Source organism: Parasphingorhabdus sp. (assembly GCF_048269915.1).
In the GTDB taxonomy this organism is placed as follows: Bacteria; Pseudomonadota; Alphaproteobacteria; order Sphingomonadales; family Sphingomonadaceae; genus Parasphingorhabdus.
Window position 1 is genome coordinate 458,713 of sequence record NZ_JBLWTY010000003.1, and the last position, 56,677, is coordinate 515,389.

General features: G+C 56.2%; 52 protein-coding genes and 1 tRNA gene (2 of these 53 running past the window's edge). 17 read left to right on the plus strand and 36 right to left on the minus strand.

Going from position 1 to position 56,677, the window contains the following annotated elements; all coding sequences use genetic code 11:
• A protein-coding gene (ettA, locus tag ACN0WX_RS10700) for an energy-dependent translational throttle protein EttA (RefSeq protein WP_417622298.1) crosses the window boundary here: on the plus strand, positions 1-679 show its 3' end. It extends 1,001 nt beyond the left edge of the window; the window shows 679 of its 1,680 coding nt (coding positions 1,002-1,680); the start codon falls outside the window, past its left edge; its stop codon occupies positions 677-679.
• Positions 680-891: 212 nt separating this feature from the next.
• Here the strand turns inward: ettA and putP are convergent, their stop codons facing one another.
• The 3 genes from putP to ACN0WX_RS10715 all read right to left on the minus strand — a co-directional run bounded on the left by putP (position 892) and on the right by ACN0WX_RS10715 (position 4,121).
• Positions 892-2,361, minus strand: a complete 1,470-nt coding sequence (putP, locus tag ACN0WX_RS10705; RefSeq protein ID WP_417622299.1) for a sodium/proline symporter PutP — start codon at positions 2,359-2,361, stop codon at positions 892-894.
• 60 nt (positions 2,362-2,421) lie between these two features.
• Positions 2,422-3,180 (minus strand): NYN domain-containing protein, encoded by a 759-nt coding sequence (locus ACN0WX_RS10710; protein WP_417622300.1) that lies wholly within the window; start codon positions 3,178-3,180, stop codon positions 2,422-2,424.
• Between the two features lie 299 nt (positions 3,181-3,479).
• On the minus strand, positions 3,480-4,121 hold the full coding sequence (locus tag ACN0WX_RS10715) for a carbonic anhydrase (RefSeq protein WP_417622301.1): 642 nt from the start codon (positions 4,119-4,121) through the stop codon (positions 3,480-3,482).
• 64 nt (positions 4,122-4,185) lie between these two features.
• On the opposite strand from ACN0WX_RS10715, the gene lipA reads away from it, so the two are divergent.
• A complete protein-coding gene (lipA, locus tag ACN0WX_RS10720) occupies positions 4,186-5,139 on the plus strand; it encodes a lipoyl synthase (RefSeq protein WP_417622447.1) in 954 nt (317 codons plus the stop codon).
• Entirely contained in the window at positions 5,126-5,611 is a 486-nt protein-coding gene (locus tag ACN0WX_RS10725) for a type II toxin-antitoxin system RatA family toxin (protein ID WP_417622302.1), read from the plus strand. Before lipA ends, ACN0WX_RS10725 begins: the two co-directional genes overlap by 14 nt.
• Here ACN0WX_RS10725 and ACN0WX_RS10730 read toward each other — a convergent pair.
• The 3 genes from ACN0WX_RS10730 to ACN0WX_RS10740 are packed head-to-tail and all read right to left on the minus strand — an operon-like array spanning position 5,560 to position 7,789.
• Positions 5,560-6,075 carry a CinA family protein gene (locus ACN0WX_RS10730; RefSeq protein ID WP_417622303.1) on the minus strand — a complete coding sequence of 172 codons (516 nt, stop codon included), beginning with the start codon at positions 6,073-6,075 and terminating at the stop codon, positions 5,560-5,562. The genes ACN0WX_RS10725 and ACN0WX_RS10730 overlap by 52 nt on opposite strands.
• Positions 6,076-6,095: 20 nt before the next feature.
• The gene (locus tag ACN0WX_RS10735) at positions 6,096-6,614 is read right to left on the minus strand and encodes a hypothetical protein (protein ID WP_417622304.1); all 519 of its coding nucleotides are present in this window, start codon (positions 6,612-6,614) and stop codon (positions 6,096-6,098) included.
• Positions 6,614-7,789: a bifunctional 2-C-methyl-D-erythritol 4-phosphate cytidylyltransferase/2-C-methyl-D-erythritol 2,4-cyclodiphosphate synthase gene (locus tag ACN0WX_RS10740; RefSeq protein ID WP_417622305.1), complete on the minus strand. Its 1,176-nt coding sequence runs from the start codon at positions 7,787-7,789 to the stop codon at positions 6,614-6,616. Before ACN0WX_RS10740 ends, ACN0WX_RS10735 begins: the two co-directional genes overlap by 1 nt.
• A 92-nt stretch (positions 7,790-7,881) precedes the next feature.
• Here ACN0WX_RS10740 and dusB point away from each other — a divergent pair, with 92 nt between their 5' ends.
• The 7 genes from dusB to hflX all read left to right on the plus strand — a co-directional run bounded on the left by dusB (position 7,882) and on the right by hflX (position 17,087).
• Positions 7,882-8,877 (plus strand): tRNA dihydrouridine synthase DusB, encoded by a 996-nt coding sequence (dusB, locus tag ACN0WX_RS10745; protein ID WP_417622306.1) that lies wholly within the window; start codon positions 7,882-7,884, stop codon positions 8,875-8,877.
• Positions 8,877-9,950, plus strand: coding sequence for a two-component system sensor histidine kinase NtrB (locus ACN0WX_RS10750; protein WP_417622307.1), 1,074 nt, complete (start codon positions 8,877-8,879; stop codon positions 9,948-9,950). Before dusB ends, ACN0WX_RS10750 begins: the two co-directional genes overlap by 1 nt.
• Before the next feature lie 14 nt (positions 9,951-9,964).
• Entirely contained in the window at positions 9,965-11,380 is a 1,416-nt protein-coding gene (ntrC, locus tag ACN0WX_RS10755) for a nitrogen regulation protein NR(I) (RefSeq protein ID WP_417622308.1), read from the plus strand.
• A gap of 95 nt (positions 11,381-11,475) precedes the next feature.
• The gene (locus ACN0WX_RS10760; protein WP_417622309.1) at positions 11,476-13,764 is read left to right on the plus strand and encodes an ATP-binding protein; all 2,289 of its coding nucleotides are present in this window, start codon (positions 11,476-11,478) and stop codon (positions 13,762-13,764) included.
• 19 nt (positions 13,765-13,783) lie between these two features.
• Complete coding sequence (locus ACN0WX_RS10765) at positions 13,784-15,166, plus strand: sigma-54-dependent transcriptional regulator (RefSeq protein WP_417622310.1); 1,383 nt, start codon at positions 13,784-13,786, stop codon at positions 15,164-15,166.
• A 131-nt stretch (positions 15,167-15,297) separates the two neighbouring features.
• Complete coding sequence (gene hfq, locus ACN0WX_RS10770) at positions 15,298-15,792, plus strand: RNA chaperone Hfq (protein WP_417622311.1); 495 nt, start codon at positions 15,298-15,300, stop codon at positions 15,790-15,792.
• Complete coding sequence (gene hflX / locus ACN0WX_RS10775) at positions 15,789-17,087, plus strand: GTPase HflX (protein WP_417622312.1); 1,299 nt, start codon at positions 15,789-15,791, stop codon at positions 17,085-17,087. Before hfq ends, hflX begins: the two co-directional genes overlap by 4 nt.
• Positions 17,088-17,091: 4 nt before the next feature.
• Here hflX and mazG read toward each other — a convergent pair whose 3' ends face one another.
• From mazG to ACN0WX_RS10825, 10 genes are read right to left on the minus strand one after another with little or no spacing between them, the layout of a single operon-like run.
• The gene (mazG, locus tag ACN0WX_RS10780; protein ID WP_417622313.1) at positions 17,092-17,835 is read right to left on the minus strand and encodes a nucleoside triphosphate pyrophosphohydrolase; all 744 of its coding nucleotides are present in this window, start codon (positions 17,833-17,835) and stop codon (positions 17,092-17,094) included.
• 60 nt (positions 17,836-17,895) lie between these two features.
• A complete protein-coding gene (locus ACN0WX_RS10785) occupies positions 17,896-18,516 on the minus strand; it encodes a retropepsin-like aspartic protease family protein (protein WP_417622314.1) in 621 nt (206 codons plus the stop codon).
• 3 nt (positions 18,517-18,519) lie between these two features.
• Positions 18,520-19,290 (minus strand): MBL fold metallo-hydrolase, encoded by a 771-nt coding sequence (locus tag ACN0WX_RS10790; protein ID WP_417622315.1) that lies wholly within the window; start codon positions 19,288-19,290, stop codon positions 18,520-18,522.
• 2 nt (positions 19,291-19,292) lie between these two features.
• Complete coding sequence (locus tag ACN0WX_RS10795; protein ID WP_417622316.1) at positions 19,293-20,069, minus strand: TatD family hydrolase; 777 nt, start codon at positions 20,067-20,069, stop codon at positions 19,293-19,295.
• Between the two features lies 1 nt (position 20,070).
• On the minus strand, positions 20,071-21,624 hold the full coding sequence (gene metG / locus ACN0WX_RS10800) for a methionine--tRNA ligase (RefSeq protein ID WP_417622317.1): 1,554 nt from the start codon (positions 21,622-21,624) through the stop codon (positions 20,071-20,073).
• Positions 21,625-21,672: 48 nt separating this feature from the next.
• A complete protein-coding gene (locus tag ACN0WX_RS10805; protein ID WP_417622318.1) occupies positions 21,673-22,689 on the minus strand; it encodes a DNA polymerase III subunit delta' in 1,017 nt (338 codons plus the stop codon).
• Positions 22,686-23,315, minus strand: coding sequence for a dTMP kinase (gene tmk / locus ACN0WX_RS10810; RefSeq protein ID WP_417622319.1), 630 nt, complete (start codon positions 23,313-23,315; stop codon positions 22,686-22,688). The genes ACN0WX_RS10805 and tmk overlap by 4 nt, the downstream gene beginning before the upstream one ends.
• The gene (locus ACN0WX_RS10815) at positions 23,312-24,454 is read right to left on the minus strand and encodes a D-alanyl-D-alanine carboxypeptidase family protein (RefSeq protein ID WP_417622320.1); all 1,143 of its coding nucleotides are present in this window, start codon (positions 24,452-24,454) and stop codon (positions 23,312-23,314) included. The genes tmk and ACN0WX_RS10815 overlap by 4 nt, the downstream gene beginning before the upstream one ends.
• Before the next feature lie 39 nt (positions 24,455-24,493).
• On the minus strand, positions 24,494-25,516 hold the full coding sequence (locus ACN0WX_RS10820; RefSeq protein ID WP_417622321.1) for a septal ring lytic transglycosylase RlpA family protein: 1,023 nt from the start codon (positions 25,514-25,516) through the stop codon (positions 24,494-24,496).
• Positions 25,500-26,531 carry a lytic murein transglycosylase gene (locus ACN0WX_RS10825; RefSeq protein WP_417622448.1) on the minus strand — a complete coding sequence of 344 codons (1,032 nt, stop codon included), beginning with the start codon at positions 26,529-26,531 and terminating at the stop codon, positions 25,500-25,502. Before ACN0WX_RS10825 ends, ACN0WX_RS10820 begins: the two co-directional genes overlap by 17 nt.
• A 209-nt stretch (positions 26,532-26,740) precedes the next feature.
• Between ACN0WX_RS10825 and ACN0WX_RS10830 the strand changes: the two genes are divergently transcribed.
• Positions 26,741-26,830, plus strand: a tRNA-Ser gene (locus tag ACN0WX_RS10830).
• 240 nt (positions 26,831-27,070) lie between these two features.
• Here the strand turns inward: ACN0WX_RS10830 and ACN0WX_RS10835 are convergent.
• Positions 27,071-27,946 carry a LysR family transcriptional regulator gene (locus tag ACN0WX_RS10835; protein ID WP_417622322.1) on the minus strand — a complete coding sequence of 292 codons (876 nt, stop codon included), beginning with the start codon at positions 27,944-27,946 and terminating at the stop codon, positions 27,071-27,073.
• Positions 27,947-28,050: 104 nt separating this feature from the next.
• Here ACN0WX_RS10835 and ACN0WX_RS10840 point away from each other — a divergent pair, with 104 nt between their 5' ends.
• Positions 28,051-29,550: a CoA-acylating methylmalonate-semialdehyde dehydrogenase gene (locus ACN0WX_RS10840; protein ID WP_417622323.1), complete on the plus strand. Its 1,500-nt coding sequence runs from the start codon at positions 28,051-28,053 to the stop codon at positions 29,548-29,550.
• A gap of 171 nt (positions 29,551-29,721) precedes the next feature.
• On the opposite strand, the gene ACN0WX_RS10845 is transcribed toward ACN0WX_RS10840, so the two are convergent.
• From ACN0WX_RS10845 to ACN0WX_RS10855, 3 genes are read right to left on the minus strand one after another with little or no spacing between them, the layout of a single operon-like run.
• Entirely contained in the window at positions 29,722-30,879 is a 1,158-nt protein-coding gene (locus ACN0WX_RS10845; protein WP_417622324.1) for an acyl-CoA dehydrogenase family protein, read from the minus strand.
• A 5-nt stretch (positions 30,880-30,884) separates the two neighbouring features.
• Positions 30,885-33,035: a 3-hydroxyacyl-CoA dehydrogenase NAD-binding domain-containing protein gene (locus tag ACN0WX_RS10850; RefSeq protein ID WP_417622325.1), complete on the minus strand. Its 2,151-nt coding sequence runs from the start codon at positions 33,033-33,035 to the stop codon at positions 30,885-30,887.
• Between the two features lie 16 nt (positions 33,036-33,051).
• Positions 33,052-34,257, minus strand: coding sequence for an acetyl-CoA C-acetyltransferase (locus ACN0WX_RS10855; RefSeq protein WP_417622326.1), 1,206 nt, complete (start codon positions 34,255-34,257; stop codon positions 33,052-33,054).
• Between the two features lie 458 nt (positions 34,258-34,715).
• On the opposite strand from ACN0WX_RS10855, the gene ACN0WX_RS10860 reads away from it, so the two are divergent.
• Positions 34,716-37,124 (plus strand): TonB-dependent receptor, encoded by a 2,409-nt coding sequence (locus ACN0WX_RS10860; protein WP_417622327.1) that lies wholly within the window; start codon positions 34,716-34,718, stop codon positions 37,122-37,124.
• Positions 37,125-37,209: 85 nt separating this feature from the next.
• Here the strand turns inward: ACN0WX_RS10860 and ACN0WX_RS10865 are convergent, their stop codons facing one another.
• From ACN0WX_RS10865 to ACN0WX_RS10875, 3 genes are all read right to left on the minus strand, one after another.
• Positions 37,210-39,177, minus strand: a complete 1,968-nt coding sequence (locus ACN0WX_RS10865; protein ID WP_417622328.1) for an FAD-dependent oxidoreductase — start codon at positions 39,175-39,177, stop codon at positions 37,210-37,212.
• Between the two features lie 11 nt (positions 39,178-39,188).
• Positions 39,189-39,473 (minus strand): DUF1330 domain-containing protein, encoded by a 285-nt coding sequence (locus tag ACN0WX_RS10870; protein WP_417622329.1) that lies wholly within the window; start codon positions 39,471-39,473, stop codon positions 39,189-39,191.
• Between the two features lie 76 nt (positions 39,474-39,549).
• Complete coding sequence (locus tag ACN0WX_RS10875) at positions 39,550-40,194, minus strand: TetR/AcrR family transcriptional regulator (protein WP_417622330.1); 645 nt, start codon at positions 40,192-40,194, stop codon at positions 39,550-39,552.
• Positions 40,195-40,494: 300 nt separating this feature from the next.
• Between ACN0WX_RS10875 and ACN0WX_RS10880 the strand changes: the two genes are divergently transcribed.
• Entirely contained in the window at positions 40,495-41,367 is an 873-nt protein-coding gene (locus ACN0WX_RS10880; protein WP_417622331.1) for a MaoC/PaaZ C-terminal domain-containing protein, read from the plus strand.
• Here ACN0WX_RS10880 and ACN0WX_RS10885 read toward each other — a convergent pair.
• The 4 genes from ACN0WX_RS10885 to ACN0WX_RS10900 form a co-directional block, all read right to left on the minus strand.
• On the minus strand, positions 41,348-41,737 hold the full coding sequence (locus tag ACN0WX_RS10885; RefSeq protein WP_417622332.1) for a VOC family protein: 390 nt from the start codon (positions 41,735-41,737) through the stop codon (positions 41,348-41,350). The two genes, ACN0WX_RS10880 and ACN0WX_RS10885, sit on opposite strands and share 20 nt — an antisense overlap.
• On the minus strand, positions 41,737-43,050 hold the full coding sequence (locus ACN0WX_RS10890; RefSeq protein WP_417622333.1) for an MFS transporter: 1,314 nt from the start codon (positions 43,048-43,050) through the stop codon (positions 41,737-41,739). The genes ACN0WX_RS10885 and ACN0WX_RS10890 overlap by 1 nt, the downstream gene beginning before the upstream one ends.
• Before the next feature lie 173 nt (positions 43,051-43,223).
• Entirely contained in the window at positions 43,224-44,357 is a 1,134-nt protein-coding gene (locus ACN0WX_RS10895; protein ID WP_417622334.1) for a phosphotransferase family protein, read from the minus strand.
• A complete protein-coding gene (locus tag ACN0WX_RS10900) occupies positions 44,357-45,436 on the minus strand; it encodes a TIGR03857 family LLM class F420-dependent oxidoreductase (RefSeq protein ID WP_417622335.1) in 1,080 nt (359 codons plus the stop codon). Before ACN0WX_RS10900 ends, ACN0WX_RS10895 begins: the two co-directional genes overlap by 1 nt.
• 128 nt (positions 45,437-45,564) lie before the next feature.
• Here ACN0WX_RS10900 and ACN0WX_RS10905 point away from each other — a divergent pair, with 128 nt between their 5' ends.
• On the plus strand, positions 45,565-46,011 hold the full coding sequence (locus ACN0WX_RS10905; protein WP_417622336.1) for a nuclear transport factor 2 family protein: 447 nt from the start codon (positions 45,565-45,567) through the stop codon (positions 46,009-46,011).
• Positions 46,012-46,030: 19 nt separating this feature from the next.
• Here the strand turns inward: ACN0WX_RS10905 and ACN0WX_RS10910 are convergent, their stop codons facing one another.
• Positions 46,031-47,254, minus strand: coding sequence for a cytochrome P450 (locus tag ACN0WX_RS10910; protein ID WP_417622337.1), 1,224 nt, complete (start codon positions 47,252-47,254; stop codon positions 46,031-46,033).
• 30 nt (positions 47,255-47,284) lie between these two features.
• The gene (locus ACN0WX_RS10915) at positions 47,285-48,472 is read right to left on the minus strand and encodes a DUF1214 domain-containing protein (RefSeq protein ID WP_417622338.1); all 1,188 of its coding nucleotides are present in this window, start codon (positions 48,470-48,472) and stop codon (positions 47,285-47,287) included.
• A gap of 127 nt (positions 48,473-48,599) precedes the next feature.
• On the opposite strand from ACN0WX_RS10915, the gene ACN0WX_RS10920 reads away from it, so the two are divergent.
• On the plus strand, positions 48,600-49,475 hold the full coding sequence (locus tag ACN0WX_RS10920) for an alpha/beta hydrolase (protein ID WP_417622339.1): 876 nt from the start codon (positions 48,600-48,602) through the stop codon (positions 49,473-49,475).
• On the opposite strand, the gene ACN0WX_RS10925 is transcribed toward ACN0WX_RS10920, so the two are convergent.
• From ACN0WX_RS10925 to ACN0WX_RS10935, 3 genes are read right to left on the minus strand one after another with little or no spacing between them, the layout of a single operon-like run.
• Positions 49,472-50,329, minus strand: coding sequence for an SDR family oxidoreductase (locus tag ACN0WX_RS10925; RefSeq protein WP_417622340.1), 858 nt, complete (start codon positions 50,327-50,329; stop codon positions 49,472-49,474). The genes ACN0WX_RS10920 and ACN0WX_RS10925 overlap by 4 nt on opposite strands.
• Before the next feature lie 43 nt (positions 50,330-50,372).
• Entirely contained in the window at positions 50,373-51,698 is a 1,326-nt protein-coding gene (locus tag ACN0WX_RS10930; protein ID WP_417622341.1) for a spinster family MFS transporter, read from the minus strand.
• Complete coding sequence (locus ACN0WX_RS10935) at positions 51,698-52,468, minus strand: hypothetical protein (protein ID WP_417622342.1); 771 nt, start codon at positions 52,466-52,468, stop codon at positions 51,698-51,700. The genes ACN0WX_RS10930 and ACN0WX_RS10935 overlap by 1 nt, the downstream gene beginning before the upstream one ends.
• A 120-nt stretch (positions 52,469-52,588) precedes the next feature.
• Here ACN0WX_RS10935 and ACN0WX_RS10940 point away from each other — a divergent pair, with 120 nt between their 5' ends.
• A complete protein-coding gene (locus ACN0WX_RS10940; protein ID WP_417622343.1) occupies positions 52,589-53,404 on the plus strand; it encodes an SDR family NAD(P)-dependent oxidoreductase in 816 nt (271 codons plus the stop codon).
• On the opposite strand, the gene ACN0WX_RS10945 is transcribed toward ACN0WX_RS10940, so the two are convergent.
• The 4 genes in view from ACN0WX_RS10945 to ACN0WX_RS10960 are tightly spaced (each overlapping or abutting the next) and all read right to left on the minus strand, a layout consistent with a single transcriptional unit that may run on beyond the window.
• Positions 53,401-53,943: a VOC family protein gene (locus ACN0WX_RS10945; protein WP_417622344.1), complete on the minus strand. Its 543-nt coding sequence runs from the start codon at positions 53,941-53,943 to the stop codon at positions 53,401-53,403. The two genes, ACN0WX_RS10940 and ACN0WX_RS10945, sit on opposite strands and share 4 nt — an antisense overlap.
• On the minus strand, positions 53,933-55,186 hold the full coding sequence (locus ACN0WX_RS10950; RefSeq protein ID WP_417622345.1) for a hypothetical protein: 1,254 nt from the start codon (positions 55,184-55,186) through the stop codon (positions 53,933-53,935). The genes ACN0WX_RS10945 and ACN0WX_RS10950 overlap by 11 nt, the downstream gene beginning before the upstream one ends.
• Positions 55,183-55,959, minus strand: coding sequence for an SDR family NAD(P)-dependent oxidoreductase (locus ACN0WX_RS10955; RefSeq protein ID WP_417622346.1), 777 nt, complete (start codon positions 55,957-55,959; stop codon positions 55,183-55,185). The genes ACN0WX_RS10950 and ACN0WX_RS10955 overlap by 4 nt, the downstream gene beginning before the upstream one ends.
• Positions 55,956-56,677 carry the 3' portion of a sulfotransferase family protein gene (locus tag ACN0WX_RS10960; RefSeq protein ID WP_417622347.1) on the minus strand. The gene runs 463 nt beyond the window's last position, so 722 of the gene's 1,185 nt are visible here — the last part of the coding sequence; its start codon lies beyond the right edge, outside the window; the stop codon is at positions 55,956-55,958. Before ACN0WX_RS10960 ends, ACN0WX_RS10955 begins: the two co-directional genes overlap by 4 nt.

The following is a 56,677-nucleotide window of genomic DNA, read 5'->3' on the forward strand; positions in this document are numbered from 1 at the left end:
CAAAGCCTATGGTGACAAGCTGTTGTTCGAACATCTCAGCTTCACCCTGCCGCCTGGCGGTATCGTCGGCGTGATCGGTCCCAATGGTGCGGGTAAATCAACCCTGTTCAAGATGCTGATCGGCCAGGAGCAGCCGGACAGCGGGACGATCGAAATTGGCGACACGGTTAAGCTTGGCTATGTCGATCAGAGCCGCGACGATCTCGATCCGAACAAGAATGTCTGGGAAGCGGTATCCGACGGCCATGACTATATGACGCTCGGCAAGCATGAAATGTCGACCCGGGCCTATGTCGGCGCGTTCAACTTCAAGGGCACCGACCAGCAGAAAAAGGTCGGACAACTATCCGGCGGCGAACGCAACCGTGTGCATATGGCACGGATGCTGAAAGAAGGCGGCAACGTGCTGCTGCTCGACGAACCGACCAATGATCTCGACGTTGAAACCCTGTCGGCGCTGGAAGAAGCCCTGGAAAGCTTTGCCGGCTGCGCCGTGGTCATCTCGCATGACCGCTTCTTCCTCGATCGTCTGGCCACCCATATCCTGTCCTTCGAAGGCGACAGCCATGTCGAATGGTTTGAAGGAAACTTCGAGGCTTATGAAGAGGACAAGGTGCGGCGTCTGGGCGAGGATGCGCTGAAGCCGAGCCGGGCGACCTATAAGAAGTTGACCAGGTAGCTTGCACGCAGCCCTTCTCCCGTGAGGGAGAAGGACATACAGGCTTACGAGCGCAGCGAATTAGCCGGAGTTGGATGAGGGCGTTCTGCAATCTGGAATGTGGTACACCCTCGTCCAGCTACGACTGGCGAACAAGTTCGCAAGTCTTCACATCCTTCTCCCTCACGGGAGAAGGCGAGCACAATCATTTCAGGAAATATTGACCGGCAGTATCAAACGGTAGCGGTTGGCTTTCCGGCAAGACTAACCCCAATAATCGCCAACAACGCTGCGAGAAACCCGGGAATAATCTCGTAAACCCCGGGACCACCCATGAACGCGCCGTTCCAGCCCATGGAGATCCACAGGATCACGACGCCGGCACCAATCACCAGTCCCGACACCGCGCCTGCACCGGTCATCCGTTTCCAGGTCAGCGACAGCAGGATCAGCGGCCCGAACGCCGCGCCAAAACCGGCCCAGGCGTTGCTGACCAGTCCCAGCACCTTGCTGTCGGGATCGCGCGCAATATAGATCGCGACCAGCGCCACCAGCGCGACAAACAGCCGCCCGACATTGACGGTTTCCCGCTCGCTGGCGTTCTTGCGCAGGAACAGGCGATAGAAATCCTCGGTCAGCGAGCTCGACGACACCAGCAATTGCGAGCTGATCGTGCTCATGATCGCGGCGAGCAGGGCGGCGAGCAGGAAGCCGGTGATCAGCGGGTGAAACAATGTATTGGCCAGCAGGATGAAGATCGTCTCGGGATCCTCGAGCGTCAGCCCGTGCATCTCGACATAGGCGCGTCCGGTGATGCCGACGCCGATCGCGCCGAGCAGCGCCACACCCATCCAGCTCATCCCGATATTGCGCGCCTTGGCGACGGCCGGAACCGACCGGATCGCCATGAAGCGGACGATGATATGCGGCTGACCGAAATAGCCGAGCCCCCAGGTGATAGCGGAAAGAAAGCCGATGAAGGACAGGCCGGCGGTCAGGCTGAGGAAATTCGGGTCAATCGCGTCCAGCTGGGTCGTCACGGCGTCCACCCCCCCGTCGCTGGTCAGCACGACGACCGGCATCAGCACCAGCGCCACGACCATGATACAGCCTTGGACAAAATCGGTCAGGCTGACGGCGAGAAAACCGCCAACCATCGTATAGGCAAGGACCACGCCTGCGGTGAGCCAGATGCCGAGCATATAGTCGCTCATCGCGCTAGGGCCGAACAGGCCGGCAAAGCTGGTTTCGAACAATTTGCCGCCGCCGACCAGACCGGCTGCGGTATAAACCGCAAAGAACAGCACGATGATGATTGCTGATGTTACCCGCAAGGCCAGTGCCTTGTCGGGGAAACGGTTGGCGAGAAATTCGGGGATGGTGAGGGCGTTGCCATAGCGCTCCGTCTGGTCGCGCAACCGCGGCGCAACGACGATCCAGTTGACCAAGGCGCCGAAAAATAATCCGATTCCGATCCACACCTCGACCAGGCCCGCCGCATAAAGCGCGCCCGGCAGTCCGAGCAACAGCCAGCCCGACATATCCGATGCCCCGGCGGACAGCGCCGCTACGGCGGGACTGAGCTGTCTGCCGCCAAGCAAATAGCCTTCGCTGCTATCCGTTGACTTGCGCCACGCGTATAATCCGATGGCAAGCATAGCAAAAAAATAAAGGGCGAGTGAGAATAGGGCTCCGGTTTGCATCAGGCGTTCATAACGATTTTGGCCGCCTTGTCACCTTCTCCCTTGAAGCCCAGCGGTATTTTAGCGCAATCGCTTCACAAATAACTGATCATTTTCATCACGTTTTGTCTGGAAGTTCGGAACAGCTTCGAACATTTCCGACAGTCGGGAAAAACCATAATTGCGAACATCGAAGCTGGAGCGGTTGCCCGCTATCTTGCCGACTTCGCTGAGGCTGGCATAGCCTTCGGCGTCGCGTTTGGTGGCCTGATAGGCGTCGATCAGAAGGTTGAGCAATTCTTCGTCAAACTTGCCGTTGCTTTCGCTGACACCAGTAGGGATATCGGCTCTGGTTGGCGCCTTGACGTCACTTTTGGCGTTGCCGCGGTTGCGTTTGTCAGCCTTGATCAGCGCATCGACGTCGATAAAGCGGCTGCATGCCTGCTTGAAGGCTTCCGGGGTCTTGGCGCTGCCGAAGCCATAGACAGGCAGGCCTTCCTGCCGGATTCGCATCGCCAGCGGCATGAAGTCACTATCGCTCGACATGATCCCGAAGCCGGTGACCTTGCCGCGAAAGAGCAGGTCCATGGCGTCAATCGTCATCTTCATGTCGGTGGCATTCTTGCCCTTGGTCATATCGAATTGCTGTTGCGGTTCGACGCCATATTTGTGGAGGATATCGACCCAGCCTTTCAGCGACTGCTTTCTCCAGTTGCCATAAGCGCGGCGGATATTCACCGTTCCGAGTTCGGCGAGGGCGGTCAGAACCGGATCAAGACCATTGTGGCTGGCATTGTCGGAATCGATCAGCAGGGCGATATTGTCATATTGGTGTTTCATCCTGCTTAGATGGACCGCGCGACAAGGGCGTTCAAGAGGAAAAGCGCTGTCCTACAGCAGGCCGGATCGTTTAGGCCCTGCACGGCTCTTTGATATAAACAGCGCCCGGGACCGTGCGAACGACCTTCGCGCGCGTGGTTGGTTTTTGTCAGAAAGGGCAGAACGGCTTTTTCTGATTATAACACTGTAAACTTTGTAAAGATAAGGGGCTGAGCGTGCCGAAAAAGCCCTAAAGAAAGCTTCTATTGAAGTCGAAGTATATTGTACAAGCTACTGAAATAAATCAATTATTGAAATTTTCAGTCGACGACCGAGAATTGGCCACCGTCTTCGTCCAGTACATGCAACTTTCCTTCGGCAATGGCGAACCAGGCACCGATCAGGCGGATGGATCCGTCGGCCTCTTTCTCCTGTATACACGGGAAGGTCCGCAAATTGGCGAGACTTGTCTTGACCCCTTCATGCTCCATCGCCAGCTGTGCGGCACCGCTGGTCAGGTCGCCATGATCATGAGCGACTTTTGCCCGGGCATCATCAAGCAGGGTGATCCAGTCGGCGATAAAGCCGCCTTTGCCGGGCGGCATGTCTTTCATCTGCTCGGACAGGGCCGCTGCACAACCACCGCAGCTGCCATGGCCCATCACTACCACTTCCTCGACCTTGAGGAACTGGACAGCAAATTCCAGCGCCGCCGAGACGCCATGCTGGCCAGGCGTCGTTTCAAAGGGCGGCACCAAAGCTGCCACGTTGCGGACGATAAAGGTTTCACCCGGGTTGGTATCGAAAATCTGGGTTGGATCGACTCGGCTGTCGCTGCAGGCGATAATCATCACCTTCGGGCTCTGGCCTTCCTTGAGCTCGTCCCAGCGCTCGCGCTGCATTTGCCATTGTTCGGAACGGAAGCGGCGGTAGCCGTCGAGCAGGTCTGAAAAATTTGTCATGTTTCCGTCCATATCACCGACTTAGGGGGTGGCAAGAGTGGTTTTCTTGTCCTATTTGATAGAAATGAACGAAATCACCAAGATCACCCCGCCTGAACAACCGCCCGAACGGATTCGCAAGCCCGACTGGATTCGAGTGAAAGCGCCGATGGGCACGGAATTTGAGAAAACCCGCGCGTTGATGCGCGAGCATAAACTTAACACCGTTTGTGAAGAGGCGGCCTGTCCCAATATTGGCGAATGCTGGACCAAGAAGCACGCAACGGTGATGATTCTGGGCGACGTCTGTACCCGGGCCTGTGCGTTCTGCAACGTCAAGACCGGCATGCCGATGCCGGTTGACGTCATGGAGCCACAACATACCGCCGACGCCGCTGCCAAGCTCGGGCTGGAGCATATCGTCGTGACCTCGGTCGACCGGGATGACCTTCCCGATGGCGGTGCCAGCCAGTTTGTGAAGGTGATCGAGGCCTTGCGCCGGACGACGCCGGAAACCACAATTGAAATCTTGACGCCAGACTTCCGCAACAAGGCGGAAGCCGCAGTGGAAGCGATTGTTACGGCACGACCCGATGTCTATAATCACAATCTTGAAACCGTGCCCCGGCTCTATCCGACCATCCGGCCCGGTGCGCGCTATTACGCTTCGCTGCGTTTGCTTGAGCAGGTCAAGCGGCATGATCCCTCCATCTTCACCAAGTCGGGAATCATGCTCGGGCTGAGCGAACAAAGACTCGAGGTACATCAGGTGATGGACGACATGCGCAGCGCTGACGTCGATTTTCTGACCATGGGACAATATCTGCAGCCGACGACCAAACATGTGAAGGTCAGCGAATTCGTCAAGCCGCAGGCGTTTGACGCTTATGCCTCGGTCGCCCGGGCCAAGGGCTTCCTGCTCGTCGCTTCCACTCCGCTGACCCGGTCCAGCTATCACGCCGGGGAGGATTTCGCCAAGATGCGCCAGGCCCGCGAGGAAAAGCTGGCCCGTTCGGGTGTTTCGAATGCCGGCGCATAGGGAAACGCGCGATCTGCCGTATAGCGCCGCGCAAATGTATGCGCTGGTCGCCGATGTCGGGCGCTATCAGGAATTCCTGCCCTGGGTAGTGGGAACGCGGATACGGGCGGACAGCGAAGTCGAAATGCTCGCCGATGTTCTGGTTGGTTTCAAAGGCTTGCGCGAGCAATTTGCGTCGCGTGTGATCAAGGTGCACAACCAGTCGATCGATGTGGATTATCTTGATGGGCCGCTCAAGCAGCTGCACAATGAATGGCGGTTCCGTTCGCGTGACGCAGGGGGGTGCCATGTCGATTTTTATGTCGAGTTTTCATTTAAAAGCCGGGTTTTTGAAAAGCTTGCAGGGCAGATGTTTGCAAAGGCTCTGAACAAGATGACCAGTGCATTTGTCGACCGCGCCGGTGAAATTTATGGTGGCAGCTATGCGCTTTCTTCGGGGAGCAGCAGTTCCAGCGCGACCAGTACCGCCTGAAACCGGATATCCGCGCGGCTTTTGTCTTCGCCAAACATTTTCCGGTCGGCGACTATATCTTCGACGCTTTTGCCTTTTTCGGCCTTGGCAAACACCACGGTACCTACCGGTTTTTTCTCCGTACCGCCGTCCGGTCCCGCGACGCCGGTGATTGCTACCGCCACGTCACAATCCGAGTTTTCAAGAGCACCTTGCGCCATTTCCCACGCCACCGCGATCGAAACAGCGCCGAACGTGTCGAGTAAATCGTTGCTGACGCCGAGCATTTTCTGTTTGGCGCTGTTGGAATAAGTGTTGAAGCCGCAATCGAACACATCGCTGGATCCGGGCACTTCGGTCAGTGCCGCAGCGACCAGACCACCGGTGCAGCTCTCCGCAACGGTAATCCGGCGACCGGCTGCTCTGTTTGTGTCGATGACTTTTTGGGCCAGATCGACAAGTTCTCGAGGGAGGAGATTTTTCATAGGTCGGGGCCGTTAGACCATCATGCCGGTGCTTTGCAAATGGGAATATTCTGTTTTTTATCGTCCTTCGTTGCCGCCTGCACAATTGTTATCGCCAGACTGGCCAGATTTGCGGAGGGCATGGGTTCCAGGTCGCTATAAATTTTGGCAATCAGTCCGCAATCCTTGGGCTTGATTTCTTGACCAATGAGCTGGCTGAACATGGCGTCGGCAATCGGCCGCAGGAGCGCATCATCAATTTCTGCTGGCAGTTTATCGCCAGCCAGTACCGAAACTGCGCTTTTGGCCTGGGGCCATGCACTTTCCGACGCTGCACGATATTTGGCCAGCTGCGCGGAATTTTCTTTCAACAACGGCGTGGTCACTGGCAGGCTTGCTGCGCATTTGGTGCGACTGGCCTGCACGGCGGTTGGAAGTATATAGGTCACCAGCGCTTCTGCTTGCGCAACACTCAAGCATTGTTCGATCTGCGTCGCTTGGGCGGTTGCTGCATGGGCGAGGCCGACCAGCGAGAGTCCGGCCATGAATTTCCTGTTCATCAATTTTTCTCCACTGAAATTAAAGCAATGGCTTGAGCCGCAATTCCTTCACCGCGCCCGGTAAAGCCTAGCCCCTCGGTCGTAGTAGCCTTGATACTGACCTGATCCAGTTCGAGCGATAATATTTCCGAAATCTTGGCACGGATAGCTTCGCGGTGGGGCTTGATCTTCGGGGCTTCGCAAATGATCGTCATGTCGACATTATGGATCACGCCACCTTTCGCTGCGATGAGCGAGGCTGCAAATTCGACAAACCTGGCAGAGGCCGCGCCCCGCCATTGCGGGTCCGATGGCGGAAAATGGTCGCCAATATCGCCAGCTCCGATGGTACCGAGCAGGGCATCGGTCAGGGCGTGAAGCACAACGTCGGCATCACTGTGACCGGAAAGTCCCTTGTCATGATCGATTTTGATGCCGCCAAGCCATAATTCCTCGCCCGCGGCAAGTCGATGGACATCATAGCCCATTCCGGTCCGTGTCTGGCGCATATTATGATTTTTCTTCCCGCCGAAATCGGTTGGCAATGTATATTTCTTGAGGGCCTCGTCACCCTCGACGACGGTTACATCATGTCCGGCGGCTTTGAAAATCTGGGCATCATCGCTGGCATTCCGGTCGCCGGAAATGCGGTCATGCGCTGCAATCAGCTTTTGAAAGTCGAAGGCCTGGGGCGTTTGGACCCGCCACAGGCTATCCCGGTTCACGGTCCGGTCGAGATGCTGGTCATGCAATTGCACCATCGTATCAACCACCGGCAGGACCGGGATTGCGGCACCAGCCGTCACCAGACGGTCAAGCAGCCGATCAATCATCCTATCCGTCACGAACGGGCGGGCTGCGTCGTGAATAAGGATATTATTCGCGCCACCGGCCTCCCGGATGGCGTTCAGGCCATTGTATACCGACTGCTGACGTGTCGCCCCGCCGATCACGACATGATAGTCAGAAAGAGGGGCGAGGGCGGTGGCCAGCTGATCTTCCTGCCCTGCGGCGACCACGATCCAGACTTGATCAATCTGGCGGTGGGAAAGAAAACGTTCCACGCTATGCCTGACCATCGGTTTGCCGCCTACCGGTTCGAACTGCTTGGGAATGCGCAATCCGGCGCGCGCACCAATACCTGCGGCCACGATCAGCGCGTGAGATTGTCGGGAAGGATTGCTGGCTTTGACCATGAATCGCGATCTACGCCGAGAAGATCGATGAAGCAATTCTTGCCTCGAAATAGATTTGGCGATAAGGGGTGCTTAAATTTTAGGCAGTGCGAATGAAACTCGAACCCATCTCTATCGGCGATATTGAAATTGACAGCCCGGTATTGCTGGCACCGATGACCGGTGTCACCGATTTGCCTTTCCGCAAGCTGGTGCGGCGATTTGGTTCCGGGCTCAACGTCACGGAAATGATCGCCAGCCAGGCGATGATCCGTGAAACACGCCAATCCTTGCAAAAATGCGCATGGGATCCGATCGAGGAGCCGGTTTCGATGCAGCTCGCCGGCTGTGATCCCGGCGCGATGGCGGAAGCGGCCAAGCTAAACGAGGACCGCGGCGCGCAGATTATCGATATCAACATGGGATGTCCGGTTAAAAAGGTGGTCAACGGCGATGCCGGTTCTGCCCTGATGCGCGATCTGCCGCTCGCGGCTTCACTGATCAAGGCAACGGTGGAGGCGGTCAACGTGCCGGTCACGGTAAAAATGCGGATGGGCTGGGATCATAACAGTCTGAACGCGCCCGAACTTGCCCATATCGCGGAAGACCTTGGCGCGAAAATGATCGTCGTGCATGGCCGGACCCGGTGCCAGATGTACAAGGGCAGCGCCGACTGGAGCTTTGTCGAGAAGGTCAAGCAGGCGGTTTCGGTGCCGGTTATCGTCAATGGCGATATTTGCACGATCGAAGATGGCAAGACAGCGCTTGAGCAAAGCGGAGCAGATGGCGTGATGATCGGCCGTGGTGCATATGGCAAACCCTGGCTTCTCGGCCAGTTCATGCACTGGTTTAAAACCGGAGAAAGCCTGCCGGATCCCGATATTCCAACCCAATATGCCATATTGGACGAACATTATCGTGATATGCTGAAACTCTATGGTGAAGATGTCGGCGTCAAAGTCGCACGGAAACATATCGGTTGGTACACGAAGGGATTGCCCGGATCGGCAGAATTCCGCAATCGCGCGAACAAAGAGGGCGATCCGTATATCGTGTTGAAAATGCTCGAGGAATTTTATACGCCCTGGTTGAATAAAGCAGCGGCTTGATGGGCGGCAATCCGTCGGGAGAGCAAATTTTAGCTGGGCTCAACCATGCTTTGCTGGTCGTGGATTCGGCAAATATCGTAACGCGCGTCAATCCTGCTGGCGAAGCGCTTTTCGGGACCAGTGCCAAACATTTGGTCGGCCGCAAAATCAATGATGTCGTAGGCTTTTCGGACGGCAGACTGGATGCTGCATTGATCGAACCGGATATCAGTCTTACCGCACGCGGGGTGTTGATTTCGAGCGACGACCGCAAGCTGGGTATCGTCGATTTTGATATCCATCCGCTAGCGTCGGATTCGGCGTGGCGATTAATATCTTTTTCGCTGATGCCCCAGGATGGCCCCATTCTCGAAAATGATAATGGCGATACCTCCGATCTTGCAATCCGGGCTCCCGATATCCTCAGCCATGAGATCAAAAACCCGCTGGCGGCTATACGCGGGGCGGCACAATTGCTCGACCGGCAGCTGGACGAAACGCAAAAACCGCTGACCCAGATGATTACCGGGGAAGTCGAGCGGGTGGTCAATCTGCTGAACCGTATGCAGACTCTGTCGTCCAACCAGCCGGCCCAGACCACCGCTATCAATATTCACACGCTGATTGATCGCGCAAGGCGATCGATTGAGGCAGCGACTGGCCAGGCGGTGAAAATCAATGATAAATTCGATCCATCCCTACCGGATGCCTTGATCGATCCGGACTCGATGATGCAGGTCCTGACCAATTTATTGGCCAATGCAGTGGATGCGACCAAACATCTGCCATATCCGGAAATCCGTATCGTGACGCGCTATAGTTTCGGTGCTGCCTTGTCAGCGCAGGGTGCAACCGAGGCAATCCGGTTGCCGATCCAGATCATGGTCTGTGACAATGGCCCTGGCGTTCCGGCGGAGCTTGAACGGGAAATCTTCTCGCCTTTTGTTTCGACGAAGAAAGAAGGGCAGGGTCTAGGGCTGGCGCTGGTCAAGAAGCTCATGCGCGATATGAACGGACGCATCCGCTACGATCGTGAAACACAGAACGAGATGAGCCGGTTCACCCTGTTTCTTCCCGTTGCACCGAAAAACTGACGCAGGACAAGTTTATGGCCAAGGAAAAAATAATATTAGTCGAGGATGATCTGTCCGTCAGCCACGTCATAATCACCGCATTGCGGGCCGAAGGCTATGAAGTCGAAAACTGCAAGTCTATCGCAGAGCGCGACGCGTTGATGGCGAGCAGCAGCTATGACCTGCTGTTGACCGATGTCGGGCTGGGGGAAGGCGACGGGATTTCGTCACTGGATAGCGTGAAAGCCACTCATCCCAATATCCCGATCATCATCATTTCCGCACAGAATACGCTCAACACTGCGGTGCGGGCATCGGAAACCGGTGCATTTGAATATCTGCCCAAGCCATTTGATCTCGACGAACTGGTCGAGGTGGTCGGTCAGGCTCTGAAGCCTAAAAACATGCAGGCGATCGAACCTTCCATGGATGAAGAAAGCCTTCCGCTAGTCGGGCGCAGTCCGGCGATGCAGGAAGTCTACCGGATGATTGCCAGGCTTCTGAAAAATGACCTTTCGGTCCTCGTCCTGGGTGAATCGGGGACCGGCAAGGAACTGGTTGCCGAAGCCATCCACGGGCTAGGACACCGAAAGTCTGGCCCCTTCATCGCAGTCAACATGGCCGCAATCCCGTCGGAACTGATCGAGGCGGAATTATTCGGGCATGAAAAAGGTGCCTTTACCGGCGCCGTTGCTAGTGCCTCGGGCAAGTTTGAGCAGGCTCAGGGTGGCACCCTGTTTCTCGACGAGATTGGCGATATGCCAATGCATGCGCAGACCCGCTTGTTACGGGCGCTGCAATCGGGGGAGATCAACCGGGTTGGTGGCAAGGGTCTGGTAAAGCTGGATGTGCGGATCATCGCCGCCACCAATCACGATTTTCTGGAATTGATCGAACAGGGAAAATTCCGTGAGGATCTCTATTACCGGATCAATGTCGTGCCGATTGAACTGCCGCCGCTCAGAGAGCGCGCCAGTGATATTCCGCCGCTGGCCCAGCATTTCCTCAAACTTGCGGTAACTGAAGGCTTGCCCCAAAAGCAGATTTCGCCAGAAGGCATGAATCTGCTTTGCCATCATTACTGGCGCGGCAATGTGCGCGAGCTCAAAAATGTCATCTATCGTCTGGTCGTGACTGGCAGGGAGGACACGCTTTCCGAGGAGGCTATTCGTCAGATACTGGCGGCGGAGCGCGGAGAGGACCGGGCTGAATCGGCTAATATGGAGTTTGAAGCCCATATCAAGTCGATCGTGCTGGGGCTTATGGCCAATGCCGAGAAAGAAAATCTCTACGCCCAGGCGCTGGAGAAATTTGAAAAACCCCTGCTCATCGAGATGATGCACCACGCCCATGGCAATCAGATAAAAGCCGCGAAAATTCTCGGTATTAATCGCAATACTTTGCGCAAGAAGCTCAACGAATATCAAATTGATCCCGCAGAATCAAAATAACCCTTGCGATGAAATGACAGTTTGGCTCGCTGAACCGTGATATTTTTGCAATATTTGTGCTATTCTCGCAACGATTCTGTTGTATTGAAAGCACAATGACGGTTTTCCCCCATCCTCAGGAGCAGCGTGTTCCAAACTGGCTGCGTCGTCTTGCTCTGATGGCTGAGAAAGAAGCCGTCATGAAACGGGTGGAATGGATCGTCCTGGCCCTGTTCGTCGCGATCATGCTTGGCACCTATTTCCTGTTGAGCAGACAATCTGATCAAACTGATTTCATTTCTCCGCCGTTGACCGCAGCCTTGCTGGTGGCAAATCTGATTCCGGCGATGACGTTGCTGGTTCTTTTTGGTCGACGGATCGCAAAGGGCAGGGCAGCGAAATCTTCAATCGGTAGCAAGGGGCGGTTGCACGTCCGGCTCGTGGCCCTGTTCTCCCTGGTTGCCAGTATCCCGATGCTGCTGGTGGTTATTTTTGCCTCCTTGCTGTTTCAATATGGCGTGGAATTCTGGTTCTCGGATCGCGCGCGCGGCATGCTGGAAAATGCGAATGATCTGGCCCGCGGCTATTATGAACAGAACCAGCGCGAGGTTGGTGATGAAACGATCACCATGGCCAATGATTTGCGTAATTATCTGCAGCAAGCCGATCTCGAAAGCCCGGAATTTGCAGAAGGCTATGTCTTTCAGGTGTTGTCGCGAAAGCTGAATGAATCGGCGATTATCGAATATGGTCCGGACGGTGTCGCCCGGACCGCCGCCGCCGTTGACCCCGATGACGCAGATCAACAGCCCAAGATAACCAGTGCGGTACTGAAGCAGCTGGAGGAGGGCAAAAGCTATGTCGTGACCGCTCGGCCGAACAAGATTGAAGCGGTGACTCCGCTTGATCTGGAATCGCGCATCTTCCTTTATGCAGCACGCGATTCTGATATGCTGGCGCTCAGCCAGTGGGAGCGAGCCCAGTCTGTGCTGGCCGATTATGAGCAGCTGTTCTCCCGATCCCGAAGCCTGCAATTGCAGTTTAATATTGCACTATTTGTTATCTCGCTGCTGATCGTCGGGCTGGTTTTATGGATCGCGCTGGTCGTTGCTGACCGCTTGGTAAAGCCGGTTAGCGAACTGGTGCATGCAGCGAAAAGGGTCACTGAGGGTGATCTGGCAACGCGGGTGCCGACAACTTTTGAAAATGACGAGATTGGTACATTGGGCCGGGCATTTAACCGCATGACCGAACGGCTGGAAACGCAAACCACCGCCCTGATGACAGCGAATGAGCAATTGGGCAGCCGACGAGCCTTTATTGAAGCTGTGCTGGAATCGGTCACGGCGGGCATTATCAGTCTGGACGAAAAAGGTGAGATCAAGCTGGTTAACTCGCAAACCCAGTCGCTGCTGTCAAAGCCGGCCGATGCGTTGCTCGACGTCAATATTGCAATAGCAGCCCCGCAGTTTGCCGAACTCATTGATGACGGGGTGGAAAACAGCATAATCGAATTTGCATCCGATTCCGATATGCGGACGTTGGCGGTGAAAATTGTCGGTGGGCCCACCGGGCATGTTATCACCTTTGAAGATATTACCCAGCAACTGCTTGATCAGCGCCGTGCAGCGTGGTCCGACGTCGCGCGGCGGATTGCCCATGAAATCAAAAACCCGCTAACGCCCATACAGTTAGCAGCGGAACGTCTGAAACGCCGTTTTGGTAAGCATATCAAGGATGATGCGGGCGTGTTTGACAATCTCACCAATACGATTGTCCGACAGGTGGGAGACCTCCGGAATATTGTTGACGAATTTTCGTCCTTCGCGCGCATGCCCAAGCCGGTATTTCGCGAGGAAAATCTCGACGATATCCTCAAGCAAGCGCTGTTCATGCAGGATGTGACCTATCCGTCTATCGCATTCGCCTTTGTTCCGGATGAGCAGCCGATTTCGCTGGTTTGTGACCGTCGGCAATTGGGTCAGGCACTAACCAATATTATCAAAAATGCTGCGGAAGCAATCCAGCAAAAGGCCGAAAGCAGTCAGGATTTTCAAGTTTCTGACGGTAAAATAGAGCTGGCGGTTCGAACGGACAATCGGATTGTCACTATCGAATTGACTGATAATGGTATCGGCTTGCCGATCGAGCGGGACCGGATTGTCGAGCCCTATATGACAACGCGCGCCAGCGGCACCGGCTTGGGACTGGCAATCGTCAAGAAGATCGTCGAGGAACATTTTGGCGAAATCAAGTTCTGCGATGCGGAAAATGGCGGAACGAAGGTGATTATCCGGCTTAGCGCTTCCAAATTGGCAAGATTGTCTCACGAGGCATCCGAAATTTCGGTCCGGGCACCGTCCGATTCCGGCCAAAATGGCGAGCATATCCCGGAAATCCAGTAATGAGTAACAGAGGTTCAACATGGCGTTAGATATTTTAGTGGTCGACGACGAACCGGATATTCGTGATCTGATATCCGGCGTTCTGGAAGATGAGGGCTATAGTACGCGTGTCGCCGCAAATAGTGATGCGGCCCTTGCAGCCGTGAACGAGCGGCGGCCTTCGCTGGTTCTGCTGGATGTGTGGCTGAGGGGCTCGCGACTGGATGGTCTGGAATTGCTGACGGAGCTGAAGCAGCTTGACGCAAAATTGCCGATCATCGTCATCTCCGGCCATGGCAATATTGACACAGCGGTTGCGGCAATTTCGCAAGGAGCGGTCGACTTTATCGAAAAGCCCTTTGAAGCCGAGCATCTCCTGCATCTTGTGGCGCGGGCGACCGAAACAGAACGGCTTCGGCGGGAAAACGAGATTCTCAAGGCGCGGGTCGGCTTTGCCGATGAGCTTACCGGCAACTCGGCCGCAGTGAACAGCGTCAGGGCGACCTTGAAACGCGTTGCCGGCACCGGTAGCCGCCTGCTGATATCCGGTCCGGCAGGGGTGGGTAAAGAGGTCGCCGCGCGATTGCTGCACAATTGGAGTTCGCGCTCCAACGCGGCTTTTGTAACGATCAGCGCAGCGAGGCTTTCCCCCGAGAGTGTCGAAGAGGAACTGTTCGGCACCGAGCGCAATGGAAAAATCGAGAAAACCGGGTTGATGGAAGAGGCCCATGGCGGAACACTGTTCATCGATGAAGTCGCCGACATGCCGCTCGACACACAGGGCAAGATATTGCGGGTCTTAACCGAGCAAAGTTTCAATCGGCTTGGCGGGTCGCAAAAGGTGAATGTCGATGTTCGCGTGGTATCAGCCACGTCGCGTGATCTGGAGACCGAGATTCGGGAAAAGCGGTTTCGGGAGGATTTATTTTATCGCCTGAATGTCGTGCCCGTGGAATTGCCTCCATTGAACCAGAGGCGAGAGGATATTCCGGTGCTGGTGGATCATTATGCCGCCCGGTTCGCCGCCGAACAAAGACTGCAACCGCCTGAGATTTCGGATGAAGCCATGGGCGCTCTGCAAGCCTGCGACTGGCCTGGTAATGTCCGGCAGTTGCGGAACGTGATCGAACGGACGATTATACTGGCGCCGAAGGATCAATTTTCCAAAATCGAAATTGAAATGCTGCCGCCCGAGGTGCTCGGCAATGATGATGATCTTGACCAGGGCGTCGCGTCGTTGATGGGATCACCGCTCAGAGAAGCGCGCGAGAGTTTTGAGCGGGAATATCTCAAGGTTCAGATCAGGCGCTTTTCCGGCAATATTTCCAAAACCGCTAATTTCATCGGGATGGAGCGATCAGCGCTCCACCGAAAATTGAAGATATTGGGCCTCGCCTCACGAAAGAAACCGGAGGTTGAATGAGCGATGTGGTTAAGCGGTTGTCGTTAACGCACGAATCCCATATATGTGTGATTAAAGCCCGAAAAATATAAGAGGCCGGGAAAGAAACGATAAAATGCCGTCGGAAAGATGGCCAATAACTGGAGTCAAATATGACCGATAAATCAAATAATTTACAGGATTTGTTCCTCAACTCCCTCCGAAAATCAAAAACCCCGGTGACGATGTTCCTGGTCAAGGGCGTGAAGCTTCAGGGCATTGTCACCTGGTTTGACAATTTTTCCGTGTTGCTCCGGCGGGATGGCCAATCCCAGCTGGTCTACAAACATGCTATTTCGACGATCATGCCTTCCGAGGCGATCGACACGCAGATATTTTCTGACCTGATGGCAAATGCCAAGTTCAGGGCAGGGGTGCTGCAAGAGGTGTTTCTTTCGGCGGTACGTGACAGCAACGATCCGGTGACGATGTTTCTGGTTAACGGTGTGATGTTGCAGGGCGAAGTCGCGGCTTATGATTTATTTTGCATCTTGCTGGAGCGGGAAGGACTGTCACAGCTAGTGTATAAACACGCTATTTCCACGGTGCAGCCGGGTGGTCCGCTCAATCTCGCGGACTATAACAGCGCTGATGATGGTGCGCATTGATACCATTTGAGAAGGACAGTCTCGACAGCGGGAGTGATCGGGCCCTTGTCGTACATCCGGACTTGAATTCGCTCAGCCAGTCCGCGCTCGAACACCGGCTTGACGAAGCGGTTGGCCTCGCCTTGGCGATCGGCCTGGTCGCAACATCTGCCCATTATTTCTCGGTCCGCAATCCCAAGCCGGCCACCTTGTTCGGCTCGGGCCAGGTGGACCAGATTGGCAAGATGATGGAAGAACAGTCCGCGACAATATTGATTGTTGATGGCAGCCTGAGCGCTATCCAGCAGCGAAACCTGGAAGAAAAGCTCAATGTGAAGGTCATTGACCGGACCGGATTGATCCTCGAAATATTCGGTGCCCGCGCGGCCACGGCAGAAGGCCGCTTGCAGGTTGAACTGGCGCATCTCGATTATCAGGCGGGTCGCCTGGTCCGCAGCTGGACGCACCTCGAACGGCAGCGCGGTGGATTCGGCTTCCTCGGTGGACCTGGTGAAACGCAGATCGAATCCGATCGCCGGATGATACGGGATCGCATGGCCAAGCTGCGCAAGGATCTTGAGCATCTGCGCAAGACGCGGTCGCTTCACCGCGAGCGGCGGCAACGCGCGCCCTGGCCGGTGATTGCTCTGGTCGGCTATACCAATGCGGGAAAGTCGACCCTGTTCAACCGGCTGACCGGGGCGGGCGTTTTTGCCGAGGACCTGCTCTTCGCCACTCTCGATCCGACGATGCGGGAATTTGCATTGCCCGGTTATGACAAGGCGATATTGTCCGATACCGTGGGGTTTGTGTCTGATCTGCCCACTCAGCTGGTGGCGGCTTTCCGCGCTACGCTTGAAGAGGTCAGCGGTGCCGACATTATTGTCCATGTCCGCGACATCTCGCACGAGGCGAGCGATGCGCAGGCGCGGGACGTTCGGGATATTTTGGCAGATCTTGGCGTGTCCGAAGAAACAGGCGAGGGGCCTCCGGTGATCGAAGCCTGGAACAAGATTGATGCAATTGGCCCTGACGACCCGCTGCATGATCGCCTGTCAGCACCTTTGCCGGACAATGTCTGTCCGATTTCAGCAGCAACCGGAGCCGGTGTCGAGGCGCTGGTCGACAAGATTGCCCAGACCCTGTCCGAGGGTTTCAAGGCCGAAACGCTGACGCTGTCCGCGTCTGACGGGAAGCGCACAGCCTGGCTGCACGAAAATGGCCGGGTTTTGAGCAGCGATCAGCAGGATGATCATTTGATATTGGTCGTTGAAATGTCGCCGAGAAACTGGGGCCGCTACCGCGCCTTGCAATAAGGTGTCAGTCCTTTGCGAGGCGGGCCTTGGCTTTTTGCCACTCGCGCTCCAGTTCGTCGATCGACATATCCTCCATATTCTTGCTAATATTCGACTCTACCACCCTGAATCGCTTGCTAAATTTCTCGGTTGCATCCGCCAGTGCCCGTTCGGCGTCAACCTTGTGGTGGCGAGCGAGATTGACTGCGGCGAACAGCAGGTCGCCGATTTCTTCGTGAATTTCCGCCTCGCTGGTCGCTGCTGCCACTTCGTCGAGTTCCTCGAGCAGCTTGTCCCGGACCGGCGCTATGTCGGGCCAGTCAAAACCCACGCGTGACGCCCTTTTCTGGATTTTTTGCGCCCGCAGCAAGGCGGGCAGGGACAATGCCACGCCATCCAGTGCACTTTCCTGACCGGTCTGTTCCCGCTCGTCCGCCTTCAACTGCTCCCAGCCCGGGCTATCCGCTGCGTCTCCGAAAATATGCGGGTGGCGACGGGTCATCTTGTCACAAATGGCTTGCACCACGTCCTGAAATGCAAATTGGCCTTGGTCGGAGGCTATCTGGCTGTGGAAGACTACCTGAAGGAGGAGGTCGCCCAGTTCATCCTGCAACGCGTCCATATCGTCACGGTTGATCGCATCGGCCACTTCATAGGCTTCCTCGATCGTATAAGGCGCAATCGTCTTGAATGTCTGTACCTTGTCCCAGTCACAGCCATCGGCAGGATCGCGCAAGCGGCGCATGATTGCTAGCAGGGGGTCGATCAATATGGCTTCCGTTCCGGCTGATATATAAGGTTGATAATATATATTATGTTAAATTAACGATCATTCCACAGGGGGCATGGGCGGCGGCTCCAAAATCATTTCCATGCCCTCGACCCGCCAGCTCTTCAGTTGTGATAGCAGGTTCATGCCGATGACATTGGAATCGCCAAAGGCCTCTGCGACAACAACCGGCAAGCCGCGCGCGGACATCGATCCCAGCTGGAGATCCTGGATACGGCCTCGCTGCGCCTCGACCGATCCATTGGCCGTCGTCAATATCGTTGGAAACCCGCCGTCGCTAATCTCTATGCCGGCATTTCGTGCGGTGGTCAGATTCATCGCTGTTGTCGTCGCGCCGCTGTCGATCAGAAACCGGACCGGCAGATTGTTAACCTTTGCATTCACCCAGAAATGGCCGTCCGGTGACTGGCGGATGCGCAGCGTGTCGCCGACCACCAGTTGCTGGCTGGAACCGGTTATTTCCCCGGACACGCGGTTCCAGACTGCCAGCAATTCATTCTTGTAGGAAAAACCGACGATGAATATCGCGAATATCGCGACCCAGGCGAGCGCTGTCCGGACTATTTCCCCCAGCCCTATGCGGCGCGAAAACAACGCGCTGCCCACCAGCACTAGCGCGCCGATCGCAAAAATGAGGTTGATATTCTGGTCTTCGCTCAACGGTCAGATTTCTTTCGTATAGCCATCATGGGCCGGGCGGATATGGTCCGGCAATATGGCGTCAAGATGGTTATAGTCCATGGAATTGTCCATATGTGTCAACAGACTCAGCGTTGGCCTGACTTCGTCAATCAGGGCCAGAGTCATGTCCAGATGCGCGTGGGTCGGATGGGGCCTGTCGCGCAAGGCATCGACAACAAAAAGATCGCAACCCTGGTATAATGTCCGCATTTCCGGTGTTACTTCTCCAAAATCAGTAGCATAGGCCACGGACCTTCCATCATGTTCGAAGCGCAGGCCTGCCGACGTGATGGCGCCATGCGGCTGATCGACCGTGCGAACGGCGATATCACCGATCTTGACGTCATGGTCTAGGGCCATGGCCTGGCAAATTGACGGATAGAATTTATGCCCCTCAAATGCATAGGCAAACCGCTGTTTCAGGCTTTTCAGCGCAAAAGGTCGTGCATATCCCGCAATCGGTTCGCGTTTCTGCTGGAACACCGGCCGCAGATCATCAATGCCATGGCAATGGTCGGCATGGTCGTGAGTCCAGATGACCGCGTCAATATATGTGATATCATTGTCGAGAAACTGGTTGCGCAAATCCGGGGATGTATCGACCAGAATCCGGGTGGTCGCACTTTCCACCAGGATCGAGACCCGCGTTCTGCGGTTTTTGGGTTCGCTGGGATCGCAATCCCCCCAGTCATTGCCGATACGGGGCACGCCGGACGACGTTCCGCACCCCAATATGGTGAGCTTTAAAGCCACATTCAGGGCCGCGCCTTGGTGAACAGCCGGTAGAAATTCCTGCTGGTTGTTTCGCACAGGGTCTCATGGTCCTCGCCCCTGAGATCAGCGAGAAAGCGCGCCGTATCCGCAACAAAGGCGGGCTCGCCGGTCTTGCCGCGGTGCGGGACAGGGGCCAGAAAGGGTGCGTCAGTCTCGACCAGCAGCCGGTCGGCGGGCAGCTTGGCCGCGGTCTCCTGCAAATCCCTGGCATTTTTAAAGGTTACGATGCCGGAAATCGAAATATATAGCCCCAGCGCCAGCGCCTTCTGGGCGAAATCTTCGCTCGCCGTGAAACAGTGGATCACACCGCTATAGGCGCCCTGCTCCATTTCCTCGGCCATGATCGCCGCCGTGTCGTCTTCGGCATCGCGGGTGTGGACGATGATCGGCAGGCCGGTTTCCCGCGCGGCATGGATGTGCGTCCGGAAGCTCTGCTTCTGCCGCTCGCGATCGCTGTGATCATAATAATAGTCGAGCCCGGTTTCGCCAATCGCGACAACCCGGGGATGTTTTGCCTCTTTCACCAGCTTGGCGAGATCAATGTCGGGATGGGCGTCTGCTTCGTGCGGATGGATACCGATGCTCGCCCAGACATCCTTTTCCCGTACGGCCGTTGCGACAATATCGCGCCATTCCCTCTCGCGGGTCGAGATATTGAGCATTGCGGTCACCCCGCTCTGCCGTGCGCGCTCCAGGGCAGCGCCCTGCTCTTCGATCAGGCCCTTATAGTTGAGGTGGCAATGGCTATCGACCAGCATATCAGGCGCTGGCCTCCGCTTCCGGCATCTCCAGACGCGGGAAAATGCCTTTGGGCTGCGGCAGTTCCAGGCCGGTTTCAATGGCGGTGCCGAGATGCGCAAAATCGCGCGCATCCGCTGGCTGGGCAAGCAGGTCGAGCATCTTGTCACAGCTTTCCGGGATCACCCAGCGCAGCATGATCGCCAGCTGCCGGATCGCTTCGGCCGTATAATAGAGAACCGTATCGGCTCGCGCCGGATCGGTCTTGCGGAGTGCCCATGGCGCCTGATCGGCAAAATAGCTGTTGGTCGCGCTCAACCGCTCCCGGATTGTGTCGAGTGCGTTGTCGATCTTGAACAATCCGCCCGTCATCGCCGCCTTGACTTCAGCAAAACACTCGTGGAGCTGCGCTAGCAATTGCCGCTCGGCCTCGGTTGCTTCACCGGGAGTTGGCACCTTGCCGTCACAATTCTTGGCGATCATCGACAGGCTGCGCTGGGCCAGATTGCCGAAATTATTGGCGAGATCGGCATTGGTCTTGGTGACAATCGCCTCGGCCGAATAGGTGCCGTCCTTGCCGAATACCACGTCGGCAAGCAGAAAATAGCGCAGCTGGTCGACACCGAATATGTCTGCCAGTGCCATAGGATCGACGACATTGCCGACCGATTTCGACATTTTCTCGCCGCGGTTGAGCAGAAAACCGTGACCGAATACCTGTTTCGGCAGCGGCAGACCGGCGCTCATCAGGAAGGCTGGCCAGTAGACCGCGTGGAAACGCACAATATCCTTGCCGATCAGATGCAGGTCTGCCGGCCAGTATCTGGCGAACATGCCCTCGGTATCGGGATAGCCGACGCCGGTCATATAGGTCGTCAAGGCGTCAACCCAGACATACATGACATGGCCCGGCGACCCGGGTACGGGAACGCCCCAGTCAAAACTGGTCCGCGATACGCTGAGATCCTTCAGGCCGCCTTCGACAAAGCGCATGACTTCATTGCGGCGGCTTTCGGGCTGGATGAATTCGGGATGCTCTTCATAGAGCTTGAGCAACTTGTCCTGATATTCCGACAATTTGAAAAACCAGGTCTCCTCTGCGGTCCATTCCACCGGCGTGCCCTGGGGCGAGAGTTTGACACCCCCCTCCCCGGCTTCCAGCTCGTCTTCACCGTAAAAGGCCTCGTCGCGCACCGAATACCAGCCTTCGTAGCGGTCGAGATAGAGATCGCCATTGGCGTCCATGGCTTTCCACAAGGCCTTGCTGGCGTCATGGTGCGCTGGTTCGCTGGTCCGCCTGAAACCATCATGTTTAATATTCAATATGTCGCACATATCTCTGAAATAAGACGACATTTCATCAGCAAGTTTAATGGTTTCGACGCCGGCATCGCGCGCCGTCTGGACCATTTTGAGGCCATGTTCGTCGGTGCCGGTAATCAACCGGACATCGCGGCCGCTTAGCCGGTGAAAGCGCGCAATGGCATCGGCAGCGATCGCCTCATAGGCGTGACCGATATGAGGACGACCATTTGGATAGCTGATCGCTGTGGTAATATAAAAGGGTTTGGACATGGCCATCTCTCTTGATGGATTGGCGGCGCTTGTAAACAGCCAAAATCTCTATTTTGTTCGTGCGGACGGGGCGAGGTCCCCCATCAGGCTGCCGAGCCGGAAAATGACCGCCTGATTATCGAGTGTTTTCGGCAGCGCCATGGCGGCCAGATCACTCGCTTCCCGCCATTTTTCGATCATTTGCAAAGATTTGGGCTCATCAGCTGCCTTGATTCGTTCCGCGATCAGACTGGGCGCTCGTTCCAGAAAGGCGCGATAGCGCGGGGTTGCCGCCTTTAGCGACAGCTTTCGGGCCAGCTCGGCTTTCAAGCTATTGTCCCGATCGCCCGACTTGATAATTTTGCGTGCAATATCTTCAAGTTCGGCGAGGCCGGCTCCGATATATTGCAGGGCGCGGCCCGGCGATCCCTCTCCGGCGATGACAAGAGCGTCCACATCAGCTTCGCTCAGCTTTGGTTCCGCAGCCTTCAGCAAGGCGCGCATATCATCATCGGGCAAGGGATCGAACCGAAGCATCTGGCAGCGCGAACGGATGGTTGGCAAAAGCCGTTCGGGCATATGGCTGACGAGAAAGAAAATCGTATTTTTCGGCGGCTCCTCAAGGTTTTTCAATATTGCGTTGGCCCCTGCCCGCTCCAGATCATCGGCCGCATCGATAATGACGACGCGGTATTCGGAGATCGAAGCCTGGTTCTGGAACAAGGGTTGCAGGTCACGAATCTGATCAACCTTGATATTACGCGCCAGTTCATGTTCGTCGAGCATATCCAGGCCATTGTCGCGCGCTTTTTTCTGTTCCTTGTCACCTTTTGGACCGCGGCGGAGCAAGCGGAAATCTGGGTGGGATCCGGCTGCGAGAAGATGTCCGGCCTCGTCATCCTGATTTTCGCAGAAAGTTTCCGGTCGATTGCGCGAATTGAGCAGAAAATGAGCGGCTTGCTGCGCGAATCCCGCTTTCCCTAACCCCTTGTCACCCGCCAATATCCAGGCATGGTGGAGCTTGTCTTTGGCGAAGGACTGGCAGAATATCTGCTGTGGTTTTTCATGGCCGAGAAATGGCGTCATGACATCATGTCACTCAGATTTTGGACAAGAAATTCGGTGATTGCTTCAGCGCTTTTCGCAGCGTCGACCAACCGGATACGTTGTGGTTCTGCTAATGCAAATTGTCGAAAATTTGCCATAACCGCTTGATGATAAGTACTATTTCTTCCACCAATTCGGTCACTATTTCCGCGATCTCTGGCGGCGGCTCTCTGCGCCGCAACGGTTTCGGGCAGATCCAGCACAAAGGTCCGGTCCGGCATAAGATTGACGCTTCCGACACGGTGCAATGCCATGATTTCATCGTCAGAAAGCAGGCCGTCGACGCTCTGATAGGCCCGACTGCTGTCGATGAAGCGATCGCAGATCACCCAATCCCCGCGTTGGAGAGCGGGTCGGATTAACTTGGCGCAATGTTCCGCGCGCGCGGCCGCAAACAACAAAGCTTCGGTGCGCATATTCCATTTTTCTTCGGCGCCGCTGAGCAGTAGTTCGCGGATGACTTCGGCTCCCGGTGTTCCACCGGGTTCCCGTGTCAGACGGACCGTATAGCCTTTTGTCTCGAGGGTCAGAGCAAGGGCTTTGGCCTGAGTGGACTTTCCGGTCCCCTCCCCGCCTTCCAGAGTGATGAAGCGTCCCTGACTCACGCCATTCCGAGCAAGGATTTCAGCCCCGCCCAAAGCCGGTCGAAAAACCCCGCTTCGCCAATATCTTCTCCCGCAACCAGCGGCACGGCCTGACGACCGGCATCTTCGGTTGTGACGATCAGGGTTGCGATGGGTTGTCCCTTGATAATCGGTGCCTTGATCGGGCCGTCATAGGTGACTTTCATCGAAATCTTGCCGTCGGATGCTTTCGGCAGGGTGGCATAGAGGTCTCTGGGCGCGACTAATGATACGGTGGAGCTGTCGCCCAGCTGGACTTCCGCATTTTGCACTTTGGTCCCTTTGTCGAAAAGCTTCTTGGGTTCCCATGCGTTGAAACCCCAGTTCATGAACTTGACCGATTCTTCCACGCGTCCGCTATAGCTATCCAGCCCGGCCAGCACCGATACCAGTCGCCGGCCCTTTTGTTCGGCCGAGCCGGTGAAGCCATAGCCGGCTTCTTCGGTATGGCCGGTTTTCAACCCGTCGGAACCGGCTACCTTGCCAATCAACGGATTCCGGTTCGTCTGTTTGATACCATTCCAGGCAAATTCGTCCTGGCCATAGAAATCATCATATAATTCTGGAAAATTGCTCACCGTCGCCGAACCCAGTTTGGCGAGATCGCGGGCCGTGACCATGGTCCGGCCTTCGTCGGGCCAGCCATTGCTGTTGCCAAAGCGACTCTTCGACATGCCCAATTCCTTGGCGCGCTTGTTCATCAGGCCAACGAACGCTTCTTCGGTTCCGGCAATGCCCTCGGCCAGCACGACACAGGCGTCGTTGCCCGACAAGGTAACGATACCGTGCAGCAAATCGCTCACGCTGACCTGATCACCCACGCCGAGGAACATGGTCGAGCCCTGATTGTTCCATTTCTTCCAAGTTGCCTCGTTGACCCGAAATTTGTCGTCGAGACTGAGCTTGCCCTTCTCGATCAGGTCAAATGCGACATAGACCGTCATCATTTTCGCCATTGAGGCGGGCGGGATTTGCTTGTCCGCATTTTTCTGGAACAGCACCGCGCCCGAGGACAAGTCTGTCATATAGGCAATGGGTGCATCGGTATCGAAGCGGGGAGCCGCAACGACGATCGACGAAAAGGCAACGAGAGGCAGTGAAGCTAGGAGATATTTGTTCATTTAGACCAAGGTTTCCGATCAATATTCAGCAGTGTAAATCTAATTGTCCGCGCGCAAGATTCGTGCTCCGCTATAGCCGCGCTGCTGAGCCTGTGCCAGCCCTGCTTGTGCATCTTTTTCGCTGGAATAGGGACCATAGCGAACCCGCCAGATGGACCCGGTCCCGTCCGTCATGACCTTCGCTCCGATTTTGCCCGCCAGTATCTCTGCCCTTGATTTGTCGCTGAATGCTGCCACCTGGACGACATAGGATCCTAACAAGGCGTCTAGCTTGTTGTCGCCAATGCTGTTCGGAGCGGCAACTGCCGGCTTGCCTCCCTCAATGATGAAACGGCCGTCGCGGGCACCGGTTGGTTTCGGTTTTGCCGCAGGCAGGCTGGCTGTGCCCGATGCCGCGGGCGAAGATATTGGCGCAGCGGCTTGCCGAACTGGCGCGGTTGGCCGGGGAAGCTTGGCGAGATTTCGCCGCAAGATGGCAAGCAGCGAATCCGGCGTAGCAATCCGTTCGGTTGCGGCACCACCCGCTCGGAGCACAGCGCGCTCCTGTTCATTGGGATTGACCTTGCGGACCCGTACTCCGGCGACCCCGCCCTGATCAATGCCCAGCTGTTTTGCTGCGCCATGGGACAGGTCGATCAAGCGATCATTGGAAAAGGGGCCGCGATCGTTGATCCGGACCAATATCGTGCGCCCGGTATCCAGAGCCGTCACCTCAACATAAGTTGGCAGGGGCAAAGTCTTGTGCGCAGCCGAAATGCCCTGTGGATTAAAGGCCTCGCCATTGGCGGTCGGGTTGCCGGACAGCTCGTCACCATACCAGCTGGCATAGCCCACTTCATCGTAGCTCTGCAGATCCATCGGCGTATATATATTGTCGCCCACTTTATAGGGATCACCGATTTTCTGTGGATAGTCGGAGACGGCCGCCGATCCTGCTGGTTGCCCCGCTCCGCTTGGTGGCGGCAAACCGTCGGGGAACTGACCAAAATCGCGCGAACCGCTGCACCCGGCCAGTGCCAGCGTCGCGGACGACAATATTCCAAGCTTAACTGCGTATTTCATCCGCTAATAACCCCACTGCTAGCCCGTAAAAATTCGAACAATTATAATCCAGTATGACGCGGTAATTGCCGGTTAGCAAATAGGCTGTGTTGCCCGGTCCATCTGGTTCGAGCAAGGTCGCCATGGTGTTTGAGTCGAGATTTTTTCCGGCAGCCGGTACAACACCAAGTGTGCGCCAGTCTTTCATGCTCTTCCATTGACTATGACGCCCGAACACACGCGGACAGCGGGTTGGTATGATCTTGCTTTCCACCGCCGATCGATCGAGCGCGGACGGGACGTTGACGGCAATGCCCCAGGGCTCGCCCCTGCGCCATCCTGAATTGACAAAATAATTGGCGATCGACGCAACAGCGTCATATTCGCTGTTCCAGATATCGGCATAGCCATCGCCACTGCCGTCCTTGGCCAGCCGCAAATAGACCGACGGCAGAAACTGCGGCTTGCCCATGGCCCCTGCCCAGCTGCCCTTGAGCGCGGACTGGGGAACACCCTTGTCGATCAGCTTAAGCACGGCAAGCAATTCCGGCTCGAAAAGCGAGCGCCGCCTGCCTTCATATGCCAGCGTTGCCAGCGAACGGGGAATGTCAAAATTACCGGTATAGGAGCCGTAATTGGTTTCCTTGCCGTAAATCGCCATGATGATTGGCCCGGGTACGCCGGTTTCGCGTTCAACATCAATCAGCTTTGCAATCAGGCGGCGGTAGGCGGCTTTTCCGTTCTCGATCCTTTCGGGCGTGATATGTCGTCGCTGATAGGGTGCGAAAGGCGGGATGGCGCTATTGGGGCTTCCGCCCGGCTGTGACTGATCCAGCTCAATGACACGCGGATTATAGGTCAGGGTCGGCAGAACCTGATCCAGCGTCTGTGCACGGACACCCTCTTGCAGGGCTTTCTGGCGCACCTGCTGCATATAGGATTCAAAACTGGTGCTGCCCTGTGCCCTGGCTTCTTGTATCGGTGTTGCGGCGCTGATGCTGAAAAGTGCAATAGCGCTGCAGGCGATAGCGGTCATGATACGCATGAATACTTCCCTTTCGTCCCGGTGTTGTCGCACAAAGCGAGTCTGAGGGGAATCCCTAAATAACCCGCAGAAGCAACCGCTCGCCCCAAAAGCCCCCATCCGGCAAATTATTGCGTTCGCGGCCCAACCATCGACAAAATGTTTTGCGCTTTCAAATCGGGGACGCTAGGACGCGTGCGACCCGGCCCTGTGGGCCATGCGGACAGGTGGCAGAGTGGTCGAATGCAGCGGTCTTGAAAACCGCCGAGGGTGCAAGCTCTCCGTGGGTTCGAATCCCACCCTGTCCGCCATTGGCTCGCTCCTTCTAGGCCAATGGATTTCTGTCCGCTGATGGCTTTGCTAAAAAATTAGACCTGGATAGTTGCGGAACAGAAAACGGTATTGAGCAACGGCCGTAGATTTATTTGTCGTCAAACAGATGCGTGGCTCCGTAATGAGGCGTGTCAGCGGCAGTGGCTGAGGTCACCCGCTGCTCTTGGTTATGTGTTCCAAGCGTCGGGTGCACTGGTGGCTTTGGCGGGGCTCGCTTGTTATTTGACCGGCATAACCGGAATTTGCTTCAGCCAGTCGATGACCGCTTTAATCCGCCCTACACTGCGCAAGTCACGATGAACGACAATCCAGAAGCTGCGCCGAATTGCTATCTCGTCCGGCAGAATATGGAGGATTGAAGGGTCATGCCGAGCCATAAAGTGAGGTAGAATCGCGAAGCCCAACCCTTCAACACACATGGAGCGCTGCATATTGATACTGGTGCTACATGTTTGTGGTACCAGAGCGGGATCAATTTCTGAGAGATAACGTAGCTCATCGGCATAAATGAAATCGGGGATATATCCGATGAGTGGAAATTTGTGGAGATCCTCCGGTTTTTCCGGTTTGCCCGCCGCGCCGACAAAGCTCCTGGCAGCGTAGAGACCGAGACCATAGTCACTCAGCTTTTGGGCAATCAGAGGACCGCGGCTCGGTCGGGCCAGCATGATCGCGATGTCGGCTTCCCGCTTTGATGGACTCAAAAAGCCGTTGGTCGTCACAATTTCAAGAGAAATTTCCGGGTGTAACTCTGAAAAGTCTCGAAGATTCGGGCTAAGCACCCAACGGGCAAAACCTTCGGACAGGCTTAATCTAACGGTGCCTGAAAAGCGGCTTTGCTCGCCCGTGAGAATGACATTGGCACTCATTATCGCACGTTCAGCATCCTCGGCATGGCGCATCAATTCTTCGCCTCTCGCAGTGAGGAGGTGACCATTGGCAGCAATTTCAAAAAGGCTGGAGCCCAGGCTGGTTTCCAAACGCATGATCCGCCGACCGACGGTGGTACTGTCAACACCAAGCTTCTTTCCTGCTGCGCTCAGCGTCTTTTGGCGAGCGACAGCTAAGAAATAGCGTAAATCATCCCAATTCATGCCGATCTCCTGCAATAATGCATGTTCGTTGTGCAAAACTTCCTATTATCCTGCAAAATAATATCTGCCAAATGAGAATGATAGAAGCAAGAGAGGATCACAATATGCGCCATATTCAACATGTAATCGTTGGCAAGCCAGGCACGGCCAGTCGCCAGAGCGACATTTTTGACCCCAATAATGGTGGTATACAGGGCAAAGTCGATCTCGGTGATGCAGCGGTTCTGGACAAGGCTGTTGATGCCGCACTGGCGGCGCAGCCGGCTTGGGCGGCAACCAATCCGCAGCGCAGGGCCCGGGTAATGTTCAAGTTCAAGGATCTGGTCGAAGCGCATATGGACGAGCTTGCCGAATTGTTGAGCCGCGAACATGGCAAGGTGATTGCGGATTCCAAGGGCGACATTCAGCGCGGGCTGGAAGTGATCGAATTTTGCTGCGGCATCCCGCACGTACTGAAAGGTGAATATACACAGGGTGCAGGTCCCGGCATCGATGTATACTCGATCCGGCAGCCGATTGGCATCGGCGCTGGCATTACGCCGTTTAACTTTCCTGCGATGATCCCGATGTGGATGTTCGGTCCGGCCATTGCGAGCGGCAATGCGTTCATTCTCAAGCCATCGGAGCGTGACCCATCCGTGCCCGTTCGGCTCACAGAACTGATGCTGGAAGCGGGATTGCCCCAAGGTATTTTGCAATGTGTTCACGGCGACAAGGAAATGGTCGATGCAATTCTCGATCATCCGGCCATTGGCGGGGTGAGCTTTGTCGGCTCTTCCGATATCGCGCATTATGTCTATAATCGCGGCGTAGCCGCTGGCAAGCGAGTGCAGGCCATGGGCGGTGCGAAAAACCACGGTATCGTGATGCCCGACGCCGACATGGACCAGGTCGTGAATGATCTGTCGGGCGCTGCTTTCGGTTCCGCTGGTGAACGCTGTATGGCGCTTCCCGTGGTGGTTCCGGTTGGCGAAGATACGGCGGACCGTCTGCGCGAGAAGATGACCCTTGCGATGAAAGCCTTGCGTGTCGGCATTTCGACCGACGAAGATGCGCATTACGGACCAGTGGTTAATCCCGCTCATAAACAGCGGGTCGAGAACTGGATTCAAACCGGCGTCGATGAAGGCGCGGAACTGGTTGTCGATGGTCGCGGCTTCTCCTTGAAAGGTCATGAAGAGGGCTGCTTTATCGGACCATCCCTGTTCGATCATGTTACGACCGATATGAAAAGCTACAAGGAAGAGATTTTTGGCCCCGTGCTCCAAATTGTCCGTGCCAGGAATTTTGAAGAAGCGTTGCGGCTGCCGAGTGAACATCAATATGGCAATGGCGTCGCGATCTTCACCCGCAACGGTCACGCCGCGCGCGAGTTTGCCAGTCGCGTCAATGTCGGCATGGTCGGCATCAACGTGCCGATCCCGGTCCCGGTTGCTTATCACAGCTTCGGCGGCTGGAAACGCTCGGCATTCGGCGACACCAACCAGCACGGCATGGAAGGCGTGAAATTCTGGACCAAGATCAAGACGATCACCCAGCGCTGGCCAGACGGCACTGCCGATGGTGGTAACAAGGATGCCTTCGTCATCCCGACCATGGGCTGATAGATTGCCGGCATGCTCGCTGGCCGGAACAGGGCGGTCCAATTTTGCTAGTTTGTCGACGGTTCGGACGCCCATTCAGGTTCGGACGAACCGCCCGTTGCCGAGGTAAAGCTCAAACGATTATTATGCACGGCTATTGTTGATGGCACGCAAAATGACAAAGGGTCCGCTTCAACCCAGCTTGCGGTCGTCCAGGCCCAGTCCGCGACCGATAATCTCCAGCATGATTTCGCTGGTACCGCCATAAATTCGGCTGATCCTGGCGTCGGTATACATCCGGCTGATCCGGTATTCCTCCATATATCCGGCTCCGCCATGGAACTGGACACACTGGTCCATCACACGCCCTTCCAGTTCGCTGGACAGCAATTTGGCAGCGGAGGCATCCTCGGTAGTCAGCCGCTTTTCATTCAGCAGCATGACGCACTGATCGACGAAGGTTTGGGCCATGTCGAGTTCCGCACGCATCTGTGCCATCTTGAAACGAGTATTTTGGAATGCCCCTATCGGCTTGCCGAAAGCACGCCGCTCCTTGACATAGTCCAGCGTCAGATCAAACGCGGTCTGTGCGGTACCCATGAAGCAGATTGCCGCAATCAACCGTTCCTGGGCAAGCATCTGGGCGAGATATTTGAACCCCTGCCCCGCCTCTCCCAGCAGATTGGCTTTCGGGACCTTGACGTCGTTGAAAAACAGTTCCGCCGTATCCTGGCTCTTCAGTCCCATTTTCTCGAGCTTGCGGCCGCGTTCAAATCCTTCCATCCCGCGCTCAACCAGGAACAGGCTGATCCCGTGCGGTCGATCCGGATCGGTCCGTGCGGCGACCACGACGAGATCACTCAAAATACCGTTGGAGATATAGGTTTTTGTTCCGTTGAGCAGCCAGTGATCGCCCTTGTCCACCGCTTTTGATTTCATCCCGGCAAGATCGCTGCCGGTCGATGGCTCGGTCATCGCAACGGCCAAAATTGTTTCGCCGGAGACTATGCCCGGCATGAACCGGTCCTTTTGCTCGTCATTGCCCAGTTCGTGGATATAGGGGGCGACAAGATCGCTGTGCAGGTGAATGTAGAATCCCAGATCGCCGTTGCGCATATTCTCTTCGATGATGATCTGATCGAAGCGGAGATCATCAATGCCCGCACCGCCATATTTCTCGTCGGCAAATACACACAGAAAGCCCTGCTCCCCCGCTTTCAGGAAAGTTTCGCGATCAATGATGCCCGCCTTGCGCCAGCGGTCCGCATGAGGTGCCACTTCCGCCAGCATGAATTTGCGTACACTGTCGCGAAACTGTTCATGTTCTGGCTCAAATATTGTCCGCTGCATGGAGTTCACCCTCTCGCTTTGGAGGGATAAAATGGCTCGCCCCGGTCCGCTTTGGCCCGCAGCCATGCGGATGGAGCGAAGCGCGAACCATAGGCCTGAGCCAATCGGTCCGATTCGCGGACAAATTCTCTGATCCCGACCGTATCGATGAAACTTAGCGTGCCGCCGGTCCAGACTGGAAATCCCCAGCCCAGAAGAGAGCCGAGATCGGCGTCTTCGACTGTTTCAAGCACGCCCTCTTCCAGACATTGCGCTGTTTCATTGGCCTGGGCATAGAGAAAGCGCTTCTTGAGTTCGTCCTGATCGGGCTGCTCCTCCGCCGACGGAAATTCTTTCGTCAATCCGTCCCAGATATGCTTGCCGCCTTCGGCCGGATAGTCGTAAAATCCCCCACCCGCCTTGCGGCTTCCCCGGCCGAGTTCGATCATCCGCGACAGCACCTTCATGCCATTTTCGATCGTATAGGTATTGCCTTCCTGACCTTCGCCTTCGGCGATGATCTTGACCGGCAGTTCCATGGTGACTTCGTCAAGCAAGGCCAGCGGGCCGATCGGGAAGCCGGCCGCCTTGGCGGCATTTTCAATCCGGGCAGGTTCGACGCCATCTTCCAGCATCGCCACACCTTCGAAGATGAACATGCGGAAGACACGACTCGTATAAAATCCTCGCGCGTCATTGACCACGATCGGTGTTTTCCGAAGCTGGGCGATAAAATCGAGCGATTTGGCCAATGTTTCGGGCGACGTTTTCTTACCCATGATAATCTCGACGAGCCCCATACGGTCGACGGGTGAGAAGAAGTGCATGCCGATGAATTGATCGGGACGCGCAGACGCTTCCGCCAGTTCCGAAATGGGCAGGCTTGACGTATTGGTTGCGAAAGTGGCTGCAGCGGGAATGACTGCTTCGGCTTTTTTCGTTGTTTCGGCCTTGATGGCCATATCCTCGAACACCGCCTCGACGACCAGGTCGCAGCCCTCCAGCAGAGCGAAATCGTCGGTAGGAGTGATCCGGGCGAGGATCGCGTCGGCTTTTTCTTGTGACATCTTGCCCTTCGCGACCAGCTTGCCGAAGCTCTTCTCGCTATAGGCCTTGCCCTTTTCGGCAGTGGCCGTGTCACGGTCAATCAGGACCACGTCGACGCCTGCTTTGGCGGAAACCAGAGCGATTCCCGCACCCATCATGCCAGCACCCAGAACACCCACTTTGGCTATCTTGTGTTTCGGCAGGCCAACCGGACGTCTTGCGCCTTTTTCCGCCGCCTGTTTGGAAATGAAGGTCGTGCGAATGATGTTGCGCGCGACAGGGTCGGTTAGCAACCGTGCAAAATATTTGCTTTCCACGGACAGCGCCTTGTCGAATGGCAGCTGCAAACCTTCGAAAATGCAGGAAAGAATCGCTGCCGGTGCAGGCAGATTATATCCCCACCTGCCTGCCAGGTTTGCAACCTCAAGGGTATAGCTGCCAGCAACCTCGGGAATTATCATGCCGCGCATCTCGGGTATGAAAAACCCTTGTTCGTCCCATATGCGCGTCGCGGACGGGCCGGACACAAGCCATTCACGCGCCTTGTCTACCACTTTGTCCGCCGGAGCCAATGCGTCGACAATGTTGAGATCCACCGCTTCTTGCGGGCCAACCGAACGGCCCGAAAGCAGCAGATCCAGCGCTTTCTTCGAACCGAGCATGCGCCCCAGCCTCTGGGTGCCGCCGGAACCGGGCAGCAAGCCGAGATTGACCTCGGGCAGGCCCACCACTGCCCGGGAGTCATCCGCAAGCACCCGATAGTGACAGGCCAATGCCAGCTCGAAGCCGCCGCCCAACGCCAAACCGTTCATTGCGCACGCCACCGGTTTGCCCATGGTTTCAAGGGCCCGGTGCATCAAGCTGGCCTTCTGACTGAAATCATACGCTTCACGCGGAGTCAGTGTCTCGTATCCGTCGACCATCATCTTCAAATCCGCACCGGCCATGAAGGCAGGCTTGCCCGACGTGACAATCACGCCGGCAACCGAATCGTCATCGCGCAGATTAGCGATGGCAATATTCATTTCTTCCAGCCAATCGTCCGAAACGACGTTCATGCTCTCATCGGCATTGTCGAGTGTAAGAATGGCGATGCCGTCGGCACCCTTTTCCAGTGTAATATGTCGCATAGTTTCGCTCATCTGGTCAGACCCGTTCAATAATGGTGGCCGTGCCAAGGCCATTGGCAGCGCATAGCAAAGTCATCGCCGTGTTAAGATCGCGACGCTCCATCTCGTCCAATACGGTTCCAAGGATCATCGCCCCGGTCGCGCCAAGCGGATGGCCGAGCGCAATCGCGCCTCCAGCCACATTCGTCTTGGAATGATCGACGTCGAGATGGTCCATGAAACGCATGACGACGCTCGCGAAAGCCTCGTTAAGTTCATAAAGGTCAATGTCATCTTTCGACATGCCCGCATTTTTCAATGCTTTTTTCGCTACATCGACAGGAGCAGTAAGCATGATGGTTGGTTCGGATCCGATCGATGCCCAGGCTTTGATACGCGCGCGGGGCTTGAGTCCTGCGGCTTTGCCAAATTCCGCATTGCCGAGCATGACAATCCCGGAACCGTCGACAATGCCACTGGAATTGCCGCCCGTGTGGACATGATTAAGTTCTTCAACCTGCGGATAACGTTCCTTGGCAACCCTGGCGAAACCCATATCCGCAAGACCGATAAACGCCGGTTTCAGCCCTGAAAGCGATTCCAGCGTCGTCTGCGGACGGCGAAATTCGTCATGATCCAGAATGGTTTCGCCCATCACGTCCTTGACCGGCACGATCGACCGATCAAAATTGCCCGCGTCCCATGAAGCGGCAGCTCGGCGCTGGCTCTCGACCGCGTAGTTGTCAACATCCTCGCGGCTATAGCCTTCCAGGGTCACGATCAAGTCCGCGCCAATGCCCTGCGGGGCATAGTAATTGTTTAACGCCACACGGGGATCTGCCGCCCAGGCACCGCTATCATAACCCATTAAAATGCGGCTCATGCTTTCGACGCCTCCGCCGATCCCGGCGCTTGCCATGCCGGTTCCGATCTGGGCGGCGACATTATTGACGGCCTCCAGGCCGGAAGCGCAGAAACGGTGCACTTGCTGGCCGCTTACCGACTCGGCATAATTTGCGTTCAGCACTGCGCTACGCGCGAGCACACCGCCTTGTTCGCCGACCGGTTGGGCGCAGCCGATCACGACATCGTCCAGCAAGGCGGTGTCGAGTCCGTTGCGATCGCGGATAGCTTCCAGCAACTGGGTGACCAGTTGAATGGGAGGGATTTCGTGCAAGGAACCGCTCGGTTTGCCGCGGCCTCGCGGCGTGCGAACATGGTCGTAGATAAATACATCCTGCATTGCGGCGTATCTCCTGAAATTTGAACTGGCCACTGGCTGACCTGATTGATATTGAGGCCCCTCCAACAAAGGCCGCGGTCTCAGCACCTATCTGCGGGTAGGGTTGCAAATCTCGCTTCCGCCTTGAGCCAAGCGAGCTTGCGGCAACGTCAATAGAGCGTCCCCAATCGTTGCAAATTTGAGCTGTGGTTATAGATATGCTGCGAAGGACCAGTTTTCATCACTTGATCATCATCGAACATGCAGCCCAGAACTATATAGGCTCTGCTACGCAAAATTTTTCCTGTGCCTTTTTGGCAACGCCCGCGCACAACTTGATGCGTGTCCTGCCCTGCCTACCCTTAGATAGGAATTTAATTTCCCCAGCAATCTACAACGAGCACGCAAGTTCGTACAAGCGGACGATGTGAGAGTTTCAGGCTCAAATGATCAAGAGTCAATTATGGGAGGATACACCAATGAATTCATTCCGGTTTAAGGCGGCGCTAGCGACATCCGTGGCCGCAGCAACAATGTTACCATCAATCGGCTATGCGCAAACGAACGAAGAAGCCGTCGAACAGAGAGGCGGATTTGACGTCATCGTCGTCACTGCCCGTAAAACCGATGAGGATCTGCAGAAAACGCCGGTTGCGGTCACCGCGATTAATGCTGAAGCCATTGAGGCCCTGCAAGTGGAGATCGCGACTGATGTCCAGCGCATCGCACCTGGTCTTCTTTCGCGTGGTGCGGGCACCGGGCCATCGGCGATTGTGACCTACGCCCTGCGCGGCAATGCTCAGAACAGTCCAAACTCGGTATCAGATTCGGCAGTTGGTATATATCTTGACGGTGTCTACCTGGCGCGGCCCATCTCGAGTAACCTTGGCTTCCTTGACGTCGCCAACATTCAGGTGGTGCGTGGTACGCAGGGCACATTATTCGGTCGCAACACGACAGGCGGTGCTGTTCAGTTTACAACAGTTCAGCCCGATGGCGAGTTTTCCGGTCATGTGAAAGCGGAAATAGGAAATTACGACCATTATCTCATTGAGGCCGCTGCCACCTTGCCTATCGCAGGTGATGAGCTTTCCGTGCGCTTGGCGGGACGCTATACGGAACGGGACGGCTATGGCCGGAATTTCTTCACCAATGCACCGTTGGGCGATATTGATTCCGATGTATCCACCCGCGGTACAGTAAGATGGGCTCCGGAATCCATGCCTGTCACACTGACAGTATCGGGTGAATATCTGAAATCCAATGACCATGGTACAATGAACGCGCTTGGTGCGGTGAATCCAACCGGACCGCTGGCGACCTTGTTCCCTGGCCAATATTCGCCAGCCTACATCCAGACGCGCCAGAATTTCTATGACAATTTCGGCAATACTGTGACGGCTTCACCCAATGTAAACACGCCACGCAACTATAATGAAGCTTATGGTTTCACCGGGACGCTCGAAGTTGATCTGGACAGCGTGGTTATCAAATCGATCACTGCTTATCGCGACTCCAATTCCGGCAACACACTCGATCTCGATAGTACGCCGGCTGGCGGCATCGAGTTCGACTCGCAATACAAGCAGCATCAGTTCAGTGAAGAATTGCAACTGTCCGGTACCACCGGTTCGCTCGAGTGGATCGTCGGTGGTTACTATTTCACCGAAAGCGGAGTCGAACGGTCTGATTCCTATGCACTGCATGATGTGCCTGCGTTGGGCGGACTGAGCTTGGCGCCATCAGGCCGCAACCTGACGGATTTCAAATCGGAATCGACTGCAGTTTTTGCGCAGGCTAACTACAATCTTTCCCAAGACCTGCGCGTTACCGCCGGCCTTCGCTATACTTGGGACAAGCGCAGCATCAACGGACATGGGGTGAATAATATTCGCGGCGTACCCGAAGCATTATTCGTGCCGGGTGTTGGCGTGGTTGTCGTGCAGCCCGACACCTGCCGCGTTGGCCCCAATGCGGGAACAACCCCACCGACACCCTGTGATGCGCCTTTCAGTGCGTCCTTCAGCTATCCGGCATGGACATTCGGGCTCGACTACCAGCTCAATTCAGACATGCTGTTATACGCCAAGACCGGCGGCGCCTCTTTGTCTGGCGGATTCAACACCCGCCCGGCTCCTCCTGGATCGGAAGCATTTTCTCCGGAAGATGTTCGTGACGTTGAGGCCGGTTTCAAGGGCGAATTTCTCAATCGAACGCTTCAGACCAATCTTTCCGTCTTCCATATCTGGCGGAAAGGCGCGCAGAATATCGTTAATGGTATCGTGAATGGCGGCCTGACGCAATTTGCACAAAACTCGGGCAACATCCGTGCCTATGGCGCCGAACTTGAAGTCCGTGCGCTCCCATGGGAGGGCATGGAAGTTCGGGGAGCTGCTTCGCGTCTCTGGTCGGAATATGAATCCGGTACCTTTATTGATCTGGGTACAAATGGCCCCTTTGATCGTAGCGGGGAATCGGTTGCTCAAACGCCGAAATGGACGCTGAATATCGGTGCCACGCAAACGCTCGAGGCAGATTGGGGCGAAATGTCTTTCCACCTCGATTATGCGTATATTTCCGCACGCAACTTTGGTCAGGAAACTGCCGATCTGACAAATCCCGCACTGACCCCGGCGCAAATATCGCAGATGCTTTCGGATGTAGCGATTGCCAATGCCCTTGGTACCTTGCCTGGATATAGCATCGTGAATGGTCGGGTCACGACAGAGCTGGGCGTTGATGGTCTGGAACTGGCCATCTGGGGACGGAACATGCTGGACAAGAAATACAGCCAGAACCTGTTTAACAGCTACCGGCAGCTTGGTTTTGTCGCTTATAATCCAGGGCCACCCGCAACCTACGGTGCTACCCTCACCTTCCGCTGGTAGGTAGGAGGCAGACCAGCCAGACGCGAGATCAAAAAAAGGCCGGGCAATCGCCCGGCCTTTTTGTTCATACTGTGCCAATCAAGGCCTAAAGCATCATTGCCGCCCTGCGCCCGTCCTTTATCGCTTCATCGGTGCCGAAGACACTCCAGCGCGCCTCACGGGCATCGCCGGCAACATGAACTTCCAGCCCGCTATCGCACAATGCGTGATAAAGCGCCTCCTGGGGCGGCTTGGATGTTACCATGATGACATTGTCTATATTCTCGAGCACAGTTTCATCCCCCGTCGAATAACCGGTTAGCGTGACGTTGGCGGGATCGATTCTGCTGATCGCGGTTTGCGGCAAGAAAGTTACCTTGGGCAGAACCCGCTTGGAGAGAACCTTGTTAATGCCGATTTCGCTGACCGACATGGCGATACCGCTGTCGATTGTCACGAGGAAAACCTCCTTGCCCTGATCGGCCAGCAGCTCGGCAATGCCAGGACCTACTTCATAGGATGTGTTGTCGTAGACCACCACGCGGTTACCCGTACGGGCATAGTCGAGCAACAGGTCTTCCGGTGTCAGGACATGATCAAGATCTGATCCCGGCACACCATCAAGCTGGTTCTTGCTGACCCCATTTCTGGCATAGCGCGCGCCGGTGGTTACAATCACTGCCTCGGCTCCCAGCTCAGCGATAATCCCGGACGTCGCTTCTGTGTTGCGCCGGATATCCACAGCGAGCTTGTGCAATTGCAGTTCCAGCCAGCGGATGATGTCGCTGCGATCTTCCAGACCCGGGAGCTTCGCTTGCAGCATCACATGGCCCCCCAGACTGTCCGATTTCTCGAGCAGTGTCACCTTGTGGCCGCGCCGTGCTGCATCATAGGCGGCCTGCATGCCAGCCGGGCCAGCACCTGCAACGACCACTTTCTTGGGATTCGAACTGACCGACGGCGCGGGCAAATACTCGCTGCCGATTTCCGGGTTCACCGTACATCCGACCGGATGGCCGATACAGGATCGCAGGAAGCAGCCTTCAAGATCGCCAATACAGGCGCGAATTTCATCCTTCTCACCATCGCGTGACTTGTTGGCCCAGTCCGCATCGGCAATAACCGAGCGGGCGACGAATATCATGTCGAGCTTGCCTTCATCGATAAGCTGGTCACCATATGCGGCGTCCAGGATGCGACCGCCGCTAACCACGGGAATATCGACAACCTTTTTCACTTCGGCTGCAGCGTAGACATGCGTACCCTGTTCACCGAGATAGGATGACGGATAGTGAAAATGCGTCATCTGCGGCTTCTGGCCGCGAGCGGTGATCCGGAGCCAGTCAACCTTGCCGCTGTCGGACAGCAATTTGCACATGGCCAGACCTTCGCTCAGTCCGTCACCGCCCAAAGTGGTGTCATCGGCGTTGACAGCAAGACCGAGAACAAAATCAGGATGGCAACGCTTGCGAACACCATCAACAATTTCCATGACCACGCGCATGCGGTTTTCCAGACTGCCACCATATTCGTCCGTCCGTTTGTTATAAAGCGGCGATGTGAAGCTTTGCATTCCGGCGCCGCCACCAATGGGAAACTCGAATCCGTCCGCGCCGGCTTCTTCAGCATGTTGTGCAGCAACAATATGGGCTTCTGCCAGTTGCCGGATCTCCGCGATCGTCATCGAACGCGGCTGGGTATCGCTCATCACCGTGTGCGGCGCAGCACCCGATGCCTGCGGCTGCGAGGGATCGGCCTGCATCCAGACGCCCTGCACGGCAATCTTGCTGCCATGTTTATGCGCCGCATCGACAATCCGCTTCATCGCTGGAATATGCTCGCGATTATAGGCTTCGATAAACCAGCCTGGCGGCACCAGCGGCGCCGGCAAAACCTGGCAGCTGGCAATCACCATGAAGCCGCAACCGCCCTTGGCCCGCGCTTCGAAATAGCCGACCTGTGCGTCGGTTCCGATGCCCAGCCCCACCATGCCATGCGGGGACATGAAAACCCGGTTCGGAATTTCCAGATTACCGATTTTATAAGGGCTGAAAAGATGTTTGAAACTGGTCATAATGCCCTCCCTCAACTATCGAATGTTATCACAAATTCCGTATCCGCCGCGGCATGCCGGAGCGGAATGACTTCCTGATAACCTTCGGATAAATACCAGGCACGGGCGGCACCATCATCGGCAAATTTCATGATGATGATCGAGGTTCCGGGAAATTCACCTTCATGTGTTTCCGGATCATCGCTTAAACCGACCTCGACATTTACTCCGTCGATCAAAGCAAATCCTGCGGCTGCATATTCCGCATATTTCTCGAGATTATGTTTGGTAACAACACCGACCATATAGGACGCCATTCTACTCTCCTCTTGTTCCTTATTACCGTTGTCCCGCATATTATGCGCAACAGAAGCAAGAGAAAGAGCGGACTTTTTATGCCGGTAAAGCCGCTGTTTTCAGTCCACCCAACGTGAGCGCAACGACATGATCCCGCCACAGGGCGATCCCCTGTTCGGAAGAGAAGTCTACTCCGCAGGTTTCGGACATTGACCAGTTTTGGGCGAAGGATCCGGTCGCGAGAGCGAAGACCGACCAGTAGAATAAATAGGGATCGACGCCTGGCCGGAAATCACCCGTCACAACTCCGCGATCAAGAATCGGAACAATGCGGCCCTCCACAAACTTGCGAACCGCAGGAAGATATTGTGATCGGCGCGTGACATGCTCACCCTGATGCAATGCCTGATCCACGGTCATGCCGATCAGAAAGGGCAAATCGATGTTATTCTGTATGATTCGGTCGATCAGAGCGGCAATCGCTTCCGGTGGCGATAACTTGTCATAGTCGGGTGTGTCGAGCATGGCATGAACATCCACTGCAATACGATCGAGTACGACTCCGTAAAGCTCCTCTTTCGTCTTGAAATAGTGGTAGACAAGCTGCTTGGAGACGCTCGCCGATTTGGCAATGCTGTCCAATTTTGCACCGTCAAATCCGTGCTCGGAAAATGCGTCGCGCGCGGCCTTGAGGATGCGGTCCAGCGTGACGGAAGAAGAATGGCGGACAGTATCTGTCATCAGGACCTATTCAACAGTATCGAAGGTGGCGCGGTCAAACATGCCTGATGGAATGTCGGACAGAGGGCTGGTTCGGTGCATGAACTTGCTGTAGCAAGAGCTAAAGGAAGCCGACAAGCAGTTTTCCCGAGCAATCATCGTCCGGTCTGTGATCTCGCCTGCCTTAAGAAAGGATACGTCCGTAGCGACATTCGAAAATACAGAAGACAGGGAAAATGGATTTCAAATGACAGGCGAAGCCGCTGCACCCCGCCGTTCAAAGGCGGAAAGTTTGCGAGCGCTTGGGAACGCACTAATAAAATGACCAATATCCTGAATGTAGATAAACTGCTGGCATATGACATTCCGCAGGCACGGGACGATTATGATCCGCGCGACGCGATCCTCTATGCACTTGGTGTCGGCACCGGTCTGAGCGATCAGATTGACGAGACCAGCTTGTTGTTCGAGCGTGACCTTCAGGTGCTGCCGACAATGGCTCTGGTTCTGGGTACGCCCGGTTTCTGGCCGATGGATCCCGGATCGGGGCTGGACTGGCGGAACATCCTCCACGGCGAACAGCGACTGAAAATATTCGATCCGCTCGATCCGTTCGGAACCATGATCGGCGAAACGAGAGTCACCGATATTGCCGACAAAGGCCAAGGCAATGCTGCGTTGGTCAGAGCTGTAAAGGAATTGCGGACCCAAAGCGGCCTGCTGGTGGCCCAGGCTAGCGAAACCTGGCTGGTTCGCGGCGCCGGTGGATTTGGCGGTGAACGCAACTTGCCCGGTGATCCTCTGCCTCCTGTTCCGGATCGTGCGCCGGATTTCGAGGTGGTTCTCCCGACCTCGCTATCGCAGGCGGCGACCTATCGTCTATCCGGTGACCGTAACCCTCTGCATATCGATCCCGATATCGCAAAAAATGCGGGTTTTGATCGTCCCATATTGCATGGTTTGTCGACCATGGGGCTTGTGGCGCGAGCGGTAGTTCATGCTTGTTGTGGTGGTACTGCAAAGAATTTGCGCGAAATCGGCGTGCGGTTCACCTCGCCTGTCTATCCAGGAGACACGATCCGAACCCATATCTGGCAGGACAATGACATCATCCAATTCCGTGCGGAAGTGATCGAACGCAAGCAGCCCCTCATCGAAAATGGTCTGGCGAAAATCAGCCGGATGGCTGTTTGAAACAATAGGCGCAAATCTTGTTTCCGTCAGGATCAAACAGATAGGCCCCATAAGCATGCGGCACCGCTCCCCGGATTCCGGGTGCGCCGGCATCGCTGCCACCAGCCGCCAAGCCAGCTGCATGAAATGCGGCTACCGCCTCCCGGTCCGGTGCCTTGAATCCGATGGTTATCCCGTTGCCCGGGGAGGCCCCCTGCCCGTCAATCGGCTTGAGCACCAGAAATTCGGCGGCTCTCTGTCCATAGGCAAGCCCTTGATCGAGAAAGTCACCCAGCCGCGTGATGCCCAAGGGTGCCAGCGCGGCATCGTAGAATTTCCCCGCCCCCTTCAAGTCATTGGTGCCGACACAATTATGCGTAAAAATCCCCATCAGTCAGACGTCGCCGATTTTGGCATTTTTAGCAGCAGGATTGCAAATATGGACAATAGCGAACCAATGGCGATGATCGTTGAAACATCGCCCATATTGAGACCACGTGCAAACAGGATCCCCGCCAGTGCCGGTCCCATCGCGGCGCCCGCTCGGCCGAAACCGATACCGAATCCGGTCCCTGTCGCACGAACGCGCGGTGGAAAGGCCATTGCCAGCAGCGCATAAAACCCAACGGCCGCAGCATTGGAGAAAAACGCCGTGATCCCGGCAATCCAGCCCAGCATCGCGATATCCGCGGGTGCCCTGCCAAAGATATTGAGCATCACGAATGCGCCGGCCAATGAAATCACCGTTGCCTTTCTTATTCCGATTTTCAGCGAGACGACACCAAGCAATCCACCTCCCACGGCGCCACCAAGCATCGCCAATGTTAGTACGCCGCCTCCGGCGCTCGCATCGAACCCCATATCGACAACCAATTTGGGAATCCATTTGACGAAATAATAATAGGCCGTGACATGGGTGAGATAGGCCAGCGTCAACAATATCGTGCGCGCCAGCAAAGGCGGCTGCAAAATTTCAACAAATGGTGCGCGCGGTTGTTTCTGCGGTGGATCGGGTAACTGGTTCAGTTGCGGCAAATCGAACCGCTGCAAAACCCCGTTGATCCGTTCAAGCGCTCGTGCAGGTCGCTTTTCATTGAGCCAGTCAGGCGTTTCCGGAACCAACCATAATGCTAACGGTATACATGCTATGGTCAGGACGGCACCGAGGTAGAAAACGACCCGCCAGTCACCGCCAGCAAGCCAAACGCTCGCGACCATGCCGCCAAAAAATGCACCCAGCGGATAACCGATGACCATCAACGGCAAAACCAGATTGCGGTACCGCGCATTGGCAAATTCAGCGACGGTGGCGTTCAGCGCGGCAAGCATTCCACCAATTCCCAGGCCTGTCAGCAATCGCCATAGCGACAATTGCGTGACATCACTGGACGTTGGAGCGAGGAGCATTCCCGTAGCCATCACGACAAGGCAGCCGATGATAGTCCGGCGTCGACCAAAGCGATCAGCCATGCCGCCCAGCAGAATCGAACCGGCAGCCATGCCGATCAGCTCCATCGAAAGCACCCAGCCGAGCACATCTTTGGGAACCGCCCATTCCTCGGCAATGCCGGGAGCGGCGAAGCTGATTGACATCACATCGAAGCCATCCAGCGCATTGAGCAGGATCGTCATAGCCAGGGCCGCGATCTGCCACTTTCCCAGCTTTCCTTCGTCGATTATTTCTCGCGGCGTTTTCGCCATCATTTTCCTCCGCAAACCGCTCTTCGGTGTTTTGTCGCAATATGGCTCATCGACGGGTTTTCTTCCACCTTGATTGCGCAATCACCGATAGAATGCGATCCGGTATTTTCCATCATGCTTCTTCCTTCGATCTGATTGTTCGAGGCTGAAGACGATCGGTCGACGGAGCGGGATTCCTAGCCGTCGTCTTTCTGATCGACCGGCGTCATGTTGCTCATGAAGGCATAGAAATCCGGTCCCAGTTCGGGCAGTTTCATTCCCAGTCTTTCGGCCAGATAGAGCGTCATGAAATTGGCATTGAGTGACTTGTTTTCGGGTGGAATATTACCGATGCCCACCTGCCGGTCAAATGCGCCAACGGCGACCAGCGCCATGCGCAGCGCAACAACCACATCATAATATTCAAGATGCTGCGCCCTGCGTCCGGTTTCGGATTCCCAGATGGCAATGGTCTCGTCTCGGGTTGGCAGGCCTTCCAGCCGTTCAACACCAAACCGGCGGCTGAACAAATCATCAAAATAGAGCCACCAGGCAAGGTCCAGCTCCGACGGGCCAAGTGCAGCCAATTCCCAGTCAATCAGCGCATTGACGCTGCCATCATCCGCGAACATCACATTGGACGGTGTACTGTCACCCCAAAGGACATTCACATCCGTATCTTTCGGCTGCTGCTCGCGGATATAACCGATCGCCCTGTCGACATAGGGCATCACCCGGTCCTTGCGGCAACCATGATACCAGGCCTCGATATGGCCGAGATATTGATCCAGTCCGGGCTCGCCCCATTCACTCCGCGCAAGGAATGAAAATCCATCGGCCTGCCAGTCGATCCGGCTCATCTTCGCATAAGCTTCGATGGCGTTTTTCCAGCTTTGTCTCCGCTGGACCGGGCTCATCTCAGCCAGCCAGCCTTTCGAATTGTAATTGGGATTTTGCGTCGCAGATTGCCCATCTACCCGCCCCATTATGAGAAATGGCATGTCGAGTATGGTTGAATCCAGTTCCATCCCCACCCATTCGGGCACGGGCGTTACCCGCAACCGGTCCAGTGCCGCCATCATCCGGCCCTGCAATTCGAGACTCGATCCGAGCACAACTTCCAGATCGCCCGGCTGACGGCGGACGACCAAAGTGCGAGATTGCGATCCATCCGCATCCCGGAAATCGACATCCACGAAAAATATTTCAGCCGAAAAACCCGAACCCAGTGCAACTTCGAGCGGTCGCAGCCGAACGTCGGACCAGCCGTCAACATTGGTATCGAGCCAGTCACGCAGACGGGCCTGCACCTGTGCAGCAGACAATGTCACTAAAGCCCCCTTGCCGCCAGTGCGCGCTTCAATTCCGTTGTGAGCGGTCCCATGTCAAAGGGCGAAGCGCCGTGCAGCAAGATTTCGTCGGCACCCGCATCCAGATAGTGCATCAACTGGTCGGCGCAGTTGGCCGCGGTCCCGACGGCCGCCCCTTCGTCGATCCATTGTTGCGGCAGAAGCTGTCCGACATCGACCAGTTCCTGGCGGGTATAGGCCTGATCGGCCGGCTTTCCATTCAGGTTGGCAATTTTCGGGTGCGCGCGGACCTTATCCAAAACACCTTTGTCCCATTCGTTGATCTCGACGATCAGATCGCCAAATCCGGGCAATTCGAAATAGGTGATCGCCCGCCCGCGAACCACGGCATCTTCCTCGTCCTTCGGCAAGTCAGGCGCGACGATGATGTTGTGATAGATCCGCACCGACATAGGATCCCGCCCGGCTTTCTCGGCAGCATCCCTGACGATTTTGGTGCTGTTCCGGACCCCGGTTGGTGAAATGAAGGGATGCAGCAAAACCCCATCGCAATGCGTTCCGGCAAAGGCGAGGCTCTTGGGACCAATTGCGGTAAAAATGATCGGCGGCTTTGGGCCATCATGAAAATCCGTGAGCTTGAGCATCGGAAACTTGCCCAAAATTCCGTCATATTCAACGGTCTCTCCGGCCCACAAGCGCCGGAATATGCTGATATAGTCGGCAAGCCTTTCCATCGTGATTGCCGGTGCGCCCATCATTTTCATATAGGCTGGAACAGCGCGAGCAAACATCACTCCGAAGCGATTTGCGCTCATCGCCTGCATTAAATTTGCGACACTCGCCGTCACCAGCGGATGTCGCATCGTGGCATAAAAAGTGCCGTTGATACGGATTTTCGAAGTTGCCTCGCTTACCGCACCAGCCAGAACAGCCGGTTCCTTCAGTGCAAAACGTTCCGAAATCCACACAGCGCCCAGCCCGATCCGTTCGGTTTCCAGCGCTTCTTCGATTCCGCGACGGGGATCCTCGACCCGGCCAGGCAGAATATAGGTTCCGAACCGGTCGAAAAGTGCCTGCGCGCCTGGCTCTTGCATTGTCATGATTTTCCTTATCCAATTCTCGATATTGGCAACCACCATCAGATATCATGTCGCATGGTCAACCTGCCAGAAGGCAGGGTCTGGTAAACCACTCAATAAGGCAGAAAGCTGTTACAGGAGTGCGAAATATGGATGCATTACAAAACTTACAGGCCATTGAAGATATTCGCGCGGTGAAGGCGCGCTACTGCCGCTTCCTCGATACCAAGGACTGGGACGGATTTACTTCGCTGTTCACGGCCGATGCGACAATGGATGTGCAGGAAGATACCGGAAACCCTCCGGTAACCGGTGTCGAAGCCATTGTGGCGCAAGTCCGTTTCGCAGTCGATCATGCGGCGACGAGCCATCAGGTCCATACGCCGGAAATCATGCTGGATGGACCGGATAAGGCCCATGGCACTTGGGCGATGCAGGACCGGGTTGTCTGGCAAGAAGGCAAATCACCGATCGAGGGGATTGCCTCGATCACCGGCTATGGACAATATCACGAAAGCTACCGGCTAGAAGATGGCATCTGGAAAATAGCCGCCTTGCGCCTGTCACGCTTCCACGTGGATATGCATCCGGTCTGAACGTCAGACCGGTTACAAATCAGACGTCCCATTGCAGTTCCAGCCTGGGCACGTGCAGGATATTGCCCGCATGATACTGAATCTGAAAGCCGTCGGCGACGCGGAAGGGCGGGACAAGTTTGAGCCATTGTTCCAGAGCCGTATGCATTTCCATCCGTGCCAGATGCATCCCCAGACATTTGTGGATACCGAAACCGAGAGAAATATGCGGTGCCTTGCGATCAAAGCGAATTTCTTCGGGATTGTCATAATAATCCGGATCATAGCCGGCGATCGCTGTGGAAATACCGACATAGTCGCCCGGCATGATCTTCTGTCCGTGAATCTCGATTTCCTTGGCCGCGATCCGGAACACGCTGACCGGTGCGAAAGCACGCAGGAATTCTTCGACCGCCAGAACGATTTTTTTCGGATCGTCGCGCAGTTCCTGCTGTTTGTCAGGGTTCTTGGCAAGATAGGTAAAGATATTGCCGAGCATCGACGTCACCGTATCCAGACCGCCAATGAACAGGTTGAAGCAATGGCCAAATACTTCCTTGTCATTCCATTTGCGCCCTTCGACCTCATAGTCGAAAATCCCGCTCACATAGTCATCACCTGGATTGGCACGGCGATCCGCGATCATCTCTTTGAGATAGTCGACCACCTTGCGAATTGAGCTGGTGCGTAGCTCAAAGTCATTGGTGTGGAAAATATCCTTCTCCCACTGCAGAAATTCCCCCATCCGTTCCTGCGGCAAACCGAGCAGGTCAAGCACGATATAGATCGGGAATTTCGAAGAGAAATCCTCGACAAATTCGCAATGTCCGCGGTCTTTGAATTCCTCGATTTGCCGGATGGCGCGGTCATGCAGTTCATCACGCATCTTTGCGATTTTCTGTGGCGCAAAAAAAGGATTGAGCGCCTTGCGATATTCACCATGGATCGGCGGATCGGTTTCGGTAGGGATCACCAACCAGTCCTCGCCGATCGACTGGGCAAATTTACCCATGCCATTTTTCGTGTAATTGTCGGGATCCCGCAAGACCGCATGCATGTCGTCAACCTTGGTCAACAACCAGCCGCCATGGTCTCCGGGAAAAATGTTGCTGCACCAGGTAATAGGCCCAAGCGTGCGGTGAATTTCCGGGATCATCGTCTCCTGCGGGCAGACATCGACATTTGAGCGTGAAAAAAAATCGAGCCAAACGGCCTTGTCCGCTGGAACATGAGCCGGGAGTTCTTGGGTCGGTGCGGAAGCCATTATCATTCTCCGAATCTAAATTTTGTCTGCCTACCAGATAATACGCATTTGCGCCGACAGCCTGCGGTTGCGCAGCGCAATGGCGCGTTGCTGCGGACTGACACGTCTGGTTGATTCAGGCAAATGCTCCAGAATATCGGCCAGTTGGACCTTTCTTAAGGTAGGCATCGGTTTTTCGCTCGCTTCGAACCATCGCCCCTGAATGGCGCCAGTCGGATAGCCGGAAATATCGAGCCAGTTATGGACACCGGGATCTCGCGCTGAAATGACGGTTCGAAATACGCCATCTTCATCGACCAGCCCCTGCATGTCGTTGAGGCTGGACTGGTTATTGTACCAGTCCGTGGTCTCGTAGAGATCATTGGTCAGGATGATCGACCAATATTTGTAGCTGTCCGGCACATTGACTTCGCTGATCAGCGCCTCGTCCTCTGCCAGTTCATAGGCGCATTCATAATAGAATTGCCCTGCCAGACCCGACATTTGGGAGACATCGAATATCTTGAACCGGTTGATATAGCCTTCGTCGCGAAGTTCTTCGACATGGGTGGGAAAGGCCAGCGCGCAGACGGAGGTGATGCCCGGCATTTCGGCAAATGCTTCATGCAGCTGTGCGGCCGCAGGTCGGCCTTTTGCTGCTTCGACATCCAACCGCGCTATGCCGAACCGCGGCTCGCGCTCGACGCCCCAGTCGCAAGCGACAATCCGGACCATGAGTTTTTCGCAATCCGGCTCGAGCCGAAACCAGTCTCCTTCATAGCCAGACGGGCGTACCGGCGAGATCACGACTTCGAAAGACCCGTCTTCCCCTGTCGCCAGATCGTCAAAATCAATCTGTCCCAATAGCGGATGATGTTTGCCGGTGCGCAATGTATCCGGACCCATTTGTGCCAGGATGACCATCCGAACGGTCCCGCGGTCACCTCGCAGCAGATAGGATCCACCCTTCTCGATGAGGCAGGATTTGTAAATCGTATCGGCGTTGGGCTGAAAGATATTCTGGGCGATATTGAGTTCCGGCACGAACATCGGATGGCGCCGGTCCCCGACCATTGCATCGCTGCTGGCGCGGGACAGGCCGGCAAGCAGCAAGCGCATGGATTCGGCCATGACCTGAGGATCATGTCGCAAGCGCTCGGGAACGCGTTTGCGCATCGCTTCGCCCAGCGGACGCAACCCGTCTACCAGCTTTTCCCACTCAAGCCCGTCATTCGCCATATCAGACCTCCATCTACCCGATCCCGTCCCTTTTTTAGCCGCATCGGATTTGGCAAACCCGTCCACCGACAGGTGAGACAGCAGCGCAGCCGTCCAGACTGCCCGTTTCAAGAAGGAGCGGCGTATAATGCAATCGACTGACATGCGGCTGGATGTCACCTCCATGACCGGTTTGGAGCAAACGGTAGAAATAGCGGCCACCTTGCACCTGCCGGACGATATGCCTGATGGTAAGCTGCAGTTTGTTTTCGCCGTTCATGGCGGCGGATACCAGCGACTTTACTGGGACCCCCCCTTCGCTGATGAAAGCTACAGTTTTGCGCGCTGGTTCACGGACCATGGCAAGGCGGTCCTGGCCATCGATATGCTGGGAATGGGGGAAAGCAGCAAGCCGGAACCGGAAAGCCTGCTCAGCGGAGCCATTGTCGCCGCCGCCCATGCCGCCGCTCTGGCCCAGGTGACTGCAAAGCTGGACCGACCCGTCAGCGTGACGGGCATGGGCCATTCGATGGGCGGAATGATGATGATTGCGCAGGCGGCAAACCATCCTGCATTTGACCGTGTCGCCGTGCTGGGATGGGCGAATGAACCAATGGTGCTGGGCGACACCGATGTCGCAAGCCTTCAGGCGGACATCATCCCCAGTGGTTATCTCCCGACAGTGCGCGCACCGATGCGCAAACTCTTCTACTGGCCCGATGTGCCACCAGATCTGATCGCAGCAGACGAGGCTCATGCATCGTCAACACCTGCCACTTTGGGCCGGGATGCGCTAACTTCAGGTATCGTGCACGAAGCCGCCGCTCGTATCACCGTGCCAGTGCTTGTCGTGCAAAGCGAAATAGATACGAGCCCCGCCCCCGAAAAGGAACTGGCCTATTACAGCGCGTCTCCAGCGGTTGAATTGCAGATCGTAAACGATGCTGCCCACTGCCAGAATTTCGCAGGCACACGCCGCAAACATTGGGCGGACCTCAATGACTGGATCGATCGAACCAGCTAGAATGCCCGGCCACGCATCGCGGCAACCGCGCCGCCGTCGACTCTCAAATCGCAGCCGGTAATATAGCTGGCTGCATCCGAGAGCAGAAACTCCGCCGCCGCCGCAATGTCCTCAGCCCTACCCCAGCGTCGGGCCGGCGTTGCATCGATCATGGCCTGGGCCCGGTCTCCGCTTGCTGCTTCCTTCCGGCCCATCGAAGTTGCGATGACACCGGGCGACAGCGATATTATCCGGGCGCCTTTTGTGCCCCAGTCCAGCGCTCGTTGCTCACAAAGGCGTATGATCGCGCGCTTGGAAAATGAATAGGCATGGCTCTCCATCTTGCCACCGAGCGTCCCGGCCAGCGCCGCCAGTCGTGGCTCCAGCGCTGCGAAAAGTGCGGGCTGCAGAGGATCGTCAAGCAATGACTCGATTGTCGAATCCTGAGGCCCGAGATGGCCTGCGACAGACGCTATCATCACGCAGGCTGCGCCAGGCCCTAGGAAAGGTTCCAGCGCATCGAGCAGGCGCACAGGGCCGATGCTGTTGGCCCGGATTATCGATTGCCAGTCCGCCTGCGCGGGTGACAAGCCGGCTGCATTGACGACAGACCGGATGATGCCTGTCTGTGCACAGCGCTCTGCCAACGCCTCGGCCAGCGACGGATCGTCGAGAGCGCCCGCAAGCCCCTCGGCCTGAAAGCCTTCTCTGGACAATGCAGAAAGCAATTCTTCCAGGCCCGCTTCGTTGACATCGGTCAATATCAGGCGCTGGGTGCGGCCAAGCAACCTTGCGATGGCCGAACCCATGCCACCAGCGGCCCCCGTGATGACGGCAAGCTGTGTCACAGCTTTTGCAGATAGCTTAGCCGCCATGCCGTTTGGCCCGCCCTGACGATCGACGCATCATATATATCGCTCATTCAGCCGTCTCCTCCATTGCAGCAATTTCCCCGGCGATCGACCGCGCGGCTCGCCAATAGCAATAAATTGCGAGCAGTAGGAAAAGTCCAAGTAACAGCAAGGCCTGTTGCAGGCCCGTACCCGCCGCGGTGCTGCATGCCGCGCTAATGGCCGTGTCCCCGGCAACGAGGCATTCCCTGACATAGGCGCGCCCGTAATTTACTTGTGCCAGCCAATCGCTCATGAACCCCAGGAAAGCCGAACCGATACCCAGACCGAAGCAGGTTTGCCCGAAAGCGTGGATCGCAGCGGCAGTAGCCCGCATTCTTGGCTCCACCAAACGCTGTGTCACCGTCATGATTGTCGGCAGAAATGCATAGAGGCAAAAAGTCGCGGCAAAGATCAGGCCAGCCAGCAAGCGCCAGTCATCCTGATAGATTGCAGCGAGATAAAGCGGCAGGGCCAGCGATGTGGAGATAATCGGCAATAGGCCATAGCGACGGTGGCAATGGCTTGCGAAACGGTCGGCGAGCATCCCACCGACAACCCCTCCCGAAGCGGTGGCAAGACTGAAGGCCAGCGCAAAGGTGAGCGCCGCTTCGCCTACCGCAAAATCGAAGCGCCGGATCAACAACGGAATGAGGAATATGTTCAGCCCGAAACCGACCAGCGCAACCATCCCGCTACCGATGGTGAAGCTAAGAAAAGCGCGCGAATGCCAAACCGTGCGGATGACTTGAGCGAAGGGCGGTGCTCTGTCGCCGGCGTTGCGTCGCTCCGGTTCGCGGATTGTGAGCCAGAGCAGAAGGGCCAGCAGCAACCCCGGAGCACCCATCACCAGAAAGGCCATTCTCCAGCCATGCTCCTGCGCTATCCAGCCTCCGCCCAGTGCGCCAATAGCACCACCGACAGACACACCGACCGCGATCATCGAAAATACGGTAGCCCGTTTTTCCGGTTCGAAGCGGTCAGCGATCAGCGATACGACCGGCGGCGTAAAGCCCGCTTCTCCGATGCCGACCCCCATGCGTGCGAGCAGCAGCTGAGCATAGCCCATTGCCGCCCCCGACAGCATCGTCATCGCGGACCACAGGGCGGTCGCGGCCGCAATAATTCCCACTCGGCTGATCCTTTCGGCCAGCCGCGCGATCGGAATGCCGATCCCGCCATAGAATAATGCAAAGGCGGCACCGCCCATGATTCCGAGTTGAAAATCGCTAAGACCAAATTCCTGCCTGATCGGTTCCCCGACAACCGCGATGATCATCCGGTCGATAAAATTAAACGCGTAAATCGTCCCGAGCAGTATAATGAACCACCACTCTCGACCGGAAAATCGCATCAGGCGTTTGAACCCGCTCGCAGCGCCGCCATCTGCGCGATGACATGAATGGCGATCATGCACAGGATCATGGTTGCGGCCCCGGCCGCCCAGGTCAGCGGCGTTGACCAGGCCGAGTTGAGCGCCAGTGATACGGGAGCCGTCGTCGATCCCAGAGTCGAAGCATAGGTGAAGCTCGGCAGGATCAGGAGCCAGAGGCGCCTGGGTCCCTCCAGATAGGGTAAAAACACTGCGAGAGCCGCGCCAAGTACAAACCCGCCGGTAGCGTCGCAGAAGGAGAACCAGACAGGTGATCCGAAGACATGGAATGGCTGGTTGCCGTAGAACGCGCTCAATTCCATCCATTCACAGATCGACACGGCAAGCCAGTCGACAAAGGCGGTGGCAAAAAACAATTGCCAGATTCGTCCTGCCGAAACACCCGATTCAATCACCCGCCAGACAAGATAGGCGGTTCCGCCAAAAAACCATGCATAGCCGAGCGGTACATACCAGGGGATTGTCCGCTCAAAACCACGGAAAAAGGCGAGGCTATTTTCGTCGGGATACCAGTAGAGCAGCGTATTGTCATAAATCGGTTCAATCATCACCGCCGACAAGGCAGTTCCGGCGAACACCAGCGGCAATATCCAGCCGCGGCGTTTGCGCTCCCCACCAAAGGCCCACCACAGCAATATTGCCGACATGATAATGGTTGTACCGACGAGAAAAATCGTTCCTGCCGGCTCGGGTGCGGGCATTGTCGGCATCGATATTATGGTGTTTTGCATTTAACCCCTCCCCTGATTCAATTGCAGGCGTTAATCACAGCCGTCAAGCTGGGACCTTCCAATCGGCAGGTCACCTCATTCGCTCGAAATTGCGATCAGCCGGAGTGAAAGGATTTACACATGACAAGACGACTCGAGGGCAAAATAGCATTGGTTACCGGAGCGGCTGGCGGCATCGGCATGGCATCGGCGAAACGGCTTGCCGATGACGGTGCGATCGTCGTGCTTGCCGATATTGATCTGGCGGGCGCAGAAGCGGCATCCGGGCAAATTGAGGGTTCGGCTGCCTATAAAGTCGATCTGACCGATGAAGCGGCAGTCAGGTCCCTGTGCGAAACAGTGGCGGACCGTTTCGGCCAAATCGACATATTGCACAATAACGCGGCGATCCAGAATGATGCGCAACGCCAGGCCGACCTCGATGTCGTGAACCTTGATGTTGCGGCATGGGATAAGGCGATGGCGGTCAATGTTCGCGGCGCAATGCTGATGACAAAATATGTCGTTCCGCACATGATCGCGGCGGGCGGCGGTTCGATTATCAACAGCGCTTCGGGTTTCGGTGTACAGGGTGAAGCCACGCTGACCGCTTACGGCTCTTCAAAGGCCGCCCTGATCCAGCTGAACCGGATGATCGCGACGCAATATGGCAAACAGAATGTGCGCTCCAACTGCATGGTCATCGGTTTTGTGCTGACCCGGATGGCGGTTGAATCGACGCCCGATATGGTGAAGGAGATTTTGCTGTCCCACCATCTGACGCCGGAACTGGGCCAGCCCGAGGATATTGCCAATCTGGTTGCCTTCCTGGCCAGCGATGAAAGCAAATTCATCACCGGCGCGGCGATCCCGATCGACGGTGGCGTAACCGCGCATCAGCCCAGCTATGCCGATTTCCAGAAAATGTTTGCCGCGATGGGGAGCGGAAAGCTCTAGCCAGCCAGTTCTGCCAGACGATCCATGCCGCGCACGGGGTCGGTCACGCCATCCCATTTGGCATGGGCTTTTTCCATCAGCGCCAGCGACCCCTGGATGGCGTCCGACATCTCCATCAATTCGATATAATAGCCATTGGCGGCATATGTATCGAACAGGCAAAAGCGTTCGCCCGAGGGCATCTGCCCGCTATAGGCGACGGGAAAACCCGCCCGGCTCAAGCGCGCATGGCCGGTTTCAAAATCGGTCCGCGGCATGACATGATGCAGCCCCGGTCCGCGATCGGCCAGAAAGTCGATAAAGGGTGATTTGCCATCATTGGTCTGGGCGAGCAGTTCGATCAATTGGCCACCCGAAAAACCAAAGCCGACTTTCAGCGCGACTTCGGTTGGTTCGCCGTAATAAAGCTGTCCCGGCAGCACGGGCACATCGAACACGAAAAAAGGTCCTGCGCCCAGATCGCGGGTCCAATGATCAACTGCCGCGTCAAAATCTTCGACCACATGGCATAGTTCAATAACCGATCCTTCAGGTTGCATCGCTCCACCCTTGCTTGCTTGTCCGCTGGGCGAATGACTGCGCTCGCGCAGCAATTTGCGCTCGGCGGCCTGCCAGATCAATGCGCGGAACATCCGCCGGAATATCATCGAATTTCACAAGTCGCACATCGCGGATCATCTGGTCTATGGCCGACCCCGCGGGCACACCCTGCCAGCGCGTGAGCATCCAGCCTTCGTGGAGTCCGCATGTATCAATCCAGTTGGCAATACCCGGATCAGCGAGCGCTATCGCATAGGTCACGCTACCATCGGCATTGGGTGTGACCTGCGCCTTGTTGAGGCTGGCAAGCCGGAGCATGGGATCAGGCGCGATGGTCCAGGGATCGGTAATCTGGAAACCCGTATAATAGCTGCCCACCGGATCCAGCGTTACCAGCACCGCCTCGTCGTCAGCCAGTGCGAAACGCCCTCCTGCCAGATATCCCCAATTGCCATCACGGCCATTGGGCCCGACAAGCTTGTTGGGCTCGGGAAAGCCTAGAAAATCGTCCTTGAATCCGCGCCAGAAGCGGACCCAGGCTGGCATGTCGGCGGTGATAGTGGCGGCAATCTCGTCCTCGGTTCGTGGCCGCCTTCCGGAGGGTGGATCGAGCCGCCTGACACGCACCTCGGCGGGCAGCTGGTCCCAATCCGCCTGACTGTCTCGTGTATAAATTTGAATCCGGCCCGGTTCCGATTTGAGGTGCAACGGACCGCCTGCGCCTGGCCCAGCCGTGACCGTCACCCGACCTTCCCTATCGCAGTGCGGGAGCAAATCCTGCAAGGTCAACGCTCCGATATTGCGGCCCAGCCCAGCATGATGGTCCGGCTCCATTTCAATCACTATGCTGAATTGCGGCGGGTTTTTGGAGAAGCGCAAATCAATCTCATAATTCCCCGAGCCGTCGACCGGAATTTCCCGGTTGAAGTTGTCGGGATTGTCCACCGCGACCGCAGCGCCATGATAGACATGACCGAACCAGTTTCGCGGGGGATTAGATACATTCCAGACCACGCGGGGATCGGCCGTGTCGCCATTCGCCTCGCGCATTGCCAGCGCCAGAACCCATTGGTCAAGCGCATGGTCCAGTCCCAGATTGCCATCCGCACTCGCCGCCGCGGGATCCTCGAGCATGGCTTTCCGAGCCTGCTCCCGCGCGGCGCGGATATCCGCCCGCTCGATCAGACGCAGCGCAAGCTTTTCAGCGCTTTCCTGATCCTGAGTATAGAGCGGATTGGTCATGATATCGTACCGACCCGGCCGCCCTCGACAAATATCGTGCTACCCGTGGTGTAGCTGGAAGCATCGCTGGCGAGCAGTATCGCGGCACCCACGGCTTCATCCGCGGCACCGAAACGCTTGATCGCATTGCGTTCTGCAAGGCCGAGCCCCTTGTGGATTTCCGCCTCCAGCCCGTCCGGACTCATCGATCCGACGCACAACGCGTTGACCCGGGTATGGGGAGCGAGAGCCTTGGCAAGCGAACGGGTCAGGAAAGCCAGCGCGGCCTTGCTCACGCCATAGGCAACGGCAGGCGGAACGGGTGTAAAACCGCCGCAGCTCTGCACCGAAATGATTACGCCATTGCCATGCGCCTCCATATCCTTGGCGGTCAGTTCCGCGAGACGCCAGGTTCCCAGAACATTCACGTCCATCGCGGTTTTCCAGACTTCATCTGTGTTTGCCCACAGCCCGCCATCATGGGCATAGACGACGCCCGCAGCAGCATTGTTGAAGACAATATGGATTGGCCCAAAGGCTTCGCGTGCTTTGCGGACAAGATTTTCAAGATCAGCTTTCTCACCGGCATCCGTCGCCACTGCGAGCGCCCTGCCCCCAGCTGCAGCGTTAATTTCTGCTGCGATCCGATCAAGACGGTCCTGCGAGCGCGCCGAAATAACCACATTTGCTCCCAGTTCGGCATAGGCTTTGGCGACATGTTCACCCACGCCGGGACCAACGCCCGTCAGGATTGCGGTCCGGCCGTCGAGCCGGAAACGATCAAGGACACTCATGATTTTGCTCCTGTATCAGGCTTGCCGAGCAAATGGCCGAAACGTTCATAATAATCGGACATCCGCCCGCGCACTTCGTTTATGTCGATGCCGTATTGTTCGGGTGAATGCTTGTGTTTTCCCAGCCGTTTGGCGGCGGGGTTTTCGGCCAGAAATCTGTCGATCCGTGTTTTATGCTCGTCCAAGAAATCCAGGCCGAACCTGTCGTAGATACGCTGGATCGCACCCCTTGGATCGGCGACCACATCCTTATGCGCGAGGTCAATTATCCGTTCTTCAATCGCCGGGTCGTTCCTTGCAACAAGCGCCCGGTTCATGCCGGCCATCCATGTTTCGACCACATCGCGCCCGATCGCAGCCTTGTCCTTGTCACCGCCAAAGGCCGCAAGAAAACCGGCAATCATGCTCGACAACGATGAGAATGTTAGCGCTGGATCGCGGTGCGTCCACACCAGCATCGCGCCGGGATAAGCCTCCAGCAGCGCTGGCAAATCGAACAGATGCTGCGGCGATTTCAATGTCCAGCGACCCTTTGGTCCTTTCCACTGGAAATTCTGCAGCATGCGCTTGTGGGAAATATATTGCCCCGGCGCTTCGCTGCCACGCAGCCATTCGGCATAGTCGGGAACGCCAAGTTCGGCCGGAAAATTGGTGCTGGCAAAATGATATTGCATGCCGTGATTACATTCGCCCGCCTGGGTGCAGTCGAAGCGCTGAA

What these genes read in the sequence shown, in the direction of transcription:
- putP (WP_417622299.1), bottom strand. Translation starts at nt 2,361, where the DNA reads ATGCAAACCGGAGCCCTATTCTCACTCGCCCTTTATTTTTTTGCTATG.
- ACN0WX_RS10710 (WP_417622300.1), bottom strand. Translation starts at nt 3,180, where the DNA reads ATGAAACACCAATATGACAATATCGCCCTGCTGATCGATTCCGACAAT.
- ACN0WX_RS10715 (WP_417622301.1), bottom strand. Translation starts at nt 4,121, where the DNA reads ATGACAAATTTTTCAGACCTGCTCGACGGCTACCGCCGCTTCCGTTCC.
- lipA (WP_417622447.1), top strand. Translation starts at nt 4,186, where the DNA reads ATGAACGAAATCACCAAGATCACCCCGCCTGAACAACCGCCCGAACGG.
- ACN0WX_RS10725 (WP_417622302.1), top strand. Translation starts at nt 5,126, where the DNA reads ATGCCGGCGCATAGGGAAACGCGCGATCTGCCGTATAGCGCCGCGCAA.
- ACN0WX_RS10730 (WP_417622303.1), bottom strand. Translation starts at nt 6,075, where the DNA reads ATGAAAAATCTCCTCCCTCGAGAACTTGTCGATCTGGCCCAAAAAGTC.
- ACN0WX_RS10735 (WP_417622304.1), bottom strand. Translation starts at nt 6,614, where the DNA reads ATGAACAGGAAATTCATGGCCGGACTCTCGCTGGTCGGCCTCGCCCAT.
- ACN0WX_RS10740 (WP_417622305.1), bottom strand. Translation starts at nt 7,789, where the DNA reads ATGGTCAAAGCCAGCAATCCTTCCCGACAATCTCACGCGCTGATCGTG.
- dusB (WP_417622306.1), top strand. Translation starts at nt 7,882, where the DNA reads ATGAAACTCGAACCCATCTCTATCGGCGATATTGAAATTGACAGCCCG.
- ACN0WX_RS10750 (WP_417622307.1), top strand. Translation starts at nt 8,877, where the DNA reads ATGGGCGGCAATCCGTCGGGAGAGCAAATTTTAGCTGGGCTCAACCAT.
- ntrC (WP_417622308.1), top strand. Translation starts at nt 9,965, where the DNA reads ATGGCCAAGGAAAAAATAATATTAGTCGAGGATGATCTGTCCGTCAGC.
- ACN0WX_RS10760 (WP_417622309.1), top strand. Translation starts at nt 11,476, where the DNA reads ATGACGGTTTTCCCCCATCCTCAGGAGCAGCGTGTTCCAAACTGGCTG.
- ACN0WX_RS10765 (WP_417622310.1), top strand. Translation starts at nt 13,784, where the DNA reads ATGGCGTTAGATATTTTAGTGGTCGACGACGAACCGGATATTCGTGAT.
- hfq (WP_417622311.1), top strand. Translation starts at nt 15,298, where the DNA reads ATGACCGATAAATCAAATAATTTACAGGATTTGTTCCTCAACTCCCTC.
- ACN0WX_RS10795 (WP_417622316.1), bottom strand. Translation starts at nt 20,069, where the DNA reads ATGCTGGTCGATAGCCATTGCCACCTCAACTATAAGGGCCTGATCGAA.
- metG (WP_417622317.1), bottom strand. Translation starts at nt 21,624, where the DNA reads ATGTCCAAACCCTTTTATATTACCACAGCGATCAGCTATCCAAATGGT.
- ACN0WX_RS10805 (WP_417622318.1), bottom strand. Translation starts at nt 22,689, where the DNA reads ATGACGCCATTTCTCGGCCATGAAAAACCACAGCAGATATTCTGCCAG.
- ACN0WX_RS10815 (WP_417622320.1), bottom strand. Translation starts at nt 24,454, where the DNA reads ATGAACAAATATCTCCTAGCTTCACTGCCTCTCGTTGCCTTTTCGTCG.
- ACN0WX_RS10820 (WP_417622321.1), bottom strand. Translation starts at nt 25,516, where the DNA reads ATGAAATACGCAGTTAAGCTTGGAATATTGTCGTCCGCGACGCTGGCA.
- ACN0WX_RS10825 (WP_417622448.1), bottom strand. Translation starts at nt 26,531, where the DNA reads ATGACCGCTATCGCCTGCAGCGCTATTGCACTTTTCAGCATCAGCGCC.
- ACN0WX_RS10835 (WP_417622322.1), bottom strand. Translation starts at nt 27,946, where the DNA reads ATGAATTGGGATGATTTACGCTATTTCTTAGCTGTCGCTCGCCAAAAG.
- ACN0WX_RS10840 (WP_417622323.1), top strand. Translation starts at nt 28,051, where the DNA reads ATGCGCCATATTCAACATGTAATCGTTGGCAAGCCAGGCACGGCCAGT.
- ACN0WX_RS10845 (WP_417622324.1), bottom strand. Translation starts at nt 30,879, where the DNA reads ATGCAGCGGACAATATTTGAGCCAGAACATGAACAGTTTCGCGACAGT.
- ACN0WX_RS10850 (WP_417622325.1), bottom strand. Translation starts at nt 33,035, where the DNA reads ATGCGACATATTACACTGGAAAAGGGTGCCGACGGCATCGCCATTCTT.
- ACN0WX_RS10855 (WP_417622326.1), bottom strand. Translation starts at nt 34,257, where the DNA reads ATGCAGGATGTATTTATCTACGACCATGTTCGCACGCCGCGAGGCCGC.
- ACN0WX_RS10860 (WP_417622327.1), top strand. Translation starts at nt 34,716, where the DNA reads ATGAATTCATTCCGGTTTAAGGCGGCGCTAGCGACATCCGTGGCCGCA.
- ACN0WX_RS10865 (WP_417622328.1), bottom strand. Translation starts at nt 39,177, where the DNA reads ATGACCAGTTTCAAACATCTTTTCAGCCCTTATAAAATCGGTAATCTG.
- ACN0WX_RS10870 (WP_417622329.1), bottom strand. Translation starts at nt 39,473, where the DNA reads ATGGCGTCCTATATGGTCGGTGTTGTTACCAAACATAATCTCGAGAAA.
- ACN0WX_RS10875 (WP_417622330.1), bottom strand. Translation starts at nt 40,194, where the DNA reads ATGACAGATACTGTCCGCCATTCTTCTTCCGTCACGCTGGACCGCATC.
- ACN0WX_RS10880 (WP_417622331.1), top strand. Translation starts at nt 40,495, where the DNA reads ATGACCAATATCCTGAATGTAGATAAACTGCTGGCATATGACATTCCG.
- ACN0WX_RS10885 (WP_417622332.1), bottom strand. Translation starts at nt 41,737, where the DNA reads ATGGGGATTTTTACGCATAATTGTGTCGGCACCAATGACTTGAAGGGG.
- ACN0WX_RS10890 (WP_417622333.1), bottom strand. Translation starts at nt 43,050, where the DNA reads ATGATGGCGAAAACGCCGCGAGAAATAATCGACGAAGGAAAGCTGGGA.
- ACN0WX_RS10900 (WP_417622335.1), bottom strand. Translation starts at nt 45,436, where the DNA reads ATGACAATGCAAGAGCCAGGCGCGCAGGCACTTTTCGACCGGTTCGGA.
- ACN0WX_RS10905 (WP_417622336.1), top strand. Translation starts at nt 45,565, where the DNA reads ATGGATGCATTACAAAACTTACAGGCCATTGAAGATATTCGCGCGGTG.
- ACN0WX_RS10910 (WP_417622337.1), bottom strand. Translation starts at nt 47,254, where the DNA reads ATGGCTTCCGCACCGACCCAAGAACTCCCGGCTCATGTTCCAGCGGAC.
- ACN0WX_RS10915 (WP_417622338.1), bottom strand. Translation starts at nt 48,472, where the DNA reads ATGGCGAATGACGGGCTTGAGTGGGAAAAGCTGGTAGACGGGTTGCGT.
- ACN0WX_RS10920 (WP_417622339.1), top strand. Translation starts at nt 48,600, where the DNA reads ATGCAATCGACTGACATGCGGCTGGATGTCACCTCCATGACCGGTTTG.
- ACN0WX_RS10925 (WP_417622340.1), bottom strand. Translation starts at nt 50,329, where the DNA reads ATGGCGGCTAAGCTATCTGCAAAAGCTGTGACACAGCTTGCCGTCATC.
- ACN0WX_RS10930 (WP_417622341.1), bottom strand. Translation starts at nt 51,698, where the DNA reads ATGCGATTTTCCGGTCGAGAGTGGTGGTTCATTATACTGCTCGGGACG.
- ACN0WX_RS10935 (WP_417622342.1), bottom strand. Translation starts at nt 52,468, where the DNA reads ATGCAAAACACCATAATATCGATGCCGACAATGCCCGCACCCGAGCCG.
- ACN0WX_RS10940 (WP_417622343.1), top strand. Translation starts at nt 52,589, where the DNA reads ATGACAAGACGACTCGAGGGCAAAATAGCATTGGTTACCGGAGCGGCT.
- ACN0WX_RS10945 (WP_417622344.1), bottom strand. Translation starts at nt 53,943, where the DNA reads ATGCAACCTGAAGGATCGGTTATTGAACTATGCCATGTGGTCGAAGAT.
- ACN0WX_RS10950 (WP_417622345.1), bottom strand. Translation starts at nt 55,186, where the DNA reads ATGACCAATCCGCTCTATACTCAGGATCAGGAAAGCGCTGAAAAGCTT.
- ACN0WX_RS10955 (WP_417622346.1), bottom strand. Translation starts at nt 55,959, where the DNA reads ATGAGTGTCCTTGATCGTTTCCGGCTCGACGGCCGGACCGCAATCCTG.